The 57,671-nt window shown below is 49.3% G+C and carries 42 protein-coding genes (1 of these 42 cut by a window edge); 19 read left to right on the top strand and 23 right to left on the bottom strand.

The features are described from left to right. From NT073_RS17745 to lpxK, 3 genes are all read right to left on the bottom strand, one after another. On the bottom strand, positions 1-1,326 hold the 5' portion of the coding sequence (locus NT073_RS17745) for a GMC family oxidoreductase (RefSeq protein ID WP_012926610.1). 420 nt of this gene lie to the left of the window's left edge; 1,326 of the gene's 1,746 nt are visible here — the first part of the coding sequence; it begins with the start codon at positions 1,324-1,326; the stop codon falls past the left edge of the window. Between the two features lie 229 nt (positions 1,327-1,555). Then, a complete protein-coding gene (locus tag NT073_RS17750; protein WP_297376012.1) occupies positions 1,556-3,568 on the bottom strand; it encodes a putative porin in 2,013 nt (670 codons plus the stop codon). Between the two features lie 52 nt (positions 3,569-3,620). Next, positions 3,621-4,688 carry a tetraacyldisaccharide 4'-kinase gene (lpxK, locus tag NT073_RS17755; RefSeq protein WP_297376013.1) on the bottom strand — a complete coding sequence of 356 codons (1,068 nt, stop codon included), beginning with the start codon at positions 4,686-4,688 and terminating at the stop codon, positions 3,621-3,623. A gap of 84 nt (positions 4,689-4,772) precedes the next feature. Between lpxK and NT073_RS17760 the strand changes: the two genes are divergently transcribed. Genes NT073_RS17760 through NT073_RS17770 form a run of 3 tightly spaced genes read left to right on the top strand, consistent with a single transcriptional unit; the run spans position 4,773 to position 7,945 of the window. Continuing rightward, complete coding sequence (locus NT073_RS17760; RefSeq protein WP_297376016.1) at positions 4,773-5,873, top strand: o-succinylbenzoate synthase; 1,101 nt, start codon at positions 4,773-4,775, stop codon at positions 5,871-5,873. A 14-nt stretch (positions 5,874-5,887) separates the two neighbouring features. After that, on the top strand, positions 5,888-7,390 hold the full coding sequence (locus NT073_RS17765; protein ID WP_297376018.1) for a helix-turn-helix transcriptional regulator: 1,503 nt from the start codon (positions 5,888-5,890) through the stop codon (positions 7,388-7,390). A gap of 24 nt (positions 7,391-7,414) precedes the next feature. Next, positions 7,415-7,945, top strand: coding sequence for a GNAT family N-acetyltransferase (locus tag NT073_RS17770; RefSeq protein WP_297376020.1), 531 nt, complete (start codon positions 7,415-7,417; stop codon positions 7,943-7,945). 159 nt (positions 7,946-8,104) lie between these two features. On the opposite strand, the gene NT073_RS17775 is transcribed toward NT073_RS17770, so the two are convergent. Further along, the gene (locus NT073_RS17775) at positions 8,105-10,372 is read right to left on the bottom strand and encodes an aconitate hydratase (protein ID WP_297376021.1); all 2,268 of its coding nucleotides are present in this window, start codon (positions 10,370-10,372) and stop codon (positions 8,105-8,107) included. A 308-nt stretch (positions 10,373-10,680) separates the two neighbouring features. On the opposite strand from NT073_RS17775, the gene NT073_RS17780 reads away from it, so the two are divergent. Then, positions 10,681-11,136, top strand: coding sequence for a CHRD domain-containing protein (locus tag NT073_RS17780; RefSeq protein WP_297376022.1), 456 nt, complete (start codon positions 10,681-10,683; stop codon positions 11,134-11,136). Positions 11,137-11,217: 81 nt separating this feature from the next. Here the strand turns inward: NT073_RS17780 and NT073_RS17785 are convergent, their stop codons facing one another. Both NT073_RS17785 and NT073_RS17790 read right to left on the bottom strand, forming a co-directional pair. Further along, positions 11,218-11,685: an Hsp20/alpha crystallin family protein gene (locus tag NT073_RS17785; RefSeq protein WP_297376023.1), complete on the bottom strand. Its 468-nt coding sequence runs from the start codon at positions 11,683-11,685 to the stop codon at positions 11,218-11,220. A gap of 60 nt (positions 11,686-11,745) precedes the next feature. Further along, positions 11,746-12,012, bottom strand: a complete 267-nt coding sequence (locus NT073_RS17790) for a hypothetical protein (protein WP_297376024.1) — start codon at positions 12,010-12,012, stop codon at positions 11,746-11,748. A 554-nt stretch (positions 12,013-12,566) separates the two neighbouring features. On the opposite strand from NT073_RS17790, the gene NT073_RS17795 reads away from it, so the two are divergent. Continuing rightward, the gene (locus NT073_RS17795; RefSeq protein ID WP_297376027.1) at positions 12,567-12,734 is read left to right on the top strand and encodes a hypothetical protein; all 168 of its coding nucleotides are present in this window, start codon (positions 12,567-12,569) and stop codon (positions 12,732-12,734) included. 30 nt (positions 12,735-12,764) lie between these two features. Here the strand turns inward: NT073_RS17795 and NT073_RS17800 are convergent, their stop codons facing one another. Next, entirely contained in the window at positions 12,765-12,980 is a 216-nt protein-coding gene (locus tag NT073_RS17800; RefSeq protein ID WP_297376030.1) for a hypothetical protein, read from the bottom strand. A gap of 643 nt (positions 12,981-13,623) precedes the next feature. On the opposite strand from NT073_RS17800, the gene topA reads away from it, so the two are divergent. The 3 genes from topA to NT073_RS17815 all read left to right on the top strand — a co-directional run bounded on the left by topA (position 13,624) and on the right by NT073_RS17815 (position 19,472). Next, a complete protein-coding gene (gene topA, locus NT073_RS17805; RefSeq protein ID WP_297376032.1) occupies positions 13,624-16,302 on the top strand; it encodes a type I DNA topoisomerase in 2,679 nt (892 codons plus the stop codon). A gap of 128 nt (positions 16,303-16,430) precedes the next feature. Then, a complete protein-coding gene (locus NT073_RS17810; RefSeq protein WP_297376034.1) occupies positions 16,431-18,719 on the top strand; it encodes a family 20 glycosylhydrolase in 2,289 nt (762 codons plus the stop codon). Between the two features lie 45 nt (positions 18,720-18,764). Then, positions 18,765-19,472, top strand: coding sequence for an NAD-dependent deacylase (locus tag NT073_RS17815; RefSeq protein WP_297376036.1), 708 nt, complete (start codon positions 18,765-18,767; stop codon positions 19,470-19,472). Positions 19,473-19,598: 126 nt separating this feature from the next. Here the strand turns inward: NT073_RS17815 and NT073_RS17820 are convergent, their stop codons facing one another. The 4 genes from NT073_RS17820 to NT073_RS17835 form a co-directional block, all read right to left on the bottom strand. After that, on the bottom strand, positions 19,599-19,979 hold the full coding sequence (locus tag NT073_RS17820; protein WP_297376038.1) for a hypothetical protein: 381 nt from the start codon (positions 19,977-19,979) through the stop codon (positions 19,599-19,601). A 710-nt stretch (positions 19,980-20,689) separates the two neighbouring features. After that, the gene (locus NT073_RS17825; protein ID WP_297376040.1) at positions 20,690-22,723 is read right to left on the bottom strand and encodes a beta-L-arabinofuranosidase domain-containing protein; all 2,034 of its coding nucleotides are present in this window, start codon (positions 22,721-22,723) and stop codon (positions 20,690-20,692) included. An 86-nt stretch (positions 22,724-22,809) separates the two neighbouring features. After that, a complete protein-coding gene (locus NT073_RS17830) occupies positions 22,810-24,024 on the bottom strand; it encodes a DUF5009 domain-containing protein (RefSeq protein ID WP_297376042.1) in 1,215 nt (404 codons plus the stop codon). 127 nt (positions 24,025-24,151) lie between these two features. Next, positions 24,152-26,008 carry a PDZ domain-containing protein gene (locus tag NT073_RS17835; RefSeq protein ID WP_297376044.1) on the bottom strand — a complete coding sequence of 619 codons (1,857 nt, stop codon included), beginning with the start codon at positions 26,006-26,008 and terminating at the stop codon, positions 24,152-24,154. Positions 26,009-26,214: 206 nt separating this feature from the next. On the opposite strand from NT073_RS17835, the gene NT073_RS17840 reads away from it, so the two are divergent. The 3 genes from NT073_RS17840 to NT073_RS17850 all read left to right on the top strand — a co-directional run bounded on the left by NT073_RS17840 (position 26,215) and on the right by NT073_RS17850 (position 32,241). Continuing rightward, positions 26,215-29,289 (top strand): tetratricopeptide repeat protein, encoded by a 3,075-nt coding sequence (locus tag NT073_RS17840; protein ID WP_297376045.1) that lies wholly within the window; start codon positions 26,215-26,217, stop codon positions 29,287-29,289. A gap of 109 nt (positions 29,290-29,398) precedes the next feature. Further along, positions 29,399-31,075: a TonB-dependent receptor gene (locus NT073_RS17845; RefSeq protein ID WP_297376047.1), complete on the top strand. Its 1,677-nt coding sequence runs from the start codon at positions 29,399-29,401 to the stop codon at positions 31,073-31,075. Between the two features lie 17 nt (positions 31,076-31,092). Then, a complete protein-coding gene (locus NT073_RS17850) occupies positions 31,093-32,241 on the top strand; it encodes an SPOR domain-containing protein (RefSeq protein WP_297376049.1) in 1,149 nt (382 codons plus the stop codon). Between the two features lie 118 nt (positions 32,242-32,359). On the opposite strand, the gene NT073_RS17855 is transcribed toward NT073_RS17850, so the two are convergent. From NT073_RS17855 to NT073_RS17895, 9 genes are all read right to left on the bottom strand, one after another. After that, positions 32,360-32,695 carry a hypothetical protein gene (locus NT073_RS17855; RefSeq protein WP_297376051.1) on the bottom strand — a complete coding sequence of 112 codons (336 nt, stop codon included), beginning with the start codon at positions 32,693-32,695 and terminating at the stop codon, positions 32,360-32,362. A gap of 182 nt (positions 32,696-32,877) precedes the next feature. Beyond that, on the bottom strand, positions 32,878-34,788 hold the full coding sequence (gene acs, locus NT073_RS17860) for an acetate--CoA ligase (RefSeq protein WP_297376053.1): 1,911 nt from the start codon (positions 34,786-34,788) through the stop codon (positions 32,878-32,880). Between the two features lie 50 nt (positions 34,789-34,838). After that, a complete protein-coding gene (locus tag NT073_RS17865; protein WP_297376055.1) occupies positions 34,839-36,755 on the bottom strand; it encodes a propionyl-CoA synthetase in 1,917 nt (638 codons plus the stop codon). A 64-nt stretch (positions 36,756-36,819) separates the two neighbouring features. Further along, complete coding sequence (locus NT073_RS17870) at positions 36,820-37,191, bottom strand: response regulator (protein WP_297376057.1); 372 nt, start codon at positions 37,189-37,191, stop codon at positions 36,820-36,822. A gap of 84 nt (positions 37,192-37,275) precedes the next feature. Continuing rightward, on the bottom strand, positions 37,276-39,996 hold the full coding sequence (locus NT073_RS17875) for a sensor histidine kinase (RefSeq protein ID WP_297376059.1): 2,721 nt from the start codon (positions 39,994-39,996) through the stop codon (positions 37,276-37,278). A 228-nt stretch (positions 39,997-40,224) separates the two neighbouring features. Next, positions 40,225-40,443, bottom strand: coding sequence for a DUF6814 family protein (locus NT073_RS17880; protein ID WP_297376061.1), 219 nt, complete (start codon positions 40,441-40,443; stop codon positions 40,225-40,227). Between the two features lie 133 nt (positions 40,444-40,576). Further along, positions 40,577-42,163 (bottom strand): MFS transporter, encoded by a 1,587-nt coding sequence (locus NT073_RS17885; protein WP_297376063.1) that lies wholly within the window; start codon positions 42,161-42,163, stop codon positions 40,577-40,579. A gap of 49 nt (positions 42,164-42,212) precedes the next feature. Next, entirely contained in the window at positions 42,213-43,580 is a 1,368-nt protein-coding gene (locus NT073_RS17890; protein WP_297376066.1) for a hypothetical protein, read from the bottom strand. A 197-nt stretch (positions 43,581-43,777) separates the two neighbouring features. Further along, the gene (locus tag NT073_RS17895; protein WP_297376068.1) at positions 43,778-44,197 is read right to left on the bottom strand and encodes an IS1 family transposase; all 420 of its coding nucleotides are present in this window, start codon (positions 44,195-44,197) and stop codon (positions 43,778-43,780) included. A 410-nt stretch (positions 44,198-44,607) separates the two neighbouring features. Between NT073_RS17895 and NT073_RS17900 the strand changes: the two genes are divergently transcribed. Next, positions 44,608-46,770, top strand: coding sequence for a nitrite/sulfite reductase (locus tag NT073_RS17900; protein ID WP_297376070.1), 2,163 nt, complete (start codon positions 44,608-44,610; stop codon positions 46,768-46,770). Between the two features lie 87 nt (positions 46,771-46,857). After that, positions 46,858-47,604, top strand: a complete 747-nt coding sequence (gene cobA, locus NT073_RS17905; protein ID WP_297376072.1) for a uroporphyrinogen-III C-methyltransferase — start codon at positions 46,858-46,860, stop codon at positions 47,602-47,604. Between the two features lie 11 nt (positions 47,605-47,615). Here cobA and NT073_RS17910 read toward each other — a convergent pair whose 3' ends face one another. Genes NT073_RS17910 through NT073_RS17920 form a run of 3 tightly spaced genes read right to left on the bottom strand, consistent with a single transcriptional unit; the run spans position 47,616 to position 51,786 of the window. Further along, positions 47,616-48,386, bottom strand: a complete 771-nt coding sequence (locus NT073_RS17910; protein WP_297376074.1) for a ThuA domain-containing protein — start codon at positions 48,384-48,386, stop codon at positions 47,616-47,618. A gap of 43 nt (positions 48,387-48,429) precedes the next feature. After that, complete coding sequence (locus tag NT073_RS17915; RefSeq protein ID WP_297376076.1) at positions 48,430-49,248, bottom strand: ThuA domain-containing protein; 819 nt, start codon at positions 49,246-49,248, stop codon at positions 48,430-48,432. Between the two features lie 39 nt (positions 49,249-49,287). Beyond that, on the bottom strand, positions 49,288-51,786 hold the full coding sequence (locus NT073_RS17920; protein WP_297376078.1) for a glycoside hydrolase family 9 protein: 2,499 nt from the start codon (positions 51,784-51,786) through the stop codon (positions 49,288-49,290). Positions 51,787-52,062: 276 nt separating this feature from the next. On the opposite strand from NT073_RS17920, the gene NT073_RS17925 reads away from it, so the two are divergent. The 6 genes from NT073_RS17925 to NT073_RS17950 all read left to right on the top strand — a co-directional run bounded on the left by NT073_RS17925 (position 52,063) and on the right by NT073_RS17950 (position 57,649). Then, entirely contained in the window at positions 52,063-52,377 is a 315-nt protein-coding gene (locus NT073_RS17925; RefSeq protein ID WP_297376080.1) for a hypothetical protein, read from the top strand. Between the two features lie 919 nt (positions 52,378-53,296). After that, positions 53,297-54,160, top strand: a complete 864-nt coding sequence (locus tag NT073_RS17930) for an STAS domain-containing protein (protein ID WP_297376082.1) — start codon at positions 53,297-53,299, stop codon at positions 54,158-54,160. Between the two features lie 15 nt (positions 54,161-54,175). Continuing rightward, the gene (locus NT073_RS17935) at positions 54,176-54,574 is read left to right on the top strand and encodes an STAS domain-containing protein (protein WP_297376084.1); all 399 of its coding nucleotides are present in this window, start codon (positions 54,176-54,178) and stop codon (positions 54,572-54,574) included. Beyond that, positions 54,555-54,968: an anti-sigma regulatory factor gene (locus NT073_RS17940; protein WP_297376086.1), complete on the top strand. Its 414-nt coding sequence runs from the start codon at positions 54,555-54,557 to the stop codon at positions 54,966-54,968. Before NT073_RS17935 ends, NT073_RS17940 begins: the two co-directional genes overlap by 20 nt. Beyond that, positions 54,961-56,001: an ATP-binding SpoIIE family protein phosphatase gene (locus NT073_RS17945; RefSeq protein ID WP_297376088.1), complete on the top strand. Its 1,041-nt coding sequence runs from the start codon at positions 54,961-54,963 to the stop codon at positions 55,999-56,001. Before NT073_RS17940 ends, NT073_RS17945 begins: the two co-directional genes overlap by 8 nt. Beyond that, entirely contained in the window at positions 55,985-57,649 is a 1,665-nt protein-coding gene (locus NT073_RS17950) for an ATP-binding protein (protein ID WP_297376090.1), read from the top strand. The genes NT073_RS17945 and NT073_RS17950 overlap by 17 nt, the downstream gene beginning before the upstream one ends. Positions 57,650-57,671 lie beyond the last annotated feature (22 nt).

Here is a 57,671-nt window from a genome sequence, read left to right on the forward strand (position 1 = left end):
ACTTTCCAGCGGCACCGGTTCACCCCGCCCGGCCATACCAACATAAGCACCGTAGAACCGGCGGTAGTCATCTTTCAGACTAGCTCCGTATCCACCACCGGGATGCATCTTCCCGTCGCGACCCGGAATCATGCCGTTCATCGCTTCGATACCCCAGCCAAATCCATAGGCAGGCATGCCCATACCGCCCCAGTATTCGATGTGGTACCCGCGAGGGAAGTCTAGCTTCTTATTGTCGAGCCACCAGGGTGTAAATACGTGCATACCGCCGACGCCGTCCTCGTTGTACCGCTTACGGTCCATCAGGGCTGGTACAAACGCTGAACGACTGGCGCCCGTAGAGTCGTTGATGTATTTACCGACTACATTACTGGAGTTGGCCAGGCCGGTCGGAAAACGACTCGATTTGGAGTTGAGCAATAAACGGGCGGTTTCACCAGCACTGGCGGCCAATACAACCGACTTTGCCTTTACCGTAACCTCCTGCAGGGTCTGCGTGTCGACATAACTAACCCCCGTACATAGGCCGGTAGCCGGGTCGGTTATAACTTCCCGAACCATAGCACCATTGATAAGGGTGACGTTCCCGGTTTTCATGGCTGGCTTCACCAGGACCGATGACGACGAGAAGTCGGCATACGCCTGGCAACCGCGTCCACACTGACTACAGTAAAAACAGGAGCCCCGCTCATTGTTAACCGGCTTGGTCAGGATAGACAAACGGGATGGAATTACCGGAATGCCGATACTACGGGCTCCTTTCCGGATCATCAGTTCGTGCAGCCGGGGCTTGGGTGCGGGCAGAAAAATACCATCCGGTTCAGAAGGCATATTCTCCACCGAACCGAAAACGCCGATCATTCGGTCGATTCGGTCGTAAAATGGTTTGATGTCGTCGTAACCGATAGGCCAATCTTCACCAACGCCGGTCATGCTTTTACGCCGGAAGTCGTCCGGAGCAAATCGAAGGGAGATGCGCCCCCAGTGGTTTGTACGACCACCCAGCATTCGTGACCGGAACCATTGGAAATCGGACCCTTTGGCATTCGTGTAGGGTTCACCCTCAATATCCCATCCTCCCCAGGCGGCATCGAAATCGCCAAAGGCACGGGTTGTACCCGCTCCGCGTCGGGGCGACTCCCAAGGCCATTTAAGTTGGGTAATGTATTTTGGATCGGCCGGGTCAAAATAGCCACCGGCTTCCAGCAGCACAACTTTGGCACCAGCTTTCGCCAGCATATAAGCTGCCATGCCTCCTCCGGCCCCTGAGCCGACAATTGCTACGTCGTATTGGACGGGCGCTTTTTGAATCTGAAATGGATCCATGCAAAAAATGTAGGTTAATTAATTAATCGAAATAAACCCCAACAGTATTTTAAAAAATTTTAAAAAGCAAAAAGTAGCGACAATTACTTCTTGAGCTGGTGATAATAAATGAGCAGCTATCGGTTAATTACTGACTATCAGCCTCTTAATCAATATCTAATAACCTTATAACCAGTGCTTAAACAGAATAAGCAGGAAATGGTCATCTCTTACCTGTTATCGACGAAAATCAATCGAACAGATACCAGTCGACCCCGAAGGCAAAACCCCGGCGCATTGGCAGGAAGTCAGGTGCCACGTAATAGCCGGGTGTAATCAGGCCTTGGTTGGCATGGGTTAGTTTGATGAATAAGCGGGTACGGTTGATCCGCAGATTCGCGTACAAATCAGCCAGTACATACCCCTCTACCTTCTGGCGATTTTGAATGTGGTACTGCTGGGTGAGGGGCATATACGCATCCCCGTAGTACGGCGATTTATAATGAAGATCAATTCCTGTTTGAATGTATAGCACTTTAGCATACAGAAATTCATACTGAATGCGAGTATTTATAAAAAATGGTGGCATACGAATAACGTCCGGCCCCTCTTTGGCAGTATAATAGGCCTGCCCGGCAACAAGAAACTTACCTAGTTGCAAATGATACCCCAACCCCGGCCGTATAATACTAATAGGCGACTTTTCCTGCTGAACAACTCCGGCCGTATCGAAATAAACGTAATTCTTAACCAGATAATAATCGAGACTCGGTTGAATACGCAGCTTTTTATAACCCACATTCAGCTTACCGTAGGCATGGAGATAATTCCGCTTGGATAATGGCTCCAGTCCCCTTGTTGCATCAGGCCAGAGATACACTTTGCTCTGAAACCGCTCCTGGAGCAAGGTCGGCTCGACGTTTACATAGGAGCCACCCGCCGTGAGAAACTTACTCTCGACCTGCCCCTGAATTCGGTAACTCCCACCCGCCCCCAGTTCAGCTTCGGCCGTCAGGCGGGATAGGCTATCTGGGAAATAATACCCAAGCCAGCCCCCAACAAAGGTTTCGGTTCGGGTAGTAGCATATTCATTATAGTTGGTCCGGGAGGTATTGTAGAGGCTTGTCTGCCGGTAATTTCGTATCCGCAGGTAAGCCCGGTAGTTGAACGAAGCTCCTTTAAACTGTGAGATACCTTTGATACCAAACTGATTTTCAAATAGCCGAAAACGGGCATGCTGCTCCAGCCGGGAGGTATCGCCTAAGATGGTTGGATAAAATTTCCGAACATCTGTGGTTAGGCCGGCATCAGTCAGATTCAGCCGAAGGGTATCGTCCTGGTAAAAGTTTTTCTGAACCTGATAATCGAATTTATGATAGAGCTGAAAACCCTGATCGAGAATATACTGGTGGTATATATGCGAGTTGTTGCGTATTTCCCAACCGTGCGGCCCCTGTAACGATGTGCTGCCGCTTCGTAAACGGGCATCGCCGGTATAATTATAAAGAATAGGAACACCACTGGCCGTTTCACCCGGCAACACGCCCCCCTGCTCATCGAGGCTGTGGTTCATATTAATGAAATGGGCCAGCAGGATGTATTTATCGTTCTTCGAGCGGTAGTTCGTGTGTAGCTGAACGCCCCAGTTTTGCGCTAACAGCTTATAAGGGTCCGTATTCCCACTGGTACCAAACTGTTTTTGCGACGTAAATCGCTGTACATCGAAGCCGACATTCCAACGAGGGTTAATGTTCTGCGCCATATCGAAGCGCAGGATGTTCTGGTTGTTTCCGCCCAGCGCAATGTACATATCCGTAAAGGGCGATTTGGTATCGTAATACCGCACATCCATCGTCTGGTACGCATAGGGCGAAAAGACATAATAGCCCGACTGGGCACCCAGTTGCTGAGGAACCTGTAGAAAAACCGGCCGCATAGGTGTACCCAGCGCCCCTAAATCCTGGTAGGTGTTCTGGCTCCGCTGCACATAGGTGAAACGGTGTACATCGTCCATGGTTGTATCGAGGGTGTAGAGCTTCCGGCGGTTGTTGAAGACATCGTCTTCCAGTACGTACCGGGTAGACCTGGGGCCGTAGATTACTTTCGTTGAATCATCAATACCATTCGTACCTGTGGTTGAGGTTGGCATACTCTGGCGCCCGCCAAAACTACCCGGCACCTGCGTACTTCCCGGAAACTGCTGCGACCAGGCCGGTAAGGACACACTTAAACTAATTAGTAAGGCAATAAAACTACGCTTCATCAGCTCAAAAGTACACCAAAACGCCGGACACCCGCTAGTTAGCCCCATCCTCTTAACGATTTTTAAGTCGGGCGGTTGTCAAAAACCGGCTAAATGCCGCTTCGTGACTGTCCAGGAGCTGCATGGCCACGGGCAAATAAAACAAAGGTAGTGTATCCCGCTCCTCCGCCGTTAATAACGCATCCAGTTTCACCCAATCCTTCTCCGTTGTCAGTACCACGGCCCCGGAGGGCAATTTTTCCAGTACAGCGTTAAGGTCGGTGCGCTGGTAGGCATGATGATCAGCAAATCGGATGTGATGACGTAATGTAAAGGCTTCGCGCACGTACAGTTCCAGCGGCCCCGGATTGGCCAGTCCTGACACCAGAACGACTTGTTGAACATCGTCTGCACCGGCCTTTTGAGCAGCAAAGGAAACGGGCTGTCCATAGTGCAGTCCGGCAAAGAAAACCGGCGTTTCAGCACTCGTGTAAGGACGGATTTTTGCTGTGATCTGCATCTGTTCGGCAACAGCCAGATAATTCGGGCACTTGGTCACGACAATTGCATCCGCCCGCCGGGCCCCATGCCGCCGTTCCCGCAGTCGCCCGGCAGGAAACGGATAGTCCTGATAAAATGGCCGGTTGTAATCCATCAACAAAATAGACAGGTGCGGCTGAACGGCCCGGTGCTGAAACGCATCATCCAGTAAAACTTCCTTAATGTTGGGGTAAAGGTGCATCAACGACTGTAAAGCGGGAGCCCGACGCTCCCCAACACTTACCCGGATATCAGCGCCAAACTTGCGGTACATCTGAAGCGGTTCGTCGCCAACAGTTGACGCAGTGTCCAAATCGGAAACCAGCTGGAAGCCGGTCGTTTCCCGACCATAACCTCGGCTCAGCGTTGCGGTTGCGCCAGCCGTATAGGAGCTCTGATCGATTGACCGTTTAATCAAAAATTCAACCATAGGTGTCTTTCCTGTACCCCCAACAGTCAAATTACCAACACTGATCGTGTAAATAGGAGATTGGTAGGATTTTAATAACTGGCTGTTAAATAACCAATTACGCATGTCCATTATTAGCCCATAAAGTCCACTGAATGGCAAGAGTAGGCATTTATATATAAACCGCTTCATTAATAATTTTGTAATATTGCCAGCTTGAGCAGTCAAAATTAGTACTTTTAGGACTGGGAACTCCCGTCCTCACCGTTTAGTACAATGAGTTTAAAAGCCGACTACCTGAAATACACGTTGCATTTTCGCTTCGAAGCGGGTACGTCACGCGGCACCCTCACCGAAAAAACGTCTTATATAATCCGGCTTTCTGACGATGAAAATCCGCCCGTTATCGGGTATGGCGAATGTGGTCCGTTAAAAGGACTCAGTTACGATGACCGCCCGGATTTCGAAGATTGCCTCCGTCAATATTGCGATGAATTTACGGCGATGGACCTTCAGCTGTTCAGTTGGAATGTCCCGATCATTCTCAACCAGGTCATCAGCCCCCAGTTCCCGAGTATTTTGTTTGGTTTCGAAACCGCTATGCTCGACTTTCTAATGGGTGGTAAGCGTATCATTCGCCCGTCGGACTTTATCAGTGGCCAGCGCAGCCTACCCATCAACGGGCTCATCTGGATGGGTAGCCAGTCGTTTATGCGCCAGCAGATCGAAGAAAAACTGCTCGCGGGCTATACCACCCTAAAACTAAAGATCGGAGCTATCGATTTCGACCAGGAATGCGATCTACTGGCGATGATTCGGGAGCGTTTCCCCGCAGACCAAATCACCCTGCGGGTCGATGCTAACGGAGCCTTTACGCCTGAGGAAGCGATGAAAAAGCTCGAACGGCTCGCAGGTTTTGACCTCCATTCCATAGAGCAGCCCATTCGAAAAGGGCAGCCCGATCTGCTGGCTGAACTGTGTAAGCATTCGCCCCTACCCATCGCACTGGATGAAGAGCTGATCGGACAAATGGAGTACGTTCATAAATTCAGGTTACTGAAAAAAATCCAGCCTCAATACATTGTCTTGAAGCCTACCCTGCTGGGTGGCCTGCGGCATTGCGATGAGTGGATTGAACTGGCCAACCGACTTAACATTGGCTGGTGGCTTACCTCGGCTCTGGAGTCGAATATCGGCTTGAACGCGGTGGCTCAATATACAGCCCAGTTTAAACACCTGCTGCCCCAGGGGTTAGGCACCGGGCAACTGTATCACAACAATGTCGATAGTCCACTCGTTGTCGAACATGGGCAGCTACGGTACGACCTTAGCCGAAGTTGGAATTTAGGGCCCCTCTTTATGGATGCCTCTCACTAAGTAAACACGTACCATTGAACCTCCCCGCCGATCATATCCGCCTGCTGTTTGGCTTAAAACTGCGCCAGCTTAGACTCGACAAAGGCCTATCTGTCAGCGAATTGGCCCAAAAAGCAAGTCTATCCGTTTCCTACGTTACGGAAATTGAAAAGGGGCGTAAATACCCAAAAGCAGACAAGATATCAGCTCTGGCCAACGCCATGCAGGTGGATTATGATACGCTTGTTTCCCTCAAACTAAGTAAAAAACTGGAGCCGATCTCAGACCTGCTTCGGTCTAAATTCCTGACTGAAATACCGCTCGAACTCTTTGGTATTGACCCCTCGGATCTGCTTGAACTACTAGCCGAAGCTCCGGCCAAAGTCAGTGCCATGATTCGAACGTTTATGGACATCGCCCTCAGCTACAACATGAGTGTTGAGCGGCTGTACCTCACGATGCTGCGGTCTTATCAGGAGATGCACGACAATTATTTCCCGGATATAGAAGCGGATGCCGATCGCTTTTTAACTGAATTTGCCCCCGCCCCCAATCAGCCAGTTACTGAACTTTTGTTGAAAAACCTGCTAAAAACGCGATACAACGTTCGTATGGAACAGTTTGACCCGTTAACGCAGCCGGAAATAACAGCGCTTCGATCTGTGTATCGGCCTGAACAACAGACGCTTCACCTCAATGCTGGATTAACGCCGGAACAACGCTTATTCATACTGGCACGGGAGGTAGGGTTTCAGTTTATGGGGTTAAAAAATCGGCCCTACAGTTATTCCTGGGTCGAAGCGGAATCGTTCGAGCAGATTCTGAACAACTACAAAGCGTCTTATTTCGCCGGGGCCATTTTGATCCGGCGCGCCGTTCTGGCTGAAAAGCTGGGCGCCTTATTTGCCCGGGATACCTGGAACAACGACGACTTCCTGCAACTCATTAATGAGTTTGGTGCCACCCCCGAGCAATTTTTTTACCGGCTGAGCACCATTCTCCCGAGCCAGTTCGGTATTGACCAGCTTTTCTTCTACCGGTTCAATCATACACCGGGTCAAACCACGTTTCAGCTGACTAAGGAGATGCACCTTTCCCGCCAGCAGGGACCACGAGGTATTGTCGACGAACATTTCTGTCGGCGCTGGATTGCCTGGACTATCCTTCAGGAACTCCAGTTTCTGCAACAGAACAAAGGGTTTGACGGCACTCTTTGCCGGGCGCAGATTTCGGAGTATTTTGATTCGAAGCAGCAATACCTGATCATCTCAGTCGCACATCCCTTTCAGGCCATCGGGCATCAGAATATTAGCCTTTCGATGTGTTTTGCCATCAACGATGCCCTGCGCAGCAAGATGAAATTTCTTTCAGGTTCCTCGCTCACGAACCCGGCCAGTCAAGTATCGACACGGATCGTCAACGAAGCCTGCGAACGCTGTGGTATATTCGATTGCCGTGAGCGGGTTGCCGCCCCTGCCGTCCTTCAGAAGAAACGACAGTTTGCGGCCATGAAAAAAGCCATGGAAGCCCTGCGCTAGGGGCACAGGAAGACAAACCTGTTTATGTTTTTTCAGAGAATTACGGGCCCACATCCTTTCCTGGCACCCATTCAAATCTGGTATGAAGGCTCATTCCCAGATGAAGAGCGCCGAGAATTTGATAACCTGTTACAACTGCTTCCCCAGCCTGATATGCACCTGTGTGCCTTGATAGCCGAGGAGCGACTTATTGGTTTCATTATTTACTGGCGCTGGCCGGAAGCAGTATATGTTGAACATTTTGCCATCGACCCGGAGCAGCGAAGCAGGCAGTTAGGCCAACGCGCGCTCACGCACTTACGGCAACTCGATAGCCCCTGTTTCTTATTGGAAGTTGAACTCGCGACTGATGAATTAAGCCGTAGACGAATTCAATTTTATGAACGGCAAGGTTTCTCGCTTAATCCGTTTCCTTACACCCAGCCACCCTATCAGCGTGGCAATCCACCAATTCCCATGCACCTCATGTCGAGTCCAGCCATTGTAAGCCAGCAGGAATTTGCTGGATACAGTCGATTGATACACGAGCGTGTCTATGAACGGTTCTACGTATAAGCGTGCTAATTATATGTAGTTGGAAACGGTACGCTGTACCAAATGAAAGGATAACTTATCCAATTATTTCGGACACATGGTGCTGGCCTTGCGTCAAAAATGAACAGGCCGATTGTCTTGCGACAATCGGCCTGTTCATTTTAATATAATACATATGAACTACGCGTTCTGCTTCATCCGAATTATGTTCAGGGCAGCACCCGCCTTGAACCACTCAATCTGACCTTCGTTGTAGGTATGATTAACCGGGAAAGCATCCGTTGAACCGTCGGCATGATGCAGTACGACCTCAAGTGGGCGACCCGGAGCAAACTCCGTTAAGCCATTGATTTCGATCGAATCATCTTCCTGAATCTTGTCGTAGTCGGCAGGATTAGCGAACGTCAGGGCCAGCATTCCCTGCTTTTTCAAGTTGGTTTCGTGGATACGGGCAAACGACCGCACCAGAATAGCCCGAACACCCAGGAAACGAGGCTCCATGGCTGCGTGCTCACGGGAAGAACCTTCACCGTAGTTTTCATCACCCACCACGATTGAACCGATACCAGCTGCTTTGTAAGCCCGCTGAACAGCCGGTACTTCGCCGTACTCACCCGTCAGCTGGTTTTTTACGCTGTTGGTCTTCTCATTGTAGAAGTTGACCGCGCCAATCAGCATGTTATTGGAAATATTATCCAGATGACCACGGTATTTCAACCAGGGACCCGCCATCGAGATATGGTCGGTAGTACACTTGCCTTTTGCCTTGATCAGCAGTTTCAACCCTTTCAGATCGGTACCCTCCCAGGCTGCAAACGGTGCCAGCAGTTGCAGACGGTCCGACGTTGGGCTCACGAGCACCTGCACACCCGAACCATCTTCGGCCGGAGCCTGATAACCGGCGTCATCAACCGCATAGCCATTAATTGGCTGCTCTATACCCTGTGGCTCATCCAGTTTTACCTGTTCGCCATCTTCATTGGTCAGCGTATCGGTCATCGGGTTGAACGTCAGATCACCGGCGATGGCAAAGGCGGTCACGATTTCGGGCGAGGCCACGAAGGCGTGGGTGCTGGCGTTGCCGTCGTTCCGCTTGGCGAAGTTCCGGTTGAAAGAAGTAATGATCGAGTTTTGCCGGCTTGGGTCATCCATATGACGTGCCCACTGCCCGATGCAAGGACCGCAGGCATTGGCTAGTACAACCCCACCGATTTCTTCGAATGTATCCAATAGTCCATCACGCTCGGCCGTAAACCGAACCAGTTCAGAACCCGGCGTTACGGTAAACTCAGCTTTGGTTTTCAGCTTTTTAGCCGTTGCCTGAGCCGCTACGGAAGCCGAACGGGTCATGTCTTCGTAGCTGGAGTTGGTGCAGGAACCAATCAGGCCCACTTCCAGTTTGGCAGGCCAGTTGTTTTCTTTCACCGCTTTGGCGAAGTTCGACAGCGGCCAGGCCAGATCAGGCGTGAACGGACCATTGATATGGGGTTCCAGCTCCGACAGGTTGATTTCAATTAATTGATCGTAGTACGATGCCGGATCAGCATATACTTCATCGTCAGCCCGGAGATCGGCTTTAACGGCAGAAGCCGCATCAGCAATATCGGCCCGGCTGGTTGCGCGCAGGTAGTCGCCCATCTTTTCATCATACGCAAAGATCGAGGTAGTTGCTCCAATCTCAGCGCCCATGTTACAGATGGTTCCTTTACCCGCAGCCGACAGCGTTTCAGCACCTTCGCCAAAATATTCAACGATGCAGCCTGTTCCGCCTTTTACGGTCAGGATACCAGCTACCCGCAAGATAACGTCTTTCGCCGACGACCAGCCACTTAGTTTGCCCGTCAGTTTAACCCCGATCAGTTTTGGCATTTTTAATTCCCAGGCCAGGCCCGCCATCACGTCACAGGCATCGGCACCACCCACACCGATAGCGATCATACCCAATCCACCCGCCATTGGCGTGTGCGAATCGGTACCGATCATCATACCGCCGGGGAAGGCGTAGTTTTCCAGGACAACCTGGTGAATAATTCCACCACCTGGTTTCCAGAAGCCAATACCATACTTGTCCGAAACCGAAGCGAGGAAGTCATATACTTCTTTATTTTTATTTTTGGCAATGTCCAAGTCCTTTACTGCCCCTACTTCGGCCTGAATCAGGTGGTCGCAGTGAACGGTTGACGGAACAGCTACTTTTGGACGACCGGCCTGCATAAATTGCAGCAACGCCATTTGGGCCGTTGCATCCTGCATAGCCACACGGTCGGGTGCAAAATCTACATAATCCTTCCCCCGCTCAAGGGCTTGTGTGGGAGTACCCGCAAAGAGGTGACTATACAAAATCTTCTCCGACAGGGTCAGCGGTTTGCCCACTGCCTTCCGGGCGGCTTCGACGCGTTCGCCGAGGTTAGCGTAAACGCGCTGAATCATGTCTAAATCAAAAGCCATAGCAAAAAGGGAATAATAAAATAGGTTACTAAAAGAGATGCTCTTTATAAGAGAACCAACAAATCCAAAAAATGGATTCTGGTTAGCGGCTCAAAATTAGAAGATTCTGAATCGTTTTGGAAATATTAGCTGGAATGGATTGTAAACAACCGAAAAGAAGCCCCTCAAACGATCAATTCGGTGTATTTTGTACCCAAAATGCAGAATCAAATAGATAATCAGCTTATCTTGGCAGTCAAATCAGGTCAATACGGTATCTATTCCAACAAATCCTGCTATACGTATTAAGCCATAGACGCTGAACTGCTATGAACAAAAAATCTGTACTATTTTCGGTAGCCACGTTCCTGGCGCTGGGGGTAACCCTTTCCTCATGCCTTGATGATGAGAACCCAACGGTTACCTCAACAATCACTCAACTTTCGGCAACATTGACGGGTGCCGGCGAAAAACCTAATCCTGTTCCATCGACCGCAACGGGAAACTTTACCGGGAAGCTGAATACAGTGAGCCGGGTTCTTAGCTACACGGTCACATACCAGGGGCTGAATCCAACGGGTGGGCACCTGCACAAGATTGTAAACGCAGACGGTACCGGCCCGGTTGATATACCCTTTCCAAGCCTGACCTCTCCAATCATTGCCACTACAGCTCCACTGCGCCAAACGCAGGTTGATAGTCTGCTGGCTGGCCAGTACTACGCCAACCTGCACACAGCCGCTTATAAAGGTGGCGAAATACGGGGTGAGGTCCGAAAAAAATAGTAATCTCTTGACTAATCGAACCCAATAAAAAAGCCTCTGCCGTAATCAGCAGAGGCTTTTTCACTGTACTCGTCATTAAATTTAGCCTACGCTGATCGTTTGAGCCGGTTTATTAGTCGCCGGATTCTTGGGCAAAATCACCTTTAGAATACCATCGGCATAACTGGCCGATATATTTTCGGTAATGACTTTGTCATTCAGTTGGAACGAGCGTTCGAATGGACGGTTACCATGCTCCTGGTAGGTGTAGTTACCCGTTGTACCTGATTCATTCGTTGCCGATGCATCGTCCCCTTCGTATGAAATGGTCAGTACGTCGTCTTTCACAGAAAGCTTTACGTTTTCTTTGGCCAAGCCAGCCGCAAATAGCGAGATGATATACTCGGCATCGGTTTCCTGAATGTTTACAGGTGGCTGAAAGAAGCTACCGGCTTGCCGGGCCCAGAACCCACCGAATTTACCACGGCCCCACTTGCCGCCAAATCCACCGCGGCCCATTTGTCCGCATCCGCCTTTATGTTCTGATTGATATGCCTGTCTGTTATACATGGTTCTTGTTTTTAGTCTTGTGTTTACCAATTCTGTACTTGATTTGTGTTCTTCATGTGCTTAGTTGATGGGGATAACTCGGGCATAACTTGCCTGATTTATCGGCATCCGATAAGCTGGATTGTCGATGGATATAATGTTCGATGACTGCCAGCCACCGTGCTTAACGCGTCCAAAAGCCCGGCCACCTGCCAGACGGCTCCCTACAACCCGCCCTAGCAGAGCAATTCCCAGCGCCACCAGGAGTACTTTTAACAGGAGTGATACCAGAAAGAGTACCAGACCGGCCGCCAGCGCCAAGCCAGCGATTCGCCAAATGATGTTCATGTCGTTTATTATTAGTTGTGTACAAAAAGCCCGATTTATCAGGAAGAGGCTAGCGACGAAAATGACGGCCGATTTTTTCGTTCAATAACTTCCTTTAAGGCCTTTGGTAAGGATGACGGACAAGTCTAGCCTTTTACTTTAACGAATCGCAAAGTTTTTTCAACTATTTTCTATTGGCTTGATCTATAGCTAATTAACACACCCATTCTCTTGATCAAGTTTACGATTTATTCCCCTAAGCGTGGATTAAGATCGCGGTGACCATAGCATTGAAGGGTGTCAGGCCTTCATTTGTCATATATGAGTTCCATGAGATGGCTACCCTGCCCTTTTATCCGTTGAACGGTGTAGCCGAACACTTTCTTCAATACTCTTTCAAAACGATTAGCTTTTATCCCATTTCCTCACAAATACCTCTTCGTTACGAGCAAACAGTAATTGGTTGGCCTTAGGCAGCCAATAATTATCATATATAACCTGTAGATTTTATTCATTTAATCAATCAACGGTATGAGAAAAGCACTTATTGGGGCAACAGTCATTGCCTTGGCGTATTGGGGTACGCCTGTAAAGACGACGACGAAAACCCAACGACCGCAGCCAACAGTCCGGTTCAGTTAACAGCAACGCTTAATGGCGCGTCTGGTGGATCGACGACCACAACAGGAGCTGGAACATTTACGGGTAGCCTGAATCAGGGAACCTCATCAGGCTACCCGTAAATGTTCCAGGGTATTGAGTTACACAGTGAATTACTCAGGTATTACGGCCACAGCCATTACACTTGATCCTGTGGGGACTTCGACCTCCGCTACCACCGGCACATCAGCGTATAGTAACAGCATTTTACTGGCGGGTGTCTTCCCGTCAACAACGACGAGCCCAGGCAGCGGCACCAGTACAATACCGGGAAGCGGCACATCCACAACACCAGGCAGCGGTACAGCCGTAACGCTGACGTCGCCCATAAGTGGCACTGTTTCTGTTTCACAAAGCCGTGCTGACAGCATATCCAGAGGGCTATATCAGTTAAATATTCGGTCAACAACGTATCCAAATGGAGAAATAGGCGGTGCTGTCCGGGTTCGCTAAGCACATCCTTTATTTCGCGTAAACAAATTCGATCAACAATGACTTCGTCCATCCGGGCGAGGTCATTGTCGATTTAGGGGGTGTCAGACCGTTAATTCTACTTGTGTATCGAAGCGTACAAGTCAGGCTATTTATTGACGTTTCGATAACCGTTTATTCGGCAGACTCACTAAATACATGAAACTGGGTTGGTATCAGGAACCCAAAGTAAACCGAACCGGAAAAATATTTATGTGGGTTCTACGCTGCCCGATATGAGTCCAAACAAGCAGGATTTACACCACCAAAATCCCGAAAAATGGGGCTTATCTGTTCATTTAAAGGGATTTTATACAACAAATACGAACTGTGAATGAATATGTATTGTTAAGCATGTATACCCCCTCCTGCGACACTAAAATCTCCTGCCTAGTTTTGGCGTATATATACTGACTTGCATAAGTCAGTGCTTTTGCGTCTATATTTGACCTGATTCGAGGGAGAAAAGGAGCGGAGAGAATATCAACCTGACCATTAATTATGTCGAAAAACTTAGTCATTGTGGAGTCGCCGGCAAAGGCAAAAACCATAGAAGGCTATCTTGGAAAAGACTTTACAGTGAAGTCCAGCTTTGGTCACGTTCGCGATTTACCCAAAGATGGGTTAGCCGTTGACGTCACCAATGGCTTCCGGCCGTCTTACGAAATTTCGCCCGACAAGAAGAAGTTAGTCAGTGAACTTAAATCACTGGCCAAGTCGGCAGAGGAAGTATGGCTGGCAACGGACGATGACCGCGAAGGGGAAGCTATTTCGTGGCATCTAAAAGAAGCACTGGGTCTCCGCGATAACACCAAACGGATCGTCTTCCGCGAAATCACCAAAAATGCGATATTGAATGCCATCAAATCGCCCCGCACCATTGATGTTGATTTAGTGAACGCCCAGCAGGCCCGCCGGGTACTTGACCGTCTGGTTGGCTACGAGCTTTCGCCGGTTCTGTGGCGGAAGATTAAAGGCGGAAGTACGGGTCTGTCGGCTGGTCGGGTGCAGTCCGTTGCGTTGCGGCTCGTGGTCGAACGCGAACGGGAGATCGACAAGCACTCGGCTAAATCGTCGTTTAAAGTGACGGCGCAGTTTATTGTCGACGGCAATAAAGTACTGAACGCCGAACTGCCCAAAAACTTCGCTATAGCGGCTGAAGCCCGGTCTTTTCTGGAAGCCTGCGTTGGGGCAACGTTCACCATCAAAAACCTGGAAACACGCCCCGCCAAAAAATCACCCGCTCCGCCGTTCACGACCTCTACCCTACAACAGGAATCGTCGCGTAAACTGAGTTACTCGGTCGATCGTACCATGCGAATTGCGCAGAATTTGTACGAAGCCGGTAAGATTTCGTACATGCGTACCGACTCAACCAATCTCTCGCAGGAAGCCATCGATAAGGCCGTAGCGGAAATCGGTACTGAGTTTGGCGAAAAATACATCCAGACCCGACAGTTCAAAACCAAGAACGAATCGGCACAGGAAGCCCACGAAGCCATCCGTCCAACAAATTTCAACGACCGCAGTGCCGGGGGCGACCGCGACCAAAAGCGTTTGTATGAACTGATCTGGAAACGGGCCATAGCTTCCCAAATGGCCGATGCGCAACTCGAACGGACCACCGTAACGATTGGCATACGCTTCGCCAATGGCGCTACTACCACCTTTCAAACGAACGTAGACGATAGCCCGTTTGTCGAAACGCCGAAAAGCGAGAACCGGTCATTCCCCAACGAACTGGTAGCGCAGGGCGAGGTTATCAAGTTTGACGGCTTCCTGCGCGTTTATCTTGAATCGAAAGATGATGAGGACGACGAAGACGCCAAAGGCATGCTGCCTCCGCTGAATATCGGCCAGGGACTCAATCTGGGTCAAATGAAAGCGACGGAAAAATTCACCCGTCCGCAGCCTCGTTACGCCGAAGCATCCTTGGTAAAGAAACTCGAAGAAATGGGCATCGGTCGTCCTTCAACCTACGCACCGACCATTTCGACCATCGTCAACCGGGGATACGTCACCAAACAGGACAAGCCCGGCCAGGAGCGGAAATATACTGAATACACGCTGCAACAGAATCAGATCAGCGAAACCAGCGGGAAGGAAACCTACGGCTCCGAAAAAGCCAAGCTATTCCCGACTAATACCGGCATTGTTGTAAACGACTTCCTGGTCGAATACTTCCCCGACATCGTGGATTACAAATTCACGGCTTCTGTTGAGAAGGAATTTGATGAGATTGCCGATGGCCGGATGAACTGGCAAACGATGCTTCAGGATTTCTACGGCGATTTCCATAAAAACATTGAAGATATTCAGGGCTCATCGGTGGTCGCCTTTAAAACCGGTGCCCGCGACCTGGGCATCGACCCCCGTTCGGGCAAGAAAATATCAGCCCGACTGGGTAAATACGGTGCCTATGCTCAAATCGGAGAATCGACCGACGACGAGAAGCCCCAGTACGCCAACCTGCGAGATGGTCAATTAATCGAAACGATTACCTTGCAGGAGGCCCTCGATCTGTTCTCGCTGCCGCGCGAAGTTGGCTTCTTCGAAGATAAACCGATGACCATCGGAATCGGAAAATTCGGGCCGTATGTGAAGCACGACGATAAATACGTGTCGCTCACCAAAGAAGACGACCCTTACACAATTGACGAAAGCCGGGCTGTTCAGCTCATTCAGCAAAAACGGGCCGAAGCCGTTAGTGAAGCTCTGGGCGAATTTGAAGGCAAGATGGTATCGACGGGAAAAGGACGGTTTGGTCCTTATGTCAAGTTTGAAGACAAATATATTTCGCTACCGCGCAACGAATCCCTCGCCGGCCTTACGCTGGAACGGGCCATTGAACTGATCCAGGCCAAGCGCGTTGTGGAAGCGAATAAATACATTAAGGAATTTCCGGAGAATCCGGCCGTGAAGGTCATTAACGGACAATACGGCCCCTATCTGGCCATCGGCAAACGAAACGTTAAAATCCCGAAAGACGTGGACCCCGCTTCGCTAACCCTGGAGGATTGCCTGAAACTGGGTGGTGATGAACCAGCCGCCAAAGCCCCGGCCAAGAAGGCTGCTGCAACGAAAGCAACAGCCACGAAGGCAGCAGCAAAACCCAAAGCAACGGCCACCGCGACCAAAAAACCGGCAGCAACGGCGAAAAAGGCGGTAACGAAAAAATAAGCCGCTCCCGATTTAACAGACGGTACCAAAAACCTTCCCTAACGGAAGGTTTTTGTTTTTTAACCCCTTTCCGCAAAATCATTGCTATTTTGCCAGCTAAACCATAGCACAGTTGCTTTTACCCCCGCATGAAACATTTGCTTTTTCTGCTTCTCCTGTCCAGTACTGTCTTTGCCCAATCTGAAAACGAATACAACCTTATTCCCTTTCCTGCCCGGTTCTTGGGGCAAAACGGCCAGTTTCCCCTCTCGGCAACAACCCGAATCGTCGTATCAGACCCAACGGTAAAGGCGGTTGCCCAGACATTTGCCGGTCAGGTCAAAGCCTCTACTGGTATTACCCTCACCGTAGCGTCGGCCAGTCCGGCGCTCACCAAAGGCGCGAATGTTTTCTTTACTCTGAACAAAAAACTGGCTGTAGGCGACGAGGGCTATAAACTGACCGTTACCCCTACCCGTGTTCAGGCCGAAGCCTCGACACCCAAGGGGTTATTTTATGCGGCCCAAACGATTCGTCAATTGATACCTCCCGGTGCCTCGGCCACTGCCGCGCTGCCCGCCTGCGCCATTACGGACAAACCACGATTTGGCTACCGGGGCCTAATGCTCGATGTAGGGCGTCATTTTATGCCGGTTGCGTTCGTCAAAAAGTTCATCGACCTAATGGCGATGCACAAACAGAACACCTTTCACTGGCATCTGACCGAAGACCAGGGCTGGCGAATCGAAATAAAGAAATACCCTAAATTAACCCAGATCGGTAGTAAACGAGCTGAATCCATCGTGGGCCAGTATTATCAGAATTACCCCCAGCAGTTTGACGGCAAACCTATTTCGGGCTTTTATACCCAAGAAGAAATAAAAGATGTGGTGCGGTATGCCCAAAGCCGGTTTGTGACAATTATCCCGGAAATTGAAATGCCCGGTCACGCACAGGCCGCCCTGGCCGCATACCCCGAACTGGGCTGCGACCCCGCCAAAGGCTATCAGGTATTCACAAAATGGGGTGTTTCGGAAGACGTTTACTGCCCCTCGGAGAAAACGTTTACGTTTCTGCAGGACGTATTGACGGAAGTGATCGCCTTGTTTCCGGGAAAATATATTCACATTGGGGGCGATGAATGCCCTAAAACAGCCTGGAAACAAAGTGCCTTCTGCCAAGAGCTGATGAAAAAGAACAATCTGAAGGATGAGCATGAACTCCAGAGTTATTTTATCAGGCGTATTGAAAAATTCCTGAACAGCAAAGGCCGCTCCATCATCGGCTGGGATGAAATTCTTGAAGGCGGTCTGGCTCCCAACGCTACGGTCATGAGCTGGCGCGGTACCGAAGGCGGTATTGCCGCTGCCAAACAAAAGCACAATGTGATCATGACACCCGGCGGCACCTGCTACCTCGATCAGTATCAGGGCAATCCGGCCACCGAGCCGCTCGCCATTGGTGGCTATCTCCCCCTCGACAAAGTTTACGGCTATGAGCCCATGCCTACCGAACTGGCGACTGCCGAGCAGAAATACGTGCTGGGTGTACAGGGGAACATCTGGACCGAATACATGCCCACAGCGGAATCTGTCGAGTATATGGCGTTTCCGAGAGCTATCGCCTTAGCCGAGATCGGCTGGATGCAAGCGGGCACGCATAATTTTGAGGATTTTAGCCAGCGGCTCAAAAATCACCTGCCCCGGCTCAAAAACGTGAACTATGCCAAACGCCTGTTCGACATTACGGCCAGTACACAAGCCGGTGATCAGGGGCAGATTCAGGTCGTTTTGAAGAAGCTGGACAGCGATAGCCGAATCCTTTATACGACCAATGGAAAAGAACCGAATGAGCAAAGTCCCGAATACATTGGCCCCATTACACTAACAAAGACAACGACTATACGGGCTAAGACATGGACTGGGGGGCAGCCAACCGGCGGGCAGCTTACCCAAACGTTTGTGTTGCACAAAGGGAAGAACAAACCTTACACATATGGCACACCGCTGGACAAGTACAGTGACCCAAAATCAGCGAAGTTAACAGATGGCGTTCGGGGCGATACCCCCCGGAGTCGGCAGGAATGGGTAAACGTGTACGGCAACGACATGGACGTTACCCTCGATCTCGGTAGTGTGACGAGCGTGACCAAAGTATCCTTGAACTTCCTTAAGGTCATTCTGGAGAAAGGTTTCCCGCCAAAGTCGGTGGAAATTGCCTTGTCGAAGGATGGCAGCGACTTTAAAGAGGCCATTGCACAGCCCGTAGTGTATGAACTAAACGGCCCCTGGGCTATTTTACCCGTTGTTGCGGACTTCAAAACAGCCCGAGCCCGTTATGTACGAATTCAGGCGAAAAATGCGGGAATTTGCCCGCCTGAACACCCAAATGCGGGCGAAAAAACCTGGTTTTCTATCGACGAAATTGTGGTGGAATAGCGGTATATTTAGAAGAAGAAAGAGGCAGTTTCTTTACCAAACTATATGTCTACACGAAAAAAAATAGTTGTTCTTTCGGGCGCGGGTATCAGTGCGGAAAGTGGCATTCCAACGTTTCGTGCATCGGACGGGCTGTGGGAAAACCACCGCATTGAAGATGTAGCCACCCCCGAAGCCTGGCACCGGAATCCGACGCTGGTCCAGGATTTTTACAACCAGCGTCGCAAACAGGCCCTGAGCGTTCAGCCCAATGCGGGCCATCTGGCTTTGGTAAAGCTGGAAGATAAATTCGACGTGACGGTCATTACCCAGAACGTAGATAACCTGCACGAAAAAGCCGGTTCGTCGAAGGTAGTTCATTTGCATGGCGAGTTATTCAAATCCCGCTCAACAGTCGATGAGTCGTTAATTTATGCTATTGAGGGGTGGGAGATTAAAGAGGGCGATGTGTGCGCCAAAGGTTCACAGCTCCGGCCGCACATTGTCTGGTTTGGCGAAGCCGTTCCCATGATGGACATCGCGCTCGACATTACCGAGCAAGCCGATCTATTTATCGTTGTCGGCACATCGCTCAACGTCTATCCGGCTGCCGGGCTGGTCTACGCTGTTCGGGACGGTGTGCCGGTGTATGTCGTTGATCCCAGCATTCCCGACATGCACAAAAAAAATAACGTCACGTTCATTGCCGAACCGGCTACCGTTGGCCTAACCCGGCTTGCGGTGCAACTCATGTCAGACGCAGACAACGCCTGAATGAACGGACAGATCTGATATCCAGATAAAAAGCCGCTTCCGGAGTCACGGGAAGCGGCTTTTTTAGTTAAAAATAGCCCGACGATATCCTAAACGAGCAATCAGATTCCCAGTGTTACCAACCAGTCAATTTGACATCATCTTTGCCCACATCGAATTTAATCGCTTGCTGGGATGAGGCAACAAGTCCGGCGAGATGTAGGACTGCCGAAGTAATACCTGCCGGACACAGATTTCCAGTTCGGTTAGATCGCAGTCGCACGATAATAACCCCTTAACATGATCGGGCAGAGAATCAGATACCGAGACCGATGCAGTGAGCAACCAGATCTGGCACCCATACGACGGCATAAACGATGGCCTGGGTAACTTATCTGTCAATAAAACGGTCGACGGCCAATCTGCCGGGCGTATTGTTTCCCGGGTTTCGACCTGGAAACCTTTGCTTAATAAGAAATACGTCAAAAGGCTTTGCTCGAGCCGCTGGTTCATGTCAAGTACTAGCATATCGGTGAATGTGAAGGTAACAACAGACAATTAACAACTTTTCACCTATAGACGCTGGGTGCTTGCTTTCGCCACAACTTTCCAGAAAAATATACCCGCTTACTTTACGATAAATACCTGTTTGTTAACCACCTGAAAGTACATTTATACCTTATTAGAGGCTCCTATATTCCTTCAGAAAAGAAATGGTGAGACAGTCAGCGAGCGTTCGTATCTTACCTATTCTATAAAGTATAGCCACGAAGAAGATGAGACCCCTGATTTTTATAGTTGTTTTGCTTTGTATGAGCAATATGCCTCCTCTAAATTTTATTTTAAGGGTTTTTAGCGGAGACACCCTGATGCCAGGCATGAGCGAACGCTTTTACATAAGCAAAGACCTGAGGTATGTTTATCAGGGGGATTTAAGCGACACACTTACAAATGCTTGTTATATACAGTATAAGGCGCTTTCGCCCTCATCAAGTCATAAGCTGTATAGACTCCAACTCATCGAACCCTGGAAGTTTTGGAAATGGAAAGAGTACCTAGTTGACGAAAAGTGGAAGCAGCCCTATCAGCATGTATCTGAACGAGAACTAAAGCAAGCACTTGATTTTTTCTCAAAAGCTTACCAGTCTCCGGATGGAACACTTTCCTGTAGTCAGGTTGATTTATAGGTAACAACGGCCTACACAGGAAGCATCCTGCCATACGGGATTCCCGGCTAGTTACCGAACCAGTGGAAACTGAGAAATGCGCAGCGTAGTGCATCCATACGGAATCAACGTAACTTCCTCCTCCTTTTCTGTTTCTAACCCGTTTGTCAGGCTGTAGGGAATAGGGCCAGTCATGTCATTATACAGTTGCCAGGAAGGTATTCTGCGAGCCTTCACCCGTATTTCTGATGGTGCATTTGTAGGATTCCACGGAAAAGCAGCTACCGCTCTTTTTTGTATAACGTTTACCGCCTTTTCTAGTTTATCCTCAGGAACAGCCACCAGACCAAAATTCCAGGGCGACAACGACCGCACTTCGGTATATTCGTTTCCGTAATTGATCGGGTCTCTGTCATTCTTTACCGTTTTGGTTTCTTCCTCCATTTTCAGCGCATACGTCAGCGGGCCGCGTTCTATGGAGACCGAATTCTCGTACCAGGTATTTCTCATAACATGCATCGGCAGGTGAAGTTCAACCACATCCCCTGACTTCCAGCTACGGTTAACCGTCACAATCTGATTGCCGGCAGTTTCTTTCAAGACGCTGCCATTTATGGTAATGGTCGCTTTGGTACACCAGGCTGGAATGCGCATGTGAAATGGAAAGGCAAGCGATGCAGCCCGCTTATCTGTCGTCAACGTGAATTTGATTGTCTCGTCGAAGGGATAATTGGTTTCTTCAGTAAAGGTAACCGCATTACCACCCGCTACGTTGGCACTAACTTCGCTGGGCGAAAAAACCAATGCCGCCAGTCCCTTATCGGGGGTAGCATACCACAGGTTTTGGGTAAACTTGGGCCATCCCTGGTGCATATTTGACGTACAGCAGGGATAACCCGTAAGCAGGCCCATACACACATCCGTTCCCCCGTGGTTCTGGTCGAAATTGCGAACGTGCCGCGTAAGCATCACCTGATTAGCCTGTTGAAAATACTGCCGACCCATAAAATCGTCGGTAACCTGCGCTGGTAAGGCGTTGAAAGCGATTTTCTCCAGTTGGTCGGCGTACGCCACGCGACCGGTAATGTTCAGCATACTTTCCAGACTGAACATCATCTCGACGGCGCTGCACAATTCCGAACCCTGCGTTGGGTTGTTTCCGTGCAGAGCTTCGTCGCCCCCGTACAGGCCATGCGCCATACCGTTAAAATGACGTAAATCGGCAAGGCCTTTATCAACCGCCTTCACATATTTTTGGTCCGGGTGCTGCTGGTAATAGATCAGCGGCTCTTTGAAACCCTGCGCCAGATTGACACAGTGGATACTCCCCTGCTGGCTCAACAGACTGGTGTTTAGAAAGCTGTTGGTATAATCGAACGTTTGTTTGTGCAGCAGATCAGCTAGTTGAAGCAAAAATGCATCACCGGTATGGTTGTAGAGCCAGTAAACGACCATCAGATTGTCACCGCCCCGGTACCGCGCCCAGAACGTCCAGTGGTCGAGCGGGTGCTTCGGCAACTCCCGCAACTGGTATTTGAAATAGTTGGTCATCAGGTTGATAACCCGCTGATCCTGAGTTGCCGAGTAATACTGCTTCAGAATCTTGAGCATCACCATCTTGGGCCACCAGTCCTGGCAGTTGTTCCGCTGAACGCCCGCTTCCTGCGGATAATCGGTTAATGGGCCAAAGTAGCCATTGGGTTGCTGGCTATTAATGGCCCACTCTACCCAGGGTTTCACTTTAGCAATCAATTCCGGGTCATTAAGGATATATGCCAGCGGCAGAAGCCCATCGATCCAATATGGCCCGCGCTCCCACTGGTCACCATCGCCACCCAGCCAGCCATTTCGTTTGCCCATAACGAGGGGATAAAGCTCATCAAGCCGTCCCGATGCACCCGTTTTTTGCCGAAGCAGCATTTCCTTTAACCAACCCTGCGGCCTGATAGACCCCAACGGTAACTCAATGTATGGATTGGGCTTCAAGGGGGCTCTGTTGGTAACATATTCGGCAAAAGGAGCAGACTTTTTCGGGCCTTTGGCCTGAGCAAGGATACCGTTTTGCAGCCCCAGACAGAGCATTATGACGAGAGATACGCGCAGCATTAGATACAGAAACAGTGAATAATTTCAAACAACACCACTTAGACAATCACCTGATCATCAAACGCAAACTATTTGCCAGCCAAAAACTACAGTTTTAACCGTACGCCTACCCTGTTCAACAGGCCCGTTATCCAGACACAGAGCAGTGCGAACAGGAATGATTTTAACAAACCGATTCCGCCGGTCAGTAACGCATCGGGAAGGTGAAGGTTTAACAGCGTGGTAAATGCGTAAGCAAAGTAGGGAATCAGGTAGCAGAGCAGGGTATCCGTTCCGGCGGGTTTTATGAAGTTGAATTTGCGGGCATTTCCTTCCTTGTCTACCAGCCAGTAGATCGCCAGAAACGCAAGCATGGTAAAGGCGCTACATAAAAAAAGCCAGGCTGGCGTAGCGCCCAGCTTACTCAGCCCCCAAAACGTTCGGGTGTATATGGATACCCCAATTAATAAGACAGCCGCCAGCAGAAAAATGAGTGTCATCCGCTTATGATTAGCTTGCCCCCGGAAGTAGTCAAAGAGCGTAGACACCACAACGCCCCCCATCGTGAGCCCTACTAGCGTACCTCCCCGTATAGCACTGGGAATAAACGAAAGAGCTTCGGGAAGCAGATCGGCTGCGGATACCATACTCAGAATGCTGAAGCCAACCCAGGCCGCCAGTAAAATACTGATTCGATTCCGGGCAAATATGGTTACCAGGGCTGCGGCCAGATACGACCAGCCGATTAAACCCAAGATTCCCCACCAGTGCGTCGCAAACCGCTTTTCCTCTTCTCCCCGGTATACGAAAGCCAGTAGGATGAGCGTGGCAACAGCTACGCCTTTGGCGACGGCAACTACCCATTTGGCCGTTGTTCTGGGATAGGCGTTCCAGAGCAGAATAAACGACCCGCACGACAGTACATTCCATACGAGCCGGTTGATCCCCGTTGCCTTTTCGTCGATTGACTCCCCATTGACCAGAAAGACGCCCATCACCAGTAAGGCAATTGAACGCATGACAACGTGGCTCATGAGGGCGCTATTCGTATCGCCTTTCTGCCGTCGGGCATTCATTGCGAACGGCAGCGACATACCCACGATGAACAGAAACCCAGGAAAGACAACGTCCGCCAATCCAATCCCGTCAACACCCTGGGGCACGTGTTCCAGCCAGTCGGGGATAGCGGTCAGCGACCAGAGATCATTGACAAAAATCATCAGAATCATGGTCATGGCCCGGATAATATCGATGGCATCGACCCGCATGGATACGGTAGATGATCGGTAAGCCTGGCGATCGGCGGTTTCCAGCTGTGTCATAGGTGTTTGCGTACATTTCGGGGCACGGCATAAAAAACGAGAAAGGCCCGATAATCTACCGGGCCTTTCTCGTTTTTTATGCGCTATCTACTGTCAACGCGTCGAACCGTCGACACTCCTCGTGTTATCAGTTAATATACAACCATTTCGCATACAACGCTTTTTGGGCGGCTGTCTGGTTGCTCAATGGTTCGATCCGGTAACTGGCCAATGGGTTTTGGGTGAGGGTAACGGGTAGTTCGCGAAGTTGACCCGCCCGGTTAACCAGCACAAGCAATTTATCGCCCACCCGACGGCCGCTGACAAACCGCAGCAGATCATCGCCAACCCGGAACCCGTCTACCGAAATAACTTCATCACCTACATTCAGGCCATCCCGGTAAGCCGCCGACCCGCGCCGAACGGATGAAATGGTCGCTTTTCCGTTTGCCATCGTCGTGGCAGCGCCAAGAAAACCATCCTGCGTTCTGGCCGCTACGTTGATCAACTGCATACCCACCGGCTCAAAGTACGCATTGTAATTAATTGGTTCGGCACTGTTAACTCCGATGTTAAAAAAGTTATCGAGTTTACGACCGGCCACCTGTTCGGCCGCTTTACGAAACTCATCGTCCGTAAACCCACGTTTCTGTTTTTTGTAGTATTCCGTATACAGGAGACGCATCAGATCGTCCATATTGCGCTCACCGTTGCTTCCACCTAGAATAGCCAGATTCAGCAATGTTCCAAGCACACTGCCTTTGCTGTAATACGAAATTGTGGTGTTGCTGGAGTTTTCATTGGGCCGGTACCCTTTGATCCAGGCATCCCAACTGGACTCAGCCGCCGATTGCACCCGCGTACCGGGCTGGTTCTCAATATCAGTTATGCTGCTAGCCACCAGATTGAGGTAGGATTCGGGCGAGTGAAAACCCGCTCTTCGCAGGATATATTCCTGATAGAACGACGTGCAGCCTTCCGACAGCCAAAGCATGTGCGTGTAATTCTCATTCTCATAATCGAACGGGCCCAGCGCAACGGGACGAATCCGTTTTACATTCCAGAGGTGAAAATACTCGTGGGCTACCAGCGACAGAAACCGCTTGTAGTTGGCTTCGGTGGCGTAGGCATTACGGGTCGTTTCGAGGGTTGTGGAGTTCAGGTGTTCGAGACCTCCCCCACCCGGCGGAATGTGATGAACGATAAAGGTGTAATGTTTGCAGGGGTGCTCGCCAACGACGGTTGCGGCTGCTTCGCAAACCCGCTTATAATCGGCCGCCAGTTGCTTCTCATTATAATTTACATCGCCAAACATAGATACCGAATGCGGAACATTCGACGCCGTGAAGGTGAACGTAGCATGATTACCAATCTCAATGGGTGAATCGACCAGAATATCGAAATCGGCCGCTTCGTACGTATACGACTGACCAGCAACGGGTTCTAGGCCTGTCGCCACGTTTTTCCAGTCTTTGTACGGTTGTACAACTACGCGCAGCGGAATATTTTTCAGTGCATCGTGGTACATGAACACACCTGCGGGGGTTACGTAACCGTGGTCGGCATCAACAAAACTCGTCCGAACGGTCAGCTCATTGGCATACACCCGGTACTTGATGGTCAGGTTATCGTCGGTCGACTGGACACGCCAGGCATTTTTCCGGATTTTTTCGCTGGGAACCGTCTTACCGCCAGCCGATGCCGTAAACGCTTCTACATTTTTGGCGTATTCACGAATCAGGTAAGAACCGGGGGTCCAAACCGGCATTTTGATGTCTACATAGCCATTTTTCTTCGCATTGGTGGCAGCGGCCACATTCTTCAATTGCATTTCCACCTCGAAATAATGCGTCTGCGGCTCAGGCATCGAGAGCACATACGTTACGGTAGGCGCGGCTGCCGGTGGGTTTTCTTCGTCGGCAAGTGTAGGGGTAGCAGTTGATGAAAATGGAGTGAAAAATGTCCAGACAGTAAGTAAATACAGAAGCCGGGCGTTTTTTTTCATACGGAAACAGGAATACCTTCGTTTTTTGTCCAGATTTGACGTGATATTTGTCAATTTGTCGGCGAAACTACGACTCAAATCAGACAAAAAGTAGTTTCAGGGCCAATGTTTCCTGTTTGATCGGGACCACCCGAGGGTACGTTTCTTTTCGGCCGTACGTTAAACTTGCCACATCGACCCGGAACCATTGAACCAATTTTTGCTCTATGCCCTATTCAACCACCCAAACGGGTCACTACCAATTTTCCAGCATGGTCTTTAATCGGTTGCTGTTTACGCTGGCCCTTGGGTTGCTGGCTACCCTATCGGCTTCGGCCCAGCGCACCCAAAGTAATGTTGAACCCGATTACCACTACCGGAATGGACTCGAACTCTTCGAGAAAGCCAATTATGCCGCTGCCCGCTACGAATTTAGGCAATACCTGGAACCCCGGCGGGGCGATGGTGCCAAATCGCTATTGAACACCAGTGATCAAAATGCTGTGGAAGCCGAATACTACATCGCCCTGACGAGTCTTTACATCGACGAACCGGGAGCCGAGCTTTTAGTTGACCGCTTCGTTAAGAACAACAGCCAGCACCCCAAAGCAGGACAACTTTACGGCGATCTGGGGACCTACTACTATAACCGCCAGGACTACACCAAAGCTATCGACTTTTTGGAAAAAGCCATCCGGCAGGGAGGCAGTTCAGCACAGCAGTCGGGCTACAAATACCAGTTGGCGCTCTCGTACTACAACACGCAGAATCTGCAAAAGGCCCTGCCCCTGCTGAACGAAATTAAAGTTGACCCCAACTCACCCAATGCACCGGCCGCATCGTACTATGCCGGGACTATTAACTTCCGGAACAAGAACTTCAACGAAGCGGTCGCCGATTTTCGTCGGATCGAAAACAACCCAACCTACCAAAATCAGGTACCAAACTGGATTGCCCAGTCGCTTTACCGTCAACGTCGGTACGACGATTTGCTGGCCTATACCGAGCCGCTGCTCAAGCGAAACAATGGAGCAGGGATGAACGAAGTGGCCCTGTTCACGGCGGAAGTGTTTTACCAGCAAAACCAGTTTGCGAGGGCTATACCCTATTATAAGTCGTACGTAAACACCGCGGGTGCCAAAGCACCCGGAGCAGTTAAGTTTCGGTATGGTCAATCGCTGTTCCGCACGGGTGCTTATAACGACGCCATCGCACAGCTAAAGACACTGGCGGGCGGAAAAGATACGACCGCTCAATATGCAGCGTATACCCTGGGCGTCAGCTACTTACAAACCCAAAACCCAACGTATGCCCTGAACGCCTTTGATCAGGCAGGACGGTTATCGTTTAACCGGGAGATTCAGGAAGAAGCGCGTTTTAACCACGCCAAACTTCAGCTCGACCAGAACAACGGGGCCGATGCCGTGAAAGAGCTGACTGCCTTTCTGAAGCAATACCCCGATAGTAAGTTCGAAAATGAAGCGAATGAACTGGTTGGCGAAGCCTATTTTGCTTCCAACAATTACCCGGCTGCTATCGCTTACATTGAAGGGCTGAAACGCCGGACACCGAAAATTAACGCGACTTACCAGCGGCTCACCTACAACCAGGGGATTAACGATTTCAACGCCGAACGGTACCAGCAGGCAGTTGCCAACTTCGATAAGTCGCTGAAATATCCCGTCGAGAATAGCCTCCAGCAGGCAGCCCAGTTCTGGAAAGCGGAATCGTACTCGGCGGGCAAACAGTATGATACGGCCATCCCCCTTTATGCCAGCATTTCCAAATCGGGCGGGGCAGATACGTACGCGACCAAGAGTCTGTACGGCCTCGGATACGCCTATTTCAACAAAAAAGACTACACCCGCGCCCTGCCTTACTTTCGGGATTTTGTAAGTCGGGGGGGCGATGCTGATGACAGAGTTCAGGTTCAGGATGCGACTATCCGGCTGGCCGATACGTACTTTGCAACGAAACAGTACGAAAATGCCCTTCGGTCTTACGAACAGGCCATTGCGCAGAATGCCCCGGATAAAGATTATGCTTCCTACCAGAAGGCGGTGATTCTGAGTTATGTTGGTCGGGATGCGGAAGCCAAAGCCCAGTTTGACCAAGTGCAGCGGCAATACCCGAATTCCCGCTTCGTGGATGAATCGCTGTTCCAGAAAGCGAATGTCGACTTCGAGAAAGGTTCGTATCAGGTAGCCATCCAGGGATTTACCAAGTTGATTCAGGACAAGCCAAACAGTGCACTTATTCCGGCTGCTTTGCTGAAACGCGCGATTGCCTACGGAAACCTGCAACAGTACGATCCGGCAGTGGCCGATTACAAACGTATTCTGGACAACTATGGCGAGTCTGACCAGGCGCAGAGTGCCCTGCTCGGTATTCAGAATACCCTCAATGATGCTGGTCGGCCGGAGGAGTTCTCGCAGGTGCTGGGCCAGTATAAGAAAGGGAATCCAGGCAGCACGGATGTTGAGCGGGTTCAGTTCGAAAACGCCCGGAATATTTACGCCAGTGGTAAATACGATCAGGCTATACAATCGTTCCTGAACTTCATGCAGGAGTACCCGGCCAGTCCAAATACCAATCAGGCCCGGTATTATGTGGCAGAATCCTACCGCCAAACCAACGATGTGGCAAATGCTCTCCGGTATTACAACCTGGTGATTGCCGATAACAAGTCGGATTACCTGGTTCGGGCCGCTACACGGGCCGCGGAACTGGAAGTTAAACAGAAAAATTATGGCCGCGCGGTTCGTAACTACCAACTTATCCAGAGCCGGGCTGGCAGCAAGGCAGAGCAGGTTACGGCTCAGCTAGGGCTGATGGATACGTATTTCGTGTACCCGAAACTGGATTCGGCAGCGATTGTCGCCCGCGAGATTGCGGCTGGTGGCAATGTAGTTGCGGGCGCTCAGAATCGGGCTCAGTTAATGCTCGGAAAAGTAGCCCTTAGCCGGAATGATTACAAAACCGCTCAGGGTGACTTCGATAAAACGATTGCCCTTGCCAAAGATATTTATGGAGCCGAAGCCCAGTATTATCTCGGCGAAATCCTGTACCGCCAGAAAAAGTACAAAGAGTCGGTAGCGACGCTGTTGAAATTTAACGAACAGTTCAGTGATTTTGAGTACTGGAAAGGCAAAGCGTTTATTCTGGTTTCTGACAATAACGTCGCCCTGGATGAACCGGCCCAGGCCAAAGCCGTTTTGAACTCCATTATTGAAAATTCATCCGACGAAGCCATCGTTACCGAAGCTAAGCAAAAGCTGGCAACGCTGGATTCTAAAAATTAATGAAGGGTGAAGAATGAAATTTGACTGGTAGCCAGGTAGACAGCTTCTTAAGAAACTACGTGGTTTTCACTATTCATGCTTCACTCTTCACTACTTTTCACTCTTCACTATGATCGTACGTCCCCTACTCACCCTGACCCTGCTTTCCTTATCGGCAACGGTTTTTGCCCAGCAGCCCAAACGTCCTGTTAAGGAAGGCGAGGTGGACAATCAGGAAATTACCGTTGAAAAGAGCCGAAAGATTGACTTGCCCCCGGCCAATCGGATTTTCAACAAGATTCCATCCAGCAAGCCTTCCGCCGAACAACGGAAGCTTACCTACGAATTTGAAGACCGAAAACTTACCGTTGGTGACCCACGGATTACGCCGGGGATACTGGCGCCCACCCTCGGCCAGGCGGATGAAACACCAGCCTATACCAATTACGTCAAGCTGGGAGCGGGGAATTACAGTTCGTTTCTGGGAGAAGGATTTTTCGGGATTAACAACCAGTCAAATCTTGCACTCGAAGGATCTGCCCGACATTTATCGTCGGCGCTGGGACCGGTTGACGGCAAGAACTCGGCCCAAAGCGACACCCGCATTCGCGTGACCGGCAAATACTTGGCCGAAGCGTTCAAGCTACAGGCCGACCTTGGTTACGACCGTAACGCCTATAACTTCTACGGGTACAGCCGCGAGTATGCTGCCCAACCCTCTTTTAATGCCGACCTGATTAAACAACGGCTTAATACGGTCAACTTCAAGCTCGGCATTGAAAATACAAATTCAGAGAATTCCATTGACTACTCTCTGCGTACGGGAATCACCTCGTTAAAGGATCGCTTTAACGCATCCGAAACGGACTGGGGAACAAATCTGAATGCATCAGTAGGCATTTCCGATAACTTCTTTGCCTTACTTGCGGCCGATGCATTCGTAACGCAACGGTCCGATGGCTCTATTGTCGATAATCGAAACCTATTTCGGGTGAAGCCGACCTTTAAGTACACATCGCCGATGTTCACCGTCACCGCCGGTATCAATGCTGTCAATCAAACCGACCAGCGGCAGGGCATCAACGAGACACGCGCCTTTCCGGTCATTGACCTGGACGTCGTTCCATTTAGCAACGTTCACATTTTTGCAGGTGTCGATGGCGATATCAATCGAAACACGCTTCGATCGTTGTTAGGTGAGAATAAGTGGCTTGCGCCACAAGTGTTGCTGGTTAACACCGTTAAGTCTTGGGACATTTATGCTGGTTCAAAGGGAAATCTTGGGGGTGGCTTCTCGTATGAAGGAAAAGCGTCGTATGCCCGGTACAGGAACTTCTCGACCTTTAACAACACCATTCCGGACACGACCAAATTCTTTGTCCTGTATGATGGGGGCGTTTCTAATGTGCTGACTTTTTCGGGACAGCTGGGTTATGCCCAAAAAGACAAGTTCCGTTCGACACTCAAAGCCGATTACTTTAACTACAGTCTCGATAGATTAGAAGCCGCCTGGGGGCGCCCTCAGGTAGCCGCCACCTGGAGCAACTCGTACATTCTGAATAAAAAATTATTTGTCACCGCTGATTTGTATTTTTATCAGGGGATCAAAAACAAGAACTTCACCTCTGGGGCAGTCTATACGTTAAAACCCATTTATGACGCTAACCTGAAAATTGACTATTTCCTAGGAAAACAGATCTCGGCTTTTGTTGCGTTAAATAATATCTTCGGTCAGAACTACGAGCGGTATTTGTATTATCAGACCCAAGGGCTTAACTTTCTGGGAGGAATCAGCTATTCTTTTTAATTTCACCGATAAGCACTATGGCCGCCGTAAATGATTACCTCAAAAAGTTGCTGTATCAATACGACTGTGTTGTTGTTCCTGAGCTGGGGGCTTTCCTGACCCATTACCAGTCGGCAGCTTTTACGGAAGCCAGTGGTTTATACCTTCCTCCCCGCAAACGGGTTGCTTTTAACGAAGCACTCCGTTTCGACGATGGTATTCTTGCCAACTATATCATGTTGCATGAACCACTGACCCGAGAAGGGGCACAGCGGCACATCAGTCAGTTTGTTACTGAACTGCGTAAACAGGTAGAAACGGCAGGTCGGTTCGAAATTGAAGGCATTGGTACATTTACCTGTAATGACGAAAATCGCCTGCAATTCGACCCGAGTTTCCGGCATAATTTCTTTGGTGAAGCGTACGGCATGAGTGCGGTATCAGCCCGTTTGGTTAACCGGAGCCCACAAGTTGAACCAGCACTCGAAGCGGTACCGGTTACAACTCTGGGACCCGTTCTGGTTCGTGAAGATGATACCACGCTGACGCCGTATCGCCCCGCACGAACCTACTGGCGTGCAGCCGCGATAGCTTTACTGGTTGGTTCGTTGGGAGCCTTCAGTTATTTCTCGGTTTTAAATCCGGGCCAGCCGTTTCAGAGTAGCTTGAACCCGGCCAACCTGATCCGGATTCCAGCTTCGCTGCTTGACCGGTTCTCAACAAAAGCTATTGAAACAGTAACACCTGAAGCGCCTTCTTCATCCACTGAAGCAGCAAAGACAGTAACCACTGCTCTACCTGAACCAGCATCTGCTGTTGCTACAGCGCCGACAACCCCGGCTCAACCCACTGCCGTCACTTCATCCGAAACGCTTAACGCTTCAGTAGAAGTGGCTCCGGTAGCAAAAGTAGCAAGTCAGCAGGTTGTCGAAACGGCTAAACCCGTTCGGACGGAACCCTACTATACCATTATTGCCGGTAGTTTTACCAGCAAACGAAATGCCCTGCGCCTTAAACGTCAACTCCGTAAAGCGGGTTATACCGATGCGTTTGTTATTGCGCCAGCCAGAAAGGGGCAGTTGTATAAAGTGGCCGCTGCCGGTTCGGCCGACCGGGATGAAGCGATTGCACACATGGCAGCCATTGACCAGCTGGCAGGTATCGAATCCTGGATTTATAAGAATTAATTGTAGCTAAAAGGCATCCAATATCCTTTTGGCTACTCATAAAAGAAGAGACCACCTTGTTCGGTTGGTCTCTTCTTTTATATAATAAGTGTGTGGATAGACTGCCTATTTGCTAGCGTTAGGAAAGAACATTCATCAAAATGATAGCAAGATGAACGACTGTACTTAGCGCAAAGGCTGGAAATATATTTTTTACGGGCATGGCGGATAAAACCGGAACCAGTATGGCCAAAAAGCCGAACATGCTAACCAGAAATTGCCAGTCTCCCCCACCAAAATACGCCATCGTTAACAGAAGTACCGGCGATAGAATACAACCCTGAACAGCCATGGCGGTAATTGCCCAACCAATTCGATTGAATTCGGCTTTTTGCACGTAGCTGTTATAAGTAGTGAGCCAGTTTGATTCGGTTGAACTGGTATAGGAAGTTGTTGAATGAGAAATCGTTGCCATGATTAGTTGCGTCTGAATTATGACACAAAGTAAAGCCACGCTCGTCTGGGGCTGCATGAAGCCGATCAGCTGGCAATTTGATTATCATCAGAAGACGAACTGACAAAAAACGGGGAAGTAGCGGTACCGCTACTTCCCCAACTCACTCCTTATGAAAACACAACCAACTTTTCTACAGCATACTACACCACGCCTTCTTTGATTTCCTCGACTACAGCAGGGTCGAGTAAAGTCGACGTATCTCCCAAACTCCCAAGTTCACCTTCGGCTATCTTGCGCAGAATCCGACGCATGATCTTTCCGGAACGCGTTTTCGGCAGACCAGCCACGAACTGAATTTTATCTGGTTTGGCGATGGGACCAATGATTCGGCTCACGGTAGCCAGAATATCCCGCTTCATCAGATCGGTGTCATTGTCGACAGGGGCCTGATCAATAATAACATAGGCATAGATTCCCTGCCCTTTAATATCATGTGGATACCCGACTACAGCACTTTCAACCACACCCGTGTGCATGTTGATGGCATTTTCGACTTCAGCGGTTCCAATTCGGTGCCCGGACACGTTCAACACGTCATCCACCCGCCCGGTGATCCGATAATAACCATCCTCATCCCGCAGGCAGCCATCACCGGTAAAATATAATCCCGGATAGGTGGCGAAATAGGTCTGCTTGCATCGGTCGTGGTCGCCGTAAGTTGTCCGGAGCATACCAGGCCAGGGGAACTTGATACACAGATTACCGCTCACGCCGTTTCCTTCGATCTCTTTACCGTTTTCATCGACCAAAATGGGTTGAACGCCCGGTAACGGCAGGGTTGCGTAAGCGGGTTTTAACGGTGTGACATTGGCAATGGGTGAAATCATCAGGCCACCAGTTTCCGTTTGCCACCAAGTGTCGACAATCGGGCAGCGGTTTTTGCCAATGTTGTCATCATACCAATGCCAGGCCTCTTCATTGATAGGCTCACCCACGGAGCCGAGTACCTCCAGGCTGCTCAGATCATGGTTCACAACCTTATCCAGCCCAAAGCTCATCAGCGACCGGATGGCGGTGGGTGCCGTGTAGAGGATGTTAACCGCGTGCTTGTCGACAATGTCCCAGAAACGACCGGCATCAGGCCAGGTGGGGACGCCTTCAAATAACAGTGACGTGGCGCCACAGGCTAACGGACCATAAACGATGTAGCTATGTCCGGTAATCCAGCCAATGTCGGCTGTGCAGAAATGTACCTGCGGACCCGTCCGACCGTCCTGCTTATACTGGAATACGTTCTGGAAGGTATAGGCTGCATAAACCATGTATCCACCAATCGTATGCACCACGCCTTTGGGCTTTCCGGTTGAGCCGGAAGTGTACAGGATAAAGAGAATATCTTCGGCGTCCATCTCTTCGGCCGGGCAATGCGCAGTGACCTGTTTTAGCTCCTGCTCCATCCACACATCGCGGCCCTTAAACATGGCAATGGGCGTGCGGGTACGGGTCATAACAATAACCCGCTGCACACTGGGGCAGCCAATCAGGGCATCGTCGACCGTTCCTTTAAGCGTAATTTCCTTGTTTCCACGGTAAGCTCCGTCGGCGGTGATCACGAGCTTGCACTGCGCGTCATTGATTCGGTCGGCAATGGACTGGGCCGAGAACCCGCCGAATACAACGGAATGTATGGCACCGATTCGGGCACAGGCCAGCACGGATATGGCCAGCTCAGGAACCATAGGAAGGTAGATACACACCCGATCGCCTTTCTGAACGCCGTTGCGCTTGAGCACATTGGCCATCCGGCATACCTGGTCATGCAGCATTCGGTACGTAAGCGTACTACTGGCTTCGTGCGGGTCGTTGGGTTCCCAGATGATAGCAGGCTGGTCGCCACGAGTTGCCAGATGACGGTCCAGGCAATTTTCGGTGATATTCAGTTTGCCCCCAACGAACCACTTTATAGTAGGTTCTGTGAAATTCCACTGAAGCGTTTTCTTCCACGGTTTACGCCAGTGAAATTCCTGGGCAATTTCGGCCCAGAATGATTCTGGGTCGTCGACACTGTGTTTGTAAGCCGCCTGGTACTCGTCAAAAGTTTTAATTACCATGGGTAGTGAATGTAGTAGAACGGGGTAAGAAAAGTATAAGGATCTCTTGTTTAATCAATTTCGAACGACTGACCGATTCTGCGCCTGACCAATGCGTCTTTTATCTCGTCCAGAATCAGTGGATCATCAATAGTAGCCGGGGTTGTGTAGACTTCGCCATCCGCTATGTTCCGGATGATCTTCCGGAGAATCTTACCGGACCGGGTCTTCGGTAATCGTTTCACTGTCAGCGCATTTCGAAAACAGGCGACCGCTCCGATCTGATCGCGGATGAGCGTTACCAATTCCGTTTCAAGGGTTGCCTCCTTGGTTTTATACCCGTCTTTCAGGACAATAAATCCAACGGGGCGCTGTCCCCGCAACGGGCAGACAATGCCTACCACGGCACATTCGGCAACGGCAGGATGACTGCTCACAATCTCTTCCATTTCACCGGTCGACAAGCGGTGTCCGGCTACGTTTATCACGTCGTCGACGCGTCCCATGATAAAGACATAGCCTTCTTCATCAACATAACCGCCATCGCCCGACAGGTAGTAGCCGGGGAACCGGCTCAGGTAGGAAGCCCGGAACCGCGCATCGTCCTGCCAGAGCGATGGTAGGCAACCGGGCGGAAGGGGTAGTTTAAGGCAAACCAATCCCATTTCATGTGGACCTAGCTGCTGCCCGTCTTCATCCAGAATCTGTAAATCATAACCACAAACAGGTTTGGTAGCCGAGCCGGGCTTCACCGGCAGCTGCTCTATTCCCAGCGGATCTGCCACCATAGGCCAGCCCGATTCGGTTTGCCACCAGTGGTCGATGACGGGCACGTGAACAATAGATTGCAGCCATTGAAGGGTTGGCGGGTCGCACCGCTCCCCAGCCACGAATACACTTTGCAGGGATGACAGATCGTAGTTACGGCTGAGTACGGCCTCAGGATCTTCTTTTTTAATGGCCCGAAATGCAGTGGGCGCGGTGAACAACACATTGACCCCGTAGGTCTGCACTACCCGCCAGAATGTACCGGCATCGGGCGTTCGAACGGGTTTTCCTTCCAGAATAACCGATGTACAGCCCTGCAGCAGCGGCCCATAAACCGAATAGCTATGCCCAACCGCCCAGCCAAAATCAGACGCGGTAAACATCACCTGTCCGGGCTGTAGATTATACACCGCCTGCATACTGTATTTAATAGCGACGGCATGGCCACCATTGTCGCGCACGATCCCTTTTGGCTTGCCGGTAGTACCGGACGTATACAAAATATAGAGCGGGTCGGTCGCTTTGACGGGCACACAGTCGGCGGGTTGCGCCTGACTGACCAGCAACTGCCAGTCATGATCCCGGCCTATTTGCAGCTCGGCGGCACATTGCGGGCGCTGCAAAATTAGGCAATGCTCGGGTTGGAAGCTGGCCCGCTGGAGGGCATCATTCAACAAGGGTTTGTAAGGAATAACTGTCGTAAACTCAATACCACAGGATGCGGACAAAACAACTTTGGGCCGGGCGTCGTCAATACGCAGCGCCAGTTCGTGGGGTGCGAAACCACCAAACACGACCGAATGAATAGCCCCTAACCGGGCACAGGCCAGCATGCCAAAGGCCGTTTCGGGAACCATCGGCATGTAAATCACGACTGTATCGCCTTTTGTAACGCCCAATGCCTGCAATACTCCGGCCAGCCGGGCCACTTCATCGCGCAATTCTCGGTAAGTAAACTGCCGGATGGTATTCGTAACGGGCGAATCATGAATGAGGGCTACCTGATCGGCCCGGCCATTCTCGATGTGGTAATCAAGAGCGGCATAACAGGTATTGAGCTGCCCATCCATAAACCAGCGCATCAGGCCATTTTCATCGGTCGATAGGATTTGCGCGGGCGGGGTAAACCAGGGGATATTCCTGGCTTGCTCAGCCCAGAACGCTTCCGGATGAGTCAGGCTGTACTGGTGCCAGTCGGTATAGGTAAGGGGTAGATTCATAGCTGAAAGCGTCCGTTTGGCGAGGTCGGTAGGGTTTTACAGATTGCCGTTGCCAGCAAACTCATCATATCTTCGGCAGTATGTTCAACTCGTTGACTTTAGCGATCAGCTCGCGGGTAGAGAATGGTTTGGGGATATACAGGTTAGCACCCAGGTCAAGTCCTTTCTGTATATCCTTCTCCTTACTCTTTGCACTCAGAAAAATCACTTTACAATGCTGGTAATCGGGTGATTGCTTAACAAAGCGGCATACTTCGTAGCCATCGACCCGCGCCATCATTACGTCAAGAATCAGTAGATCAGGCACTTCCTGGCGAATAATATCGAAAGCTTCGTCGCCATCACGGGCAATAAACACGCGGTATCCTTCTTTTTTCATCAGGAATTCCAGGGAGAGCAGAATACTCGGCTCGTCGTCAACAATCAGCACCTTCATAATGAGTTGAAATGATTTTGGCTAAAATAAGGAGTAAATGGCCTTTATCTTACCCTAATTTCCCGTTCCCATCAAAACCAGTCTTTATTCACAGGTAGGCAGCGAACAGGTAAATTCAGCCCCTTCTCCGGGCACACTGTTAACCGTAATTTGCCCATAATGCAACGCAATGATCTTTTTTGTAATTGCCAGACCCAGTCCGCTTCCCTTGGGCTTTCGTAGTGTCTGGTTATTTGCCTGATAAAATTTTTCAAAAATGAGTTGCTGTACGTCCGGCTCAATACCAACACCGTTATCGCGGACGGTCAGGTTAACTCGTTCATCACGGAGCGTCAAACAAACTGTAACATGACCGGTATCAGCCGGTGAGAACTTGATAGCGTTGGAAAGCAGATTGATCAGCACCTGCATCAGTCGGTCGCGATCACCATCCACAAAAGGTTGTGCCTGTGTGGGGCAGATCTCCAGCGTTACCTGTTTATCACGCGCTAACTGCGCCACATTCTCGACGGCCTCGGCCACTAAATCGACCATCGCAATTCGTTCAGTACTCAAGTGATATCGACCGGAATCGTACCGCTCCAAATCAAGTACCTGGTTAATGAGCCGGGAAAGTCTCTCCGTTTCCCGAATAACCCGGCTCAGAAACTCCTGTCTCATGGACTCATCCATGTCCGCCTGATCGTGCAGAATTTCCGACAACGCCCGAATCGACGTCAGGGGTGTTCTGATTTCGTGCGTAACGGTCGAGACAAAATCATCCTTCTGCTCATCGGACTGTTTAAGCCGTTCGTTGGCCAGACTTAGCTGCTGGGTCATCTGCTGTAACTCGGCCGATTTGCGCGTCAGCTTCTTGTTAACCATCATCAATTCCTGCGAGGCCTTCAGAATATGAATCACCTCATCCACAGAAAGCGGCTCTTCGTTCGCCACCGACGACACCAGGATACGCGCTGAGGCCGTTCCAATAGCGCCCGCCAGCCATTTTTCGGCATACGCCACCAACCTTGGATCGGCGTAGGCACTGCCAGCCTCCAGCTGGTTGCGCTGAATATACCGATCAAGCGCCCGCTGGGTGGCTTCTTTCCCGAAAAAGGTATTCAGTAACGACCGCAAATCAGTGGTTAAGGCCTGCCCATTCCAGGGCGTCGTTTGCTCCGTAGTACGCGAAAAATGAAATACATCGACGAATAAATTGGCCTGCGACTGGTCGAGTGCCCGCTGTGACCAATTTAGCGACCCCCAGATGTACCCGCCAATGTTGAAAAACATCGACCAGAACAACGCGTGTGCTATGGGGTCGAGCCCCGTAAGACCGAGCAATTCGTATGGTTTCAGAAAAGTCAGGCCTAATGGTCCTTCGCTAATAAAGGTGTCGGGCAGCAGGCCAGCCGTCACCAGCGAGGGAGCGATTAAGGTGTATACCCAAATCAGTGCGCCCATCAGCAGCCCAAGTTTGGCCCCATAGCGGGAACCCCGTTTCCAGAACAATCCACCAATCATGGCGGGCGTAAACTGGGCCACCGCAACGAATGAGATAACCCCAACCGACACCAGAGAGAAATGGTTGGCTACATAATGGTAGTACACATAGGCCAGCAACAATAAGCCCACGATGGTTACCCGCCGGATGGTAATTACCAGACCCCTTCGCGAAGGAGTTCCGGACGGTGGATCAAATCGGGCCAGCCAACCGGGTCGACTTACCAGTAAAGGCATCACCACGTTGTTGCTGATCATGACGCTCAGCGCAATCGTCTCAACGATGATCATACTCGTTGCCGCCGAAAAGCCGCCAATATAGCCCAACAGAGCCAGGTTGGTTTGCCCATACTGTAGCGGCAGCGACAATACATAATTGTCGGCGTCGACCAGCGGACCAAGCATCAGCTTACCGGCAAACATCAGCGGCAGTACGAACAGGTTTATCAGAAACAGATACAACGGAAAGAGCCACATAGCTTTGTTCAGGTGCTTTTCATCCACATTTTCGACAACGGCTACCTGAAATTGCCGGGGCAGAAACAGAACGGCCATCATGGATAAACAGGAATACCAGAACCAGTTGGTCGTGGAGGCCGATGAACTGAACGTAAACAGACGGGCCAGTGAAGGGGCAGCCGCAGCCCGCGTAAAAAGATCGGCTGGTCCGTTGAACAGAAAGAACGTGGCAAAGACCCCGATTGACAAAAAAGCGATCAGCTTAATCACCGACTCAAACGCAATGGCCGTTACCAATCCTTCGTGCCGCTCAGTAGCTTCCAGCTTCCGCGTACCAAACAAAATAGTGAATAACGCCAACACCAGACTGATTACCAGCGCCTGAGTACTTAGAAAAGAAGCCGACGTTCCGCTCACTGAATGGCCAGTCATCACCGCAAAACTGGTCGTGACAGCTTTCAGCTGAATGGATATGTACGGTACGGCCCCCATTACGCAGAGTACGGTTGCCATTACGCCCAACAGTCGGCTTTTCCCGTACCGCGACGAGATAAAATCGGCAATACTGGTGATGCGCTGCGTTTTGCAAATCCGGATAATTTTACGCTGGATAGTCCACCACAGGGGTGCACCAACCGTTGGGCCGATGTAAGCCGTCAGGTACTCGATACCCTCAGAAGCAGCCCGTCCAACACTCCCGTAAAATGTCCAGGCTGTACAATACACAGAAATAGACAACGCATATAGGTACGGATTGTTGACCAAGCTCCTACCCGTTTGCGGGCGGTTTTCGGCCCAGTAGGCTACTCCGAACAACAAACACAGGTACAACAAAGAGCAAACGACCAGAGCGAGACTATTCATGGGAAGTCGGCGAATCGTCGGAGTTGCGTGTACGGTGAATTAACCAGCCGATACCTCCAATTAAACTTGCCCATACAGTAAACACGTATAAATAAAGGACCGGAATACCCAGTACCCGCTCAGGTCGGTTTGCTATTGCGAGAATCGGACTATTCAGCAACAGCATGAATAACATACTGATTAGTAAAAGTCGACTTTCTTTCATGGTATGAAGTACCGGCCAGCCTTTTACTCTTCGTCGTAATCGCCAGCGAGTGCGTACCGGCCAAAGGTGATTAAACCACCAACCACTATAGGCACCAGTACCAGTAAAACCACCCAGCCAAAAACGTTATCTTCCAGTTTTTCGCTGGCAATTTTGACTAAGCTGTCCAGAATTCGGTCGTAGGCAACGAGTAAGCCCAGTAAAATCCAGACAAAGCCCATGTATTTTTTTATCGCTTTCATATCTTTTAAGGCTTAGAAGAAGCCAGCGGCTGCCGGCCTCTGTTTACGTGAGAATTGAGTTAAATTTCATCTGGCAGAAACAGACATCTGCCAGGCCCATTGTTTAATATTTTCCACCTCTGAAGTCAGGCCATTAGTCGCGCTCGACGGCCTTGGCGCGGTTACTCAGGTAAAGCAGGCCAATCACAAAGGACACACTAGCCACAATAATCGGGTACCAGAGTCCTTCCAGATAGGCTTTGGAAACAACGGGAGCCGCACCGGCCGCAGCAGCAGTTTCATTCGCCTTCGTAGCGGTGGCCACCAACGCCGTAGCAATAAAGGGGACCAACCCACCAAAAACACCGTTGCCAATATGATAAGGCAACGACATGGAGGTGTAACGAATCCGGGTTGGAAACAACTCAACCAGAAAGGCGGCTATCGGGCCATATACCATCGTTACGTACAACACCTGAAGCAGCACCAGAAGAATCATTACCATTAAATCACCCGTCGACATCGTCACCGATTTAACCACCTCGGGTTTAGACCTCTCCACTGACGCATCGGCCAGAACGGTCTGTTTCGACACTTCCTTGTAAGCGGTACCATCGGCGAAGGCTTTGGTCGTCGTAGTGGTAATCAGCGAATCGGCCGTATTCGCTATCAACGCTTTTTTAACGTCTACTTTCGTCTGTTCAGTCAATTCCTGTTTGGCCTTTAAATCCGTCAGGCTGTACATCTTCTCGTAAATGGGCCGGTAGGTCAGAATGCCCAGCGCCATACCGGCCAGCATGATGCCTTTCCGACCAATTTTATCCGACAGACCACCAAATATTACGAAGAAGGGTGTGGCAATCAGCAGGGCCACCGCCACGACAATATTGGATTGAACAAATTCGACATTACAGGCTTTCTGTATAAACGACAGGGCATAAAATTGACCTGTATACCAGATAACGCCTTGCCCCATGGTAGCCCCAAACAAGGCCAGTAAGACCATTTTCAGGTTTTCGCGCTTGCCGAAGCTCTCGGCCAGTGGGTTTTTGGATGTTTTCCCTTCTGATTTCAGCTTGGTAAATACCGGCGACTCCGACATTTTCAGGCGTATATAAATAGACACCCCTACCAATAATGCCGATAACACAAACGGTATCCGCCAGCCCCATTTGGCAAAATCCTCAACGCCCACCAGTTGTCGGGTAGCAACGATCACCCCCAGCGATACAAACAGACCCAGCGTTGCCGTTGTCTGTATAAAACTGGTGTAGTATCCCCGGCGGCCTTCGGGAGCATACTCGGCTACGTAAGTGGCCGCCCCCCCGTATTCGCCACCCAGTGCGAGACCCTGTATCAGGCGAAGCAGAAGCACGAGTAGCGGTGCCCAGAAGCCGATGGTTTCATAACCGGGAATCAGACCAATAAAAAACGTCGATCCGCCCATCAGCACCAGCGTGACCAGAAATGTATATTTCCGGCCAACCAGGTCGCCTAACCGGCCAAAAACCAGCGCTCCGAACGGACGCACGATGAAACCGGCAGCAAACGTCGCCAGCGTTGACAGCAGAGCGGCTGTTGGATTATCTTTCGGAAAAAACTGCGTTGACAGAATAGCGGCCAAGCTGCCAAAGATGTAAAAATCGTACCATTCAATGAGGGTTCCCAGCGAAGAGGCACCAATTACACTCAACAATGTTTTGGTACCGGCTACCGATTTGGGGGTTTGTTCTACTATCATTTTTTATTTAGGTATTGAGGGTTTGGAATTCATATGTAAAATAGAGCTTTTAGAAAGAATATACTGTTGTAAGCAGCAAACGAGTGTTTGTTATTTGCTCAGCAGCAGTAACCCTGGCATCTGTTGACGACGTGCCGTAGCCAGCCGTTGTTAGCTCCAGCTCGGTCCCGATGCGAAACCGGCCCGAAACGACTTCCAGTCGGGGTGCTATCCGAAACAGGTTATCGATACCACCCCGTCCGCCAATCCCAATGCCGCGTCCGTACGCAGCCACCGCATTGGGATCGTTTCCGGTATTCTTACTATATCCGACAAAAATGGCCGGAATAATGGTTTTGCCATTGCCCATCAGCTCAGCCCATATTGACGTAATACCCGTTGGCTTATAAGCTGTTTCGAGGGCGGGCGTAGTGCCTGCCGCAGGTGTACCATAGGCCAGAAAGCCACCCAGCATGACATGATCCGTCATATTCGAGCCTTTGAGCGCTTCGATCTTTAGCGTAGTAGCTCGTCCAATTACTTTCAAATACGCCATAACAGCCGAACTACCTACAGTAGCCTTGCTAACTAGTAGAGACGTACCACTGCCGGTCGAAAGTCGTGGCCGAATCACTTTGTAATCGAATGCCAGACCAGCCACCACCCGATCTCTCTTTAATTGTAGCTGGGCATGTAAATTAGGTACCGCCGAATTCCGAATATACTCAGACGAACCTCCGTTTAGGCCAATACTGGTAAAATCACGTTGAGCAATCAAGGCCAAAATAAGGCTGATATCTTTACTTAGATGTTCGGTAAGGCGAATCTGCGGACTCCGGTTAAACGGCTGAAAAGGAATGCCCGTATTAAAGTTGACCACTCCGGGAAATACCTCGGGCACAAACAATGGGTGCCAGAACTGCCCGAACGCCAACTGTCGTTTCGGCCAGTCCAGCTTGGCCCAGGCGTGCCGCAGCCGAACACCGCCCACGGCAGCATCTGAGGGGCCAAACCATTCCATTTCCAGCAACCCCGAGGTTTTAGCGCCAAACGCATCGGGGCCGGTAAACACCGCACCCAGCCGACTATTGATGGCCAGCATGTTAAAATTTGTGACCGCATTCACATCCAAACCATTCACGTCGACTTGCTTATCCCGTGGGTATAAATCCACCGAGGCTTCACGCAGGTTGACCGTTTGGCGGGAATCGAACGAAAAATCGTTTCGTACAAAGCCGGTAAATTTCAGGGTGACTGCCGACGTTTCGGCGGGTTTGTTGGTACCGACTGCCTGTCCGGCATTTGAGGGTGGTATGGAGTTCAGCGTTGTTACGGGCGTAGCGACAGTCGACACCTGAGGAGCCGTCGACTGCGGCCAGGCCGCTCCCGACAAGAGCAGTCCAAGGCTTGCAAGCGTGAACGAATAAGACAGTTTCATGAAGCTTAGGTAGGGTTTTGAGAAGTCATTTGATGCTTCAAAACACCCACATAGCGCGTTAACTGTCAACTGATTGACATAGATACGCTAAAATCCTATAGATATCTTTAGTTGGGAAGGAGTTTACTAATCAGAATCTTTTCTCTATTTATGTTTTATAGGCAGTATTTTTTGCTCTATTATGCGTAAACGGGCACTTATTCCTTAAAGCGCTCCCACTTGATAAGCATAAATTTGTCACCCAGTTCGGTTACGATCATCCCTGCCCCTTCCGTGTTTTTTCGATCTGAATAAAAATCTACTAACTCTCTGTGGTTAAGTATTTTATATGTCGGATGATACGTATTATTCTCGGGGATTTTAATCTGGTACTTCTTGACCCAATTCATAACGGACACATGGCTGATACCAAGTAATCGTTCGATTTCGCGAAAGCTAACCCCCTCAATATAAAGCTGTAAGGCTTTGATGACGTAGTAAGTGCTAATCCCTTTACCAACTTTACCAACGGTAAAATTATAGTTACATTTCTTACACCTAAAACGCTGACGCTGATTAACAATACCGTTTCTGACTGCGTCTACTGCATTACATTTCGGACATTTTAACGTAGCCATCTTACTCTAAAAATCATCTATATACTATTAGCAAATATATAGCAAATTAGCAGAATGAGTCATTTTTTTCTAGAAAAAGTTAAATTTAGAAATAGGTTATACTCACACTAAGCGCAAATTGTTGTTTAAGGCCGAAGCTGAATTATGTGTTTGGTTGTACCTACTGGTTGAAACCCGTATATGACAACAGGCCGAATCACCGGCTAAAGCCCGTGGTGAAAACCAGGCACCCAATTCAGGGAACTCGACCATATAACTTCAGCTTATCGACCATAACTACAAGTTGGGTAACAAGCGAACTAATGAAGGGGTTAAATCCATTATACTTGCAAGGAAATCGACGCCGGGGCTTACCGGCGTTTCGTTTTAATAGATTAGTTGATTAAATCTATAGACTATATACCTTACCTATGTCTATCCTATTGACCGACAACGTTAGTCCGGCAGCCAGACGCGATATTCTGGACCTTGAGCAGAAGATTAGTTCGTTCCGTTCGGGCGAAATAGCCGACGAAGCCTTCCGTAAATTCCGCCTGACACGCGGTGTATACGGTCAGCGGCAACCGGGTGTGCAGATGATTCGCATCAAACTGCCCCACGGCCGTATCTCAGCCAGCCAGCTTGTGCGTATTGCCGATCTGTCGGATAAATACGCAACTGGCAATCTCCATGCTACTACCCGGCAGGATATTCAACTGCACTTTGTAAAACTGGCCGATTCTCCTCAACTCTGGGCTGAACTGGAAGATGCCGGTATTACCCTGAAAGAAGCCTGCGGAAACACCGTTCGTAACGTGACGGGATCGGCCCGCGCCGGTATCGACCCGCTAGAGCCTTTCGATATTACGCCTTACGCCTATTATGTTTTCGATTATTTCCTGCGTAACCCAATCTGCCAGGATATGGGGCGTAAGTTCAAAATTTCGCTTTCATCGAGCGAGAAAGATTCAGCTTACGGCTACATGCACGATGTGGGTCTCATAGCTCGCATTCAGGATGGCAAACGAGGCTTTAAGGTAATGCTGGGTGGCGGCCTTGGCGCACAGCCTTTCTCCGCACAAACGGCGTTTGAATTTCTGGAAGAAGACCGGATTATTCCGTTCATCGAAGGTGTAATTCGGGTATTTGATCGGTACGGCGAACGCCAGAAGCGTCACAAAGCCCGCATGAAATACCTTCTCAATGACATTGGTCTGGAGGAGTTGCTACGCCGAATAGAGGAAGAAACACCTGCCCTGAAAAATAAACTTTTCTCGGTCGATAGTGCGCCTTTTTCGGTGAGTGAACAGTATGTCGACCGCCCCGAAGTAAGCGGTTATATACTCGAAACCGAGAATCAGAAGCTAAATAACTGGTTCAAAACAAACGTTTTCGAGCAGAAACAAGCCGGTTGGTATGCCGTTCAACTACGGGTATTACTGGGCGATATGCACTCCGATACCGCCCGGGCATTGGCGCAGATCGTTAAACAGTATGCCGCCGACGACATCCGGGTAACGGTTAACCAGGGCTATTTACTGCGGTTTATTCGGCCGGAAAACCTGCCCGCTATGTTCGAAGCGCTCGACGCTCTTGGCTTGGCAGAACCCGGTTTCGATACCACGGCCGACATCACAACCTGCCCCGGTACCGATACCTGTAATCTGGCTATTTCAAGCAGCTACGGTATTACCCGGGCTCTGGAACGGATGATGCACGACGAATTCCCGGATCTGGTGTTTAATGATGATATCAAGATCAAGATTTCGGGCTGCATGAATGGTTGCGGTCAGCACTCGGTTGCGAACATCGGCTACCACGGCTCTTCGTTAAAAAACGGTGCTTACGTATTGCCTGCTCTGCAAGTGCTGCTGGGTGGTGGTTTTAACGGCAAAGGCGAAGGATTGATTGCCGACAAAGTCATAAAAATTCCGGCAAAACGTGGTCCGGAATCGCTACGGTCCCTCCTGCGCGATTTTGAAGCCAACGCTTTCGACGGAGAGTATTACAGCGATTATTACGCCCGGCAGGGAAAAAATTACTTTTATCAGTTACTCAAACCCATCGCGGATTTGAAAACGCTGGTAGATAGCGACTACATCGACTGGGACCATACCGAGCAGTACGTAACGGAAGTGGGTATCGGCGAATGCGCCAGCGTACTCATCGACCTGGTAGCTACAACCCTGACCGAGGCCAGTGAAAAGCTGGGCTGGGCACAGGAAGCGCTTGCGGAAAACCGGTGGGCCGACGCGCTCTATCATGCTTACAATGTATTCATCACTGGGGCACGGGCCGCGCTGATGAGCCGCGATATTCCAACCAATACGCAGCACGGTATCGTCAGCGATTTCGATAAAACGTTTGCTGGCGGACCGTCGCACGGAAATGGAGTGGGTTTCCACGATGCAGAAGGTGACTTCAAATCGCTGGTATTCAGCATTAATAAACAGGAGCCTTCCGAAGAATTTGCCCGTCATTTTATCGCCCAGGCAGAAACATTCCTACAGGCCGTTCAGGCGTACCGCAATCAGCAGATTGAACAGGAAGGCGCTCCTGAATTGCAGGAATTGACTCAGGCACAGGATAGTTAATTTAAAAGCGAAAGAGCGGAAGCATAAAAGAGGGCCTGTCGCATTCTCTCACGCTCTTTCGCTCTTTCATCCTTTCCCTCTTTAATTATGAAACTCACTCTCGTCGGAGCCGGACCAGGTGATCCGGACCTGATAACGGTAAAGGGAATTAGGGCATTGCAGCAGGCCGATGTAGTCATGTATGATGCCCTGGTCCATTCCGATTTGCTGGATTACTGCCGCCCCGATGCCCTTAAAGTATACGTGGGAAAACGGCGGGGGGCTTACTCCTGCATGCAGGAGGATATCAACCCGCTTATCGTCCATTATGCTCAGCAATATGGGCATGTGGTGCGTTTAAAAGGAGGTGACTCATTTGTATTTGGCCGTGGGTTTGAAGAAGTAGAATTTGCCCGTCAGCATGGCATCGAGACACAAGTGATACCAGGCTTGTCGAGTAGTTATTCGGTACCGGCCTCAGCCAATATACCGCTTACCACGCGGGGGGTGTCAGAAAGCTTTTGGGTGGTTACGGGCACCACGAAAGCTGGACAGCTTTCCAATGACCTTAATCTGGCTGCCCAGTCGACAGCTACTGTTGTTATCTTAATGGGTATGCACAAACTGGCGGATATAATGGCTGTTTTTGCACAACATGGCAAAAGCGATACCCCGGTCGCCATTATCCAGAACGGAACCCTCCCCAACCAGCAAATGGTTGTTGGTCGTGTGCAGGATATTATTGAAAAAGTAAAAGAATCGGGCGTAGGCAACCCGGCCATTATCGTCGTCGGTGAAGTAGCCGGACTTAAACTAACTGAGGTTCAGGCTATTGCAGTATCAAATCAGGCATAAAATTTTCTTCATCATTTTTCTAATCCCCATAAAATGGCGTTGCCAACCATTTTTGTGAAGGCTTCAACGTTTAGTAAGCCTGCTGAGTGGCCCATTAAAAAATAGACATTCTTTGCCTTCTTTTTTTCATTACTCCATATTACCGGATGATCGCCCATTTTGATATCCGATGTCGGCTGGTAACTATTCTCATCAACATGGGCCAATACGCTTACATTGACGCGTGGATTCCTGTCAAATGTGTACCATTCATCATCAGGTATGACGAACTGATTGGGTAAGTCCTTCATTACCGGATGGGTTGCGGCTTCCGTCTTTACAGTGGCCGTGGCTTTTTTAGCGATATAGTTCTTGAAGCGAATGCCTCCCATAAACTCTGAAAACCAGTTCCACATCGGAAAGCCGTCAAATTCGCCCAATAAGGTGGCATGATGAAAGCCAATCCAAGAACCCTGCCCTTCATCTATGTATTTCTCAAAAGCCGTCCTTGTTTTGTGTGTCCAGTTGTAGGGTGGATAATTTAACTGAATAAAAAGCGAGTAATCGCTTAGTAGTTCATTGTCTACTTCTCCGGGATGGTTGATTACTTTAATTTCCAGATTATGCTTTTGGGCAAAGCTATCCAGCCATGGTAAAGCAGCCGCTACAAAACCCTCGTGCAGTCCACCTCGCTCAGTAAGAACCAATACTTTTCGTTTAGCCAGGGATTGGGGCTGTGAATAAGCATGTACCTGCCCAAGAAGCAGACTGATTAGTAAACAAACGAGCAGATGCTTTTTCATATTGGCAGTTTCTTTAAGTAACTCCAGGAGCTGTAAAGATGGCTTATTTGGTGAAAGGATTCCCTTGCTTATCGTTGCTAAGCACCCACTTGAGTGCATTGATGATAAGTAGCTTCTGCGTGGCATCGGAGTAGATCTCATCACCATGGCCCATGTTCAGATAAATCATCCGGTATTGCCGATTGGTCCACACTACCGGAAAATCGCCAAAGTTTATAACATCTTTAATACCTAGCGGATAATTGTCGGCAGAAAGAGAGAGAAGGATGTCAATATTCTTGTTCAAACGCGGACTCGGATTCCATTGATACCATTCACTTGCCGGAGCGGTCCAGGTTAGGGGCAGGTTTTTGGTAATCGGGTGGTTCGGCTGATCTACCTTAATTTTGGCAGGCTGTGGCGGCCAGTTGTTACAATAAAAAACACCACCCCCTAAAAAGTTTACAAACCAGGGCCAATGGGTATCTTTGTCATTGTAGCCTGACTCGTGAAAGCCCATCCAGCCACCGCCCTTCTCCATATATTGCTCAAACACAGCCCGTTCTTCTTTTTTGGTTGGATACCCATCGGGCATTATCACGATCTGGTAGTCCTTCAGCTTTTCGTAACTGTAATTGCCAAAATTCTGGGTGGTATCTAACAGAAAACCATCTCCTACGGTTAGCTTTTGCAGGTAGTCAATGGTTTGATGGGCAAAGATTACGTGGGCACCTTCTTTTCGATCACTAAAATAAATCAGTGCTTTGAAACGAGGTGCTTTGGCATAATTGGCCGAATAATTCGCCGGCACTTGTGCCGTCAGCTGAAGCTTAAGCAAAAGCAGTAAAGCGAACGTACTGATACTGTTTCTACACGTAATCATAAAGGGTTTTCTAAATATTAAAAACTTGTTTTGACGGTGTTAGTATTCTGCCAGCAGCGACAACCACTTGCCAGCTGAGGTAACCCACACTTCTTTATAGGTGGCATTATTGATAGCTGGCCACCAGGGAATATCTTCATTATCTATTGTTCGTATGCCTACCGGGATTTCGCCTGTTATTTCTCCGGATGAAAAACTATTCATTTGCGGATACCTATTTCCCTCCCCATAAATCAACGATTGACCAAATGGGTTTTTACCCACCGTCCAGTATAACTGTTCGCGCCCTATTTGACGTAACACTTCATCATTTAAAAAATGCCCACAAATAGCAGCCGCCTTCCCGGTAGAAAGATGAACCGTTGTATTGCCATTGAAAATACCGAACCAAACGGGAAACCTTTTTAGATAATGCTGTTCATCCAGCTTTACCCCTTTTGTCACCTGTTCTTTGTATAACTCCTTTGCGTTAGCTGGCGGAAATAAATGCAGCGAGTAGAATGCCGACGAGTCAGATGCTTCTTCTGTATGATACACGCCACTGGGTATCATTCCGTAAGGAGCCGTGTAAACCATAATGTCTTTTATATAATTGCCGTAAAGCTGCACGGCCAGATACCACTTCTGATAATCGGGATGACTACGCTGGGTTTCGCACAAGAGAATAAGTGCCTGCATGTACACCTGGTCCCGGGACTGATGGACGAAATGCACGATGGATGTTTGGGTCGTATCTCGGTAAAAAAAACCTTTACTACCCCTGGCATTGCCCAGCGGAGCTGTGCGTTGGCAGTTAAGTGTATAACGGATGAAATCGGCCGCCGTTTGGGCATATTGCTGTTGACCGGTCAACTTATAAAGCATGCTGGCAGCCCAGGAAATAGTAGCCATATACTGGCTTTTCGACGTGTTATAGCTATGCTCATACAACTGCGAAAATCCGCCATACCCACTTTCTTTATACGTTTTCATCGCAAAAGAGAAGTCTTCCCGTGCTATTTTACCCAGGTATTCGCTAAAGGCAGGGTCCTTGTCAAGGGTCATGGCGGCATAAGCCTCGTAAGCGGCATACAGGAAATTGTCGAATGAGTTATTATGCACCCGCACCGAGTGAATATCATCCAACGAGCCAATCAGGCCATCCTGCCAAATAAGCAATCCCATGCTGCTGGCCCGGTACCCATCGCCATAACGGTTCTTCAACACAAAATTAAGTCCCCATTCGGCCTCTTCCCGCAAGCGGGCTGCCAGTAGCGGATTTTTCGTCCGCTGCTTTTTATACGATTCCAGCAAGGCAAAACTAACATCTGCCGTTTGCAAGGTTTGCTGAGACAGGTCGCCCGCGTCATGCCAGCCACCGCTGTAAGAAATCTTTTTCCCATTGTGCTCAGAAAACAGATCAACATGACATTGCCCGTGCTTCTGAGGCACCGCATAGCCACACCGCTGACAGAAAATATAATTTAATACCCGCCATTGGGAAGACGTCCAGATACTTGGGTTAATCCCAAAGGAAGCGGTTTTCATCGTGCCGAAGACGATATGGTAGGTACCGGCTTTACTGAAATCACTGAAATCAAGTACCTCGTACTTACCCGTAGAAGTTTGCACCAGCTTCGGCTTTGCTTGATAAGCTACCTGCTGAGTCACTTCATTGATCAGTTGAAAAGAGGCATTGCTTAGAGCGATTGGCCGATTGGCAATAGCCGTTTTTTTCCCTTCGGTCATGTAGCCCGATGTCGAATAAACAATACTATTGGGGGCTGGCATCCACCCGTGGCTTATTTCCGGCGTTTGTATTTGTTTTAAAACGGGCTGATCAATGTAATAGATGACAGAGTCGCCGTTGGTTAGGTCTTTTCCTTTTAATGACACGTAAAAGGCAATTTCTGCCACTTTATCTCGACGAAGGTCCGATAGATCCAGGTAACAGCGGTTCCATTGATGGTTCGTCAAATTTAAAAGATGATCGGCCGAGTCCATAAGTGTTCCGGTTTTGGCTAATCCGGCTTGATTACGAACGCTAATGTTGATATTCACGACCTGGGCACCTTCGGCGTCAGGATAAATGAAAAATTCGAGCCGGTTATAGGCTTCCCAATTTTGCCCGTTCAAATTCAACTGCATACGGCAATTTCCGTAGGTGGCATAGTCCGGGTCAGTCTTTGAACCAACGGCCCTTTTTCCGGTAAATGTTGGGAAACTCAACCGCAAAGCTGGCTGTCCGGATTTTGTCTTTACATCAGCCATTGTCAGCTTTCCGTAACCAGTATGTTTCCAGTTACTGAAGATAGACGCTACTGTCAGGGGTTTCGAAAGTAGTACAGGCTTTTCCAGCGAAACGGCTTCGTAAGAACGGGAAAAATCCAGTGATAGCGGGCGATGAATCACCCCACTTTGGATAACCTCCTTGTATAAGTTTATCTTGATACCATCTTTTTGGATTTGGGCGTAACTGGCGGAAATAGTACAGGCAACCAGAAACGTGCAGAGTAATCTTACCGTCATTAGTAACACTTCGTCGAGAATGTAATTCAAAGGTATAAAATACCATCTATAGGCACCCTATGCCTATACCCTGAATGTCTTGCGATACGGATAGTCGTTGACAGAAATTAAAATCAGGGTTACATAAGATATTGATGTTCTAATTTCTGTCAAACTACAATCAGTCACATACGCAACTAAACAAAACTGGAGCATACAACAGTTATCGTATAGCGTACCAAGAAAGAACGATAATTTTTAGCGAAATTTTAGAGTGTTTCTTTTTAATTTAAAATCGTATTTGTTCTACCTTACAAGTCAGTAATTATGACAAGAGAAGAATTTTATGCTTCTGGATGGTCTCTAAACACAATAAATAAGGTGATTATCCACCTAAAAAATAATGCCGAACCTATATTTCCCGCTAGATTGGTCTACCCAATTTTACGTGAGTCCCCATTGGAAACCGTTCATCAAGAGGGCGAAGATGAACTTCACCAAACACCCTCAGCGGTAATAGCACTTTCTCTCAACTTCGAGGTTTTAACTAAGGTCGAATCATCAACAGTAGATTATTCACCCCAATGGGTTCCAGGAAGTATCCCTTTAGAATCCGTAGAGTCGATCAATCGCCTGACTTAAAACATAAAATTTAAAGAAGGCAGAGCGTCCGAATCCATAAGCGGGCATTCTGCCTGGGATTCATCTGTGTTTAAACCAGATAAGCAACCCTAATTAGCGTTCATGAACATTAGTCCACTTCCTTTTGAGGTTACCGGCGCCAGATTGAGATAGCTGTAAGTGTTCAACTTTTTATGCCTTTTCTTTTTCTAGAATAGCATTTTTCGAGACGAGCAAGACACCCGTGTGACATAATCACTTCCTTCATGGGTATACATCCGTCGTTTGTTGACCTTATTGGTCAGGCAAACCCGATCTTTGGGTTTTATACTAAATGAAGCTAGGTGTTGCCTCACCAAAAGATCAAAGTTAAATGCCCTTACCATTCCCGGCTAACCCTAGCTACTTGTAGAAGCGCAGCTACGAAGCCGAAGTTACTTTTCCAATTCTACAGGCCGTCTAAAAATGTTAGCGGTAAGGCACGGTGTCCCACCAATATGTCTTAAACTCCATGAGTAAAGCTTGCCAAGCCGTTGCTTCCATTATTTGACCAGATTGGACGTTATCCCCGCCAATAGCCCTCCGCAATATCGGGGTAAATATCCCCTGTCATGATAGCCTCAAATCTTGACATTCTATCGTGTAGAAGAGTCCCACTAAAAAATATTCGGGGCCAGAAATCGTATGCGACTGGTAAAATTGACAGTCATTAGAGTTGTTATCAATAATGTTTCTGCGTCTCACTAATGATGGTTTTTATAAAAGACTGATTTTTAAACATCTGTCAGACTCAATCAGTCGGATACTGGTGCAACACAACTAAGCAAAATGGTCAAACAATTATTGCATGGACACAATTTGTGACGTCTAGGTTAAATCTAGTTTTAAACTAGACAGATGATCCTTATTTTTACTAAATTTTCCTCATTCAGTTTTACCAATGGCCAATACGATAACCGAATTACTGAAAAAAAACAAGACCCAGCTTCTCGACAGATGGATTCACGTGCAGTTGACGAGTCAAACGCTTCGAGATGATCTAATGTCCGATGATGAGCTGCGGGCGCAATCTGAAGAACTGGTTAATGCCTTGGCAAAAGTGATCACGGAGGAAAACAGTAATCAACCCGATTCGGCCGACTTCGATGAAGTTTTTGAAATTTTATCGACCATTTCCATGTCACGCGCCCGCCAGGGCTTTTCGCCCCGCGAAACTGGCACTTATATTAATAGTCTGCGGGAAGCTATCATAAACTTGCTTCAAGAGCAATTGTTGGAGTCGCCAGCTCAACTCTTTGCCGAAAGTCAGAAACTAACCCGGCTGCTGGACCATTTTAGCGTTATTACGTTCGAAACGTTTATTAAAGGCCGGGAGGAAGTGATTTTCAGGCAGACCGAGGAAATTAGTGATATCTCAACCCCAGTGATTCAAATATGGGACGGCATTCTGGCCTTGCCCATTATTGGCACGCTGGACAGTTCCCGAACCCAGGTCGTGATGGAAAACCTCTTGCAAAAGATTGTCGATACTGGCAGCAGCATTGCTATTCTGGATATTTCCGGGGTGCCGGCGGTTGACTCATTGGTAGCCCAGCATCTAATCAAGACCGTCAGTGCTACCCGACTCATGGGGGCCGACTGTATCATTAGTGGTATCCGTCCCGAAATTGCCCAAACCGTTGTTCATTTAGGTATCGATCTATCAAACATCATTACAAAAGCATCGTTGGCCAGTGCACTCAAACATGCCTTTAGCTTGCAAAAGCTCGTAATTAAACGGTTGGAAGGAGATAAGATACGGTAACTGCGTAAACATACAATGGACAAAATACCCATCCTTCGAATGGGGACCTTCTTACTGGTCACTATTCAAGTTGATTTATACGATCGGCTAGCTTTAAATCTGGAAAGTGATTTGATCAATATGGTCCATAAAACGGGTGCTCGGGGCGTGCTGATTGATATTTCGGCTGTATCAATCGTGGATTCGTTTATGGGACGTATACTGGGCAATATTGCCTGTATGACCCGGGTGCTGGATGCTGAAACGGTCGTTGTCGGAATGCAACCGGCCGTAGCCATTACCCTCATCGAACTAGGTTTATCGTTGAATGGCGTCTATACAGCACTCGACGTGGAACGAGGCATTAGTTTATTGCAAACCAAGCTTGGTCCCAACGACGAACTGGCAGACGACGATGCTGACGACACTGAGTAGAGACAGGCTGACCATAACCCGGGAACAAGACGTAGTTCCGTGTCGGAACCGGGTTAAAGAAGCGGCCGTGAGAATTGGGATGGGGATCGTCAACCAAACCAAATTGATTACAGCAGCCAGCGAACTGATTCGGAACATGCTTCGGTACGCTGGTGGGGGCGAGCTTTTGATCGAAGTCGTTTGCAAGGGACGCGAATCCGGCATACGACTTACGTTTACCGATCAGGGGCCGGGCATAGCTGATATTCAGCTGGCCATGCAGGATGGGTATTCGACCGGAAAAAGTTTGGGCTTAGGGTTACCTGGTACTAAACGTCTGGTTAATGAGTTTGATCTCGAAAGTATATTAGGCCAAGGAACAACAATCACTATACTAAAATGGAAAAATGGATAACTCCGCGCATACTCAATTTCGAGCCCCAGATCGGAGTTATTTGGCTCAACTAAAAAAAGGAGTTGGTCAAATGGCCATTAAGGCTGGCTTCCAACCGCAGCGATTAGCAGAGATTGATATAATTGTTGCAGAAATGGCCACCAACCTGATTAAGCATGGTGGCGGTGGCGAACTACTGGTCCGCCACATTCAGACCACTCCGCAGGCGGGTCTGGAGTTGATCAGCATTGACAGTGGCCCAGGGATGACCGACACTACCCGAGTGTTTCAGGATGGTATCTCGACGACCAATACATTGGGCCAGGGCCTGGGCTCGATCAAACGCTTAGCAGATCAGGTGCAGCTGTTCTCCATAAAAGGTTGGGGTACCATTTTGCTGGCCCGCATTTTTCTTCATCCACTACCCGATAACGCTTCTATTCGCCTGTCAGGTTTTGAATTCCGGTCGTTACTGGTTGCTAAACCCGGTGAAACCCTGTGTGGCGATGGAGTTTATGTAAAAATAACGCCCACTCACCTTAAGCTTTTTTTGGGTGATGGGTTAGGCCACGGACCTGAAGCTTACTTAGCAGTACAGACCGCCGTAAATGCTTTCCGGCTTTGCCCGGATCATCGTCCCGTCGATATTTTGCGGCAAATGCACCGCTCGGTTACGAAAACCCGCGGTTTGGTTGGCTCGGTGGTTGTTTATGATGTGGCGAGTCAACAATGGAACTGGTGCGGAGTGGGTAATATCACGACTAGGATTAGTGGGCCTATGGCTACCAAAAACTTTCTATCCTACAATGGCATTATTGGCATGAACCTGCCAGCAACCATGAATGATCATACCCTGCCCTTTGAGCGGGGGCAACTCCTAATTATGTGCTCGGACGGGCTCCAATCGCGTTGGGATCCTACTAAATATCCACATATTCACCGCTACGATCTATCGATCCTAGCTGCGGCCTTATATAAAGATTATGCCCGACAAACTGATGATAGTTCCTTGTTTGTTGGGCGTTCACAGGGAGATCATGGAAGAATTAGTTAAAGGTACGCTTGACAATGAAATGGACCTGATTCTGGCCCATAAGCGGGCGATGAGACTGGCCGAGCTGGCGGGCTTGTCATTAGCGGCTCAAACTACGTTTGCGACGGCCATTTCTGAGGTGGCTCGCTATGCCATTGAACTAGGGACTGGACCCGTATTAACATTAGGTATTGACCGCTCCCAAGGGCATCCGTTCTTAGTCGCCCTCATTGAAGACCCTCATCTTCCAGTTGCTAACCCTCTGAATCAGGCACTTTTATACGCCCAGCGGTTGGTCAGTAAGTTGGAAATAACCCATACTGGTAAAGGCGGAACAATTAGCTTATACCATAGCTTACCCATCGCTCGAAACATAAGTCAGCAGCAGGTAAACCGCTGGCGGTTATACTTCGAGGCTACTCAACCGCTCTCGGCCTATGATGAAATTAAGCGAAAAAATGAGCAACTGCAGGAATTAGCCCTGCGGCTCCAGGCCAGCGAACAACATTACCAACGGGTAACGGACTCACTGCCGCTTTTAATTTTTACCACTAATCAAGCGGGGCAGCTTCTGTACACCAACACCTGGCTAACCGAACTGACGGGTTATTCCATTCAAACCATTAATCAAGCTAGATGGGCTAATATCATCCACCCCGAGGACTATGATGAATTCTGGCGACTTTGGACCAAACAAGCGTCTAGTTATCGGCCCTTTCAATACGAATGTCGCCTTAAAAAGGGTGGCCGTGAGCACTATATCTGGCATCTGATTACGGCCCAACCGGTAAAAAGTGAGCCTGGTAAGGTAGCGGCCTGGAGCGGATTCGCCGTTGATATTCAGGCACAGAAACTGGCCGAACAGACCCTTCGACAAAATGAGGAACTAGTTCGGGCCAAAGCCAGTCTGGAGCAATCGCAACACGAATTAACGCTAACCATACGGGAATTAAACCGGAGCAATGAGGAGTTGAGCCAGTTCGCCTACATTGCCAGTCACGATCTGCAGGAACCCTTGCGTAAAATCCAGCAATTTGGTGACTTGCTTCAGGCACGAGAAACAAACTTATCATCAGATTCAGTGACCTATTTGAATCGCATGCAAGAGGCAGCCAGTCGAATGTCGATGCTAATTAAAGATTTGCTAAGTTTCTCCCGACTGTCCACGCGTCGGGAATCCATAAGGTCCTTATCTCTAACGAATCTGCTTCACGCTTGTCTAGACGATTTATCGCTACTGATTAGCGAAACGAATGCCCAAATCCATATTCAACCGCTACCTACCATTGAAGGAGAAGCTACGCAGCTTGGTCAATTATTTCAAAATTTACTCAGCAATGCGCTCAAGTTTCGTCAAAAGGGAGTCATTCCCCAAATTTGGGTTAATTATCAGGCTATTCCGGCCACTCATCTACCCGCTTTCTGGAAGCCTGCCAGTGCCAACGGTATCTATCATAAAATAGAAATAGCTGATAATGGGATAGGCTTTAATGAAAAATACCTGGATCGGATTTTTCAGGTTTTTCAGCGTTTGCATGGAAAAAATGAATTTGCGGGTACTGGTGTCGGTCTGGCCATTTGCCAAAAAGTGGTAGCCAATCATGGTGGTATGATTACGGCGACTAGCCAACCAGGTAAAGGATCCACGTTTATCGTCTACTTGCCGTAATAAAACCAGTACGTATGCTAAG

It is taken from the genome of Spirosoma sp. (genome assembly GCF_026391055.1).
Classification (GTDB): Bacteria; Bacteroidota; Bacteroidia; order Cytophagales; family Spirosomataceae; genus Spirosoma.

What these genes read in the sequence shown, in the direction of transcription:
- NT073_RS17750 (WP_297376012.1), bottom strand. Translation starts at nt 3,568, where the DNA reads ATGAAGCGTAGTTTTATTGCCTTACTAATTAGTTTAAGTGTGTCCTTA.
- lpxK (WP_297376013.1), bottom strand. Translation starts at nt 4,688, where the DNA reads ATGAAGCGGTTTATATATAAATGCCTACTCTTGCCATTCAGTGGACTT.
- NT073_RS17760 (WP_297376016.1), top strand. Translation starts at nt 4,773, where the DNA reads ATGAGTTTAAAAGCCGACTACCTGAAATACACGTTGCATTTTCGCTTC.
- NT073_RS17770 (WP_297376020.1), top strand. Translation starts at nt 7,415, where the DNA reads ATGTTTTTTCAGAGAATTACGGGCCCACATCCTTTCCTGGCACCCATT.
- NT073_RS17775 (WP_297376021.1), bottom strand. Translation starts at nt 10,372, where the DNA reads ATGGCTTTTGATTTAGACATGATTCAGCGCGTTTACGCTAACCTCGGC.
- NT073_RS17780 (WP_297376022.1), top strand. Translation starts at nt 10,681, where the DNA reads ATGAACAAAAAATCTGTACTATTTTCGGTAGCCACGTTCCTGGCGCTG.
- NT073_RS17785 (WP_297376023.1), bottom strand. Translation starts at nt 11,685, where the DNA reads ATGTATAACAGACAGGCATATCAATCAGAACATAAAGGCGGATGCGGA.
- NT073_RS17790 (WP_297376024.1), bottom strand. Translation starts at nt 12,012, where the DNA reads ATGAACATCATTTGGCGAATCGCTGGCTTGGCGCTGGCGGCCGGTCTG.
- NT073_RS17800 (WP_297376030.1), bottom strand. Translation starts at nt 12,980, where the DNA reads ATGGGCGACGTCAGCGTTACGGCTGTACCGCTGCCTGGTGTTGTGGAT.
- topA (WP_297376032.1), top strand. Translation starts at nt 13,624, where the DNA reads ATGTCGAAAAACTTAGTCATTGTGGAGTCGCCGGCAAAGGCAAAAACC.
- NT073_RS17810 (WP_297376034.1), top strand. Translation starts at nt 16,431, where the DNA reads ATGAAACATTTGCTTTTTCTGCTTCTCCTGTCCAGTACTGTCTTTGCC.
- NT073_RS17815 (WP_297376036.1), top strand. Translation starts at nt 18,765, where the DNA reads ATGTCTACACGAAAAAAAATAGTTGTTCTTTCGGGCGCGGGTATCAGT.
- NT073_RS17820 (WP_297376038.1), bottom strand. Translation starts at nt 19,979, where the DNA reads ATGCTAGTACTTGACATGAACCAGCGGCTCGAGCAAAGCCTTTTGACG.
- NT073_RS17825 (WP_297376040.1), bottom strand. Translation starts at nt 22,723, where the DNA reads ATGCTGCGCGTATCTCTCGTCATAATGCTCTGTCTGGGGCTGCAAAAC.
- NT073_RS17830 (WP_297376042.1), bottom strand. Translation starts at nt 24,024, where the DNA reads ATGACACAGCTGGAAACCGCCGATCGCCAGGCTTACCGATCATCTACC.
- NT073_RS17835 (WP_297376044.1), bottom strand. Translation starts at nt 26,008, where the DNA reads ATGAAAAAAAACGCCCGGCTTCTGTATTTACTTACTGTCTGGACATTT.
- NT073_RS17840 (WP_297376045.1), top strand. Translation starts at nt 26,215, where the DNA reads ATGCCCTATTCAACCACCCAAACGGGTCACTACCAATTTTCCAGCATG.
- NT073_RS17845 (WP_297376047.1), top strand. Translation starts at nt 29,399, where the DNA reads ATGATCGTACGTCCCCTACTCACCCTGACCCTGCTTTCCTTATCGGCA.
- NT073_RS17850 (WP_297376049.1), top strand. Translation starts at nt 31,093, where the DNA reads ATGGCCGCCGTAAATGATTACCTCAAAAAGTTGCTGTATCAATACGAC.
- NT073_RS17855 (WP_297376051.1), bottom strand. Translation starts at nt 32,695, where the DNA reads ATGGCAACGATTTCTCATTCAACAACTTCCTATACCAGTTCAACCGAA.
- acs (WP_297376053.1), bottom strand. Translation starts at nt 34,788, where the DNA reads ATGGTAATTAAAACTTTTGACGAGTACCAGGCGGCTTACAAACACAGT.
- NT073_RS17865 (WP_297376055.1), bottom strand. Translation starts at nt 36,755, where the DNA reads ATGAATCTACCCCTTACCTATACCGACTGGCACCAGTACAGCCTGACT.
- NT073_RS17870 (WP_297376057.1), bottom strand. Translation starts at nt 37,191, where the DNA reads ATGAAGGTGCTGATTGTTGACGACGAGCCGAGTATTCTGCTCTCCCTG.
- NT073_RS17875 (WP_297376059.1), bottom strand. Translation starts at nt 39,996, where the DNA reads ATGAATAGTCTCGCTCTGGTCGTTTGCTCTTTGTTGTACCTGTGTTTG.
- NT073_RS17880 (WP_297376061.1), bottom strand. Translation starts at nt 40,443, where the DNA reads ATGAAAGCGATAAAAAAATACATGGGCTTTGTCTGGATTTTACTGGGC.
- NT073_RS17885 (WP_297376063.1), bottom strand. Translation starts at nt 42,163, where the DNA reads ATGATAGTAGAACAAACCCCCAAATCGGTAGCCGGTACCAAAACATTG.
- NT073_RS17890 (WP_297376066.1), bottom strand. Translation starts at nt 43,580, where the DNA reads ATGAAACTGTCTTATTCGTTCACGCTTGCAAGCCTTGGACTGCTCTTG.
- NT073_RS17895 (WP_297376068.1), bottom strand. Translation starts at nt 44,197, where the DNA reads ATGGCTACGTTAAAATGTCCGAAATGTAATGCAGTAGACGCAGTCAGA.
- NT073_RS17900 (WP_297376070.1), top strand. Translation starts at nt 44,608, where the DNA reads ATGTCTATCCTATTGACCGACAACGTTAGTCCGGCAGCCAGACGCGAT.
- cobA (WP_297376072.1), top strand. Translation starts at nt 46,858, where the DNA reads ATGAAACTCACTCTCGTCGGAGCCGGACCAGGTGATCCGGACCTGATA.
- NT073_RS17910 (WP_297376074.1), bottom strand. Translation starts at nt 48,386, where the DNA reads ATGAAAAAGCATCTGCTCGTTTGTTTACTAATCAGTCTGCTTCTTGGG.
- NT073_RS17915 (WP_297376076.1), bottom strand. Translation starts at nt 49,248, where the DNA reads ATGATTACGTGTAGAAACAGTATCAGTACGTTCGCTTTACTGCTTTTG.
- NT073_RS17925 (WP_297376080.1), top strand. Translation starts at nt 52,063, where the DNA reads ATGACAAGAGAAGAATTTTATGCTTCTGGATGGTCTCTAAACACAATA.
- NT073_RS17930 (WP_297376082.1), top strand. Translation starts at nt 53,297, where the DNA reads ATGGCCAATACGATAACCGAATTACTGAAAAAAAACAAGACCCAGCTT.
- NT073_RS17935 (WP_297376084.1), top strand. Translation starts at nt 54,176, where the DNA reads ATGGACAAAATACCCATCCTTCGAATGGGGACCTTCTTACTGGTCACT.
- NT073_RS17940 (WP_297376086.1), top strand. Translation starts at nt 54,555, where the DNA reads ATGCTGACGACACTGAGTAGAGACAGGCTGACCATAACCCGGGAACAA.
- NT073_RS17945 (WP_297376088.1), top strand. Translation starts at nt 54,961, where the DNA reads ATGGATAACTCCGCGCATACTCAATTTCGAGCCCCAGATCGGAGTTAT.
- NT073_RS17950 (WP_297376090.1), top strand. Translation starts at nt 55,985, where the DNA reads ATGGAAGAATTAGTTAAAGGTACGCTTGACAATGAAATGGACCTGATT.